The sequence below is a fragment of the uncultured Bacteroides sp. genome (genome assembly GCF_905207245.1).
Classification (GTDB): domain Bacteria; phylum Bacteroidota; class Bacteroidia; order Bacteroidales; family Bacteroidaceae; genus Bacteroides.
In genome coordinates this window covers 1-46,592 of sequence record NZ_CAJLKP010000050.1, presented here as the reverse complement: position 1 = coordinate 46,592, position 46,592 = coordinate 1, and the positions used below count along the sequence as shown (strand labels likewise).

Sequence of the window (46,592 nt, the reverse complement as noted above, 5' to 3'; positions counted from 1 at the left end):
CCGGAAACTTCATCAGCATGTATGCCATGGGCGCACGCTTCAACGTGGCATGGGACAAGGTGCTCGACTACCGTTACCAGGGCTGGGGCTACGGCGCTGGAATGACCTACGGCCGCTCCTGGCTTCTGAGCAAGCGCTGGAACATGGAGGTGGAAGCGGGGCTGGGGCTGCTTGTCACCCCTTACACGAAATACCGTTGCGGACATTGCGGTGATAAGGTGAAATCGGGGACTTATTTCTTACCGACACCTAAAGTGGCGTTTAATCTTGTTTATTTGTTCTGAGGCCTGGCATTAAGCCTGCGCACGGATGATGTATGAAGAGTAGTAAAAGTTTCCATATTCTGTTTCTGGTCATGGTCGTCACTGCATGTTCGCCGTTCGGCAGGCTCTACAAAGAGCAGTCGAGGGTGACACTGGCATTGCCCGCCAACCGCCGGACCGAACCGGTGGAGGTGGCCAGACGCGATTCGGCCGATCAGCCTCCGGTCCTGAACTTTATCTTTGTCGGCGCCAAAGGGGACAGCATTCCCGTGGGCATGTCGGTGGAATGGGACAGTGTCCATAAAGAGAACCTGACCACGATGGCATTGGATGAAGTGGTGGTGTCCGCCGGTTCGACGCGCAACACTGCGGAGCGGAACGGACTGATCAACGTGGAGTTTGTTGTGACGGTGCCCAAGGCGCTGCAGCGGGAGGAGTGGATGGTCAAGGTCCGCCCCGTGCTGCTGAGGGGGAACGTGCCCGACTCTCTGAAAGAACTCCGCTTCACAGGCCGTCGCTTCCGCGAGTTGCAGGAATGGGACTATCGTCGCTATGACCGTTATGTGGAGAAGATCATTCCCGACTCCGCCAATTTTTACCGTACCTACGTAAACTACCGTTCCTTTGAACGCTACCTGGAACGCCTGAAATGGTATAAACGCAAGCTGGAAAAGCTTTGGGCTATACAGGATGCCAAAAAACGCCTTCCGGACCCGCTGCTGCTTCGTTTCGATATGTTCAACCGGCAGGTAATGCGGAGAGACAGCCTGCTGAAAGAGTATATGCTGAATAATTCATTGCGGATGATTGAGCGCCAACAGTGGCAGTACGACCGTGCGCTGGCACGGATGAACGACACATTGCAATCTCAGTGGCCCGGTTTGCAGGAGCGTTTCCGTTACTTCAACCACAAATGGGATCTCCGCACCAACTATCAGGCGGGAGAACTGGTTACCCGTAAAAACTATTTTTATGACAGGGCATCGCTTGCTCCCCTGCGGCAGGCGGAACGCAGGCTTTATTATGCCGGAGGTGTGGACTCGCGCCTCTATAATTCCCGTTTCGGCTTTTTCAATGACAAGATGGAGCGGATGGCTGCCGCCCTTAGCCGGCATTATCAAAACAAAGACGGAAGGGCCGAAAGCCATGCGGGGATAAAATTCTTGCGTACAATGCTGGCGGGACGTGACACTACCTCAATATTTACCGACCACAGCCGGCTGAAAGAGAAATATGCCCGCCGTTACGTGAAGGTAAGAGACTTCTTCCCGATGTTCCACTTTCGCCGTCCGGATGTAGACACAGTGCCTCCCTTATGGTTGACGGCGCAAAGGCCGGATACGGTACAGACCAGGCAGAAGTCATTGGCAAGCTTTTCGGAAGAGGGCGTATTCGCATACTATGGTTTGGGTATGGGCAGGCCAGGATTTACCCGTAGCAAGTCGCCATTATACGCCTATCGCCGCGACCTGACCGATTCGTTGCAGCTGCACCTGCCCGGTCATAAAGTGTCCAGGGAACTCGAACTCAGCCGATTCGACCCGGTGACAACGGTAAGGCATTATATCGACCGTTACGAGAGTCTACGGTCAGTCTACCCGCAATACCACCTGATACGCGAACTGTATAACATACATCCGCCCGCCGTGCGGCATGCCGCCCTGCAGGAAAAATACGGAAACTGGATATCGCACATCAATTCGCTCGACTCCACCGGCCTGGTGCAAAAGTTCTATAACACGCAGAAGATAGCCCGTAACGAGGCTCGTAAAGCGATGAAAGACGAGAAATACCGTGACATCGTGCGCTTCCCGTTCAATCCGGAGGCGGAGCTGGACACGGTGATCTATGCCGCCGACCAGGTGAAGTTCCTCTATTCGCAGAAGGTGCCCGCGGATGAAAACTCGGCACGTATGAAAGTGTTCGTGGTAGGCAATGTGCTGAGCGGCAAGGGAGATAAATATCCTCTCCCGAAGTCTGATACGCTGACTTATTTTGTGAGTTCTATGACTAAATTTATAGACAAGACTCCGCGCTATGTGCGAAAAATCATTGCCCGAGACGCGGAAGCCAATACGAGTGTGAATTTTTACTTTCCGAAAAACAGCTTCAATCTGGACGAAACCATTGACGTGAATCGGCAGGGAGTAAAGAAAGTGAAGGACCTTACCCTGGCGCTGATGACCGATCCTGTGTACCGGATAGACAGCCTGACGCTCTTCGCCACCTCGTCTCCCGAAGGCAGTTGGCGGGTCAACGGGGAGATAGCCCGGAAGCGTGCGCAATCGATCCGTGAGGTATTGGCAAAGGAGTTTACCGTGCTGTACGATTCATTGTCTGTGGGTGTCAACGTCGAGATGGACGAATCGGGCAACTTGATTCACCACAAAGTGGAAAATGAGATTCCGAACCTGCCTGAGCTGATAAAGATACGTACCGTACCCGAGGACTGGGTCAAGCTGCGCCGGCTGATTGTGAATGACGCGGACTTCAAAGGCCATAAAGACGCCATATTGCGGATTATCGACCGCGAACAGGAACCCGACCGGCGCGAATGGCTGATAAAAAGCAAATATAAGCCGGAATATGCTTATATGTTAGATAAACTCTATCCGATAATACGTGCGGTAGACTTCCGCTTCAGCCTCTCCCGCAGGGGAATGAAGCAGGATACGGTTTATACCAACGAGCCTGATACGACGTATGCCCGGGGGGTGGAGTATCTGGAGAAACGTAAATACGCACAGGCATTGGAAATGCTGCGTCCGTATGATGATGTGAATACGGCCATCGCCTACATGTCTCTGGGATATGACAAGGCTGCTTTGCGGATATTTGAGAAATCGGCCCAGACAGCCGAAAACAAGTACATGCAAGCCATCCTTCAGGCACGCTTGGGAGATGAAGAAAAAGCAGTGCGGCTGTTGCTCACTGCGGTAGATATGAACGGACAAATGAAATTCCGCGCGAATCTTGATCCGGAACTCTCGGAACTGGTGAAGAAGTACGGGCTCTTTAAGGAAGAAGATGATTGGAATTAAAAGAAGCAAAGCAGGTGAATCTGTTTTCTATGAATATTATTAAAAACTAAAAAGATGAACAAGAAAGAATTGATTCAAGAGGTCGCTATTCGTAGCGGCATGTCACAAGCGGATGTGGAGAAGACCTTAAACCACATCACAGACACGGTCAGAGACAGTTTGCATAAAGAAGAACCCGTCACACTTGTGGGATTCGGAACTTTCCGGGTGCAGGAACATGCGTCACGCCAGGGGTATAATCCTTCAACCGGTCAGAAAATGGAGATTCCCGCAAAGACGATTGTTAAATTCAAACCGGGCAAATCCCTGGAAATCAATCAAGAAAAAAAGAGCCGGCTATAGGATAAATAAAAAATATGAAGACGAAGAATTTTACGACAAGGATGCTTTAAGTATCCACCTGATAAAATAAATATAAATCTATTAAAACAATTAAAATTATGACAATGAAAAATGTATTATTCCTGTTTCTGATTTCCATCTCTTTCCTTGGAACCGTTTCGGCGCAATCAACCGATAACGATAGTTTGCAACCCACCAAACTCGGGAAATGGAAGAAACCGGCTCCCACTAAGATCGCAGAGGTAGACGCTTATATTGATGCATGTGCAGGTGCTTATCAGGAAGCGATGGATATTCGTAAACAGTACGCCGGCATAGACACCCTGACACTGAATGTAGGTGAAGTTATGGCTATTGCCGGAAACGACGCTGAGGTTATCAAAGCGAAGAAAGCCGAATATGAAGCGTTACTGGATCGCGTCAAAGCCCAGGAGAATACTTTCACTAAACTCCCGGAGATGGCGGAAGCTGCCGTAAAAGCCATTCCGGTGGGATTAAAGGCTATCTCTGCCACCAAAGCCATCACTTCAACCAAGAGTGCCCTGCAACTTATCGTTGAGGAGAACATGGCGTTGCTCAAGGCTGTGACTAAGCAAATAACTACATTGAGTGCCGCTCCTGTAACGGAACAGCCCGAAGAAGGTACCCCGGCTAATGCCGAATAATGACTGCCCGGGTACTTTGACAAGTATAAAATAAATTGTTTGTTTTGTTTGTGTTATGGGTAAATCCCATTTATCTCTATGAAAAAACGTTTATTGTGTCCATACCATTCGGCGGGATATCGGAACGCAAGCGGGCAAAAGGTAAAAGATACAGTGTTTAAAGTTGGATACATCCCTCGTGGAATCACCCGGATGATGATTGGTACGTAGTAATAGTTATCCGGTATCCGTCGTACGTTCATTCTTGATATATATTTAATAGCACTTAGTGATTATGATAAGCAATAGGAAAAATACCCTGTCGGGCAAGTTAAAACATTTCTGCTTGAACCTGTTGGAAAAAGTATTGCTCTGTATTTTTATAGCTGTAATGGCTCTGATAACAATTGTCAGTGCCGTCCCGTCCCTGCTTATATACCTTCTGATAGGTAATTACAGTATGCACAACTTCAAAAGAATGAATGCAGAACACCCCTAAGCCATTTCCATGAATAAAGAGCAATTGATAGCTAAGGCCGCCCGCAGAAGCGGTATGACTCAAAGGGAAGTCAGAAACGGTTTGAATGCCGTTATTGAGACATTGGTAGAAGCCTTTGAAAATGATACTGACGTTGCCATAGCCGGACTGGGCACTTTCCAGGTCAGGAAAAGGAGTAATGTCAAGAAATACCTGCCGAAAGACGGTAAAGGTCCTGTAAAAGGAGTAAAAGGAGGAAGAGTCATGTATGACATATCTGACAGGAGAGTTATCAAGTTCAATCCGGCTCCTTATATCCGGCGGGAATATTCAGCAGAAAATTCATCGCGTCTTATAGAACTGAAAGGCGAAGAGCCTCGAAAATGACAGTTATCGGACAAACCTACATGACACTACTTGAATACACTTCACCCCACTTTATATATTATTGAAAACCAGTTAGTAGACTACATCCATGTATCGCCAAAATGGGATACATGGATGTTTTTTGTAGCCCCCAATGCACCCTACATGGTGCGGTTAGTACCGTATAAATATGCCTTCCCCCGAAAAAACTTCATTATAAGCCTTTTACATTAAATTTTATTGTCTATATTTGCATTCAGAAAGAAATCAGTATTAACCCTATCCATGTAGGGCTGTATGTAGGATTTGGAGGAATCAACGGAATGTATATACTGATAATCAATAACTTATCTTCAAAATATAATCAAAATACGTCTCACAATTGTAAGTATTGTGCTTCACAGTAGTTAATCTTGTGCTTCACAATTGTGGTCAAGATTAAACAAAGGATACGAAAGTAAAGAAAAAGGTGTGTTACACGATATTAAACGCCTTTATCAGCTAAAGTTCATGCATGGTTTTCTTTAAACAGGCCGGCTTTCAATACATAGAATAATATAGCATTCCTCGAATAAAAAAAACAGACTGAATATTTGTGAAATATCACCTGAGATCCTACAGTAAAACCAATATACTTAGTTACATAAATCCAGATAGGATATTTGTAAATATACAAGAGTATATTTCAATATACCTTTGCATAACCTTTATATACATGCTTTATTCTTAAAACAAAAGTATAATCAACAAATTAGAATTCAACAGCAAGTTCTTTCGTTCGCACTCCAAAATAAGTAACTTACCATTTTACAGCAATAGCCCCTTCAATCACGTAGCATCTTTTTTCAAGGTCAAAAAACATCAGAATAATCCTCATTTTAGGCCTAATAAACCATCATTCCACACGTTAGGCCATTTCCCACTTAATTCCGATTTGTATTTGAGTTATTATTGGGTATTTTTGAACGTAAAAATAACATAATACTATTAATGAAAACACAATGGAATTTGATATCCAATCAAACAACATTCGAATATAACAAATTCCTTCATTGCATAATTTTAAGAATAATCATAATGCAAACAAGTATGAAAGAAGAAATAAGAATTACATCTGATTGTCATTGGGAAGGAATGTCTTGGGATGAATTAAAAAAAAAACTTGAAACTGATCCCGAGTATAAAGCCAATTTAGAGGTAGCACGTCGCATAATAAACAACTATGAAGCAGTTGTCAACTACTATATAGGACCAATGAGCGCCCTATTAGTAGAAAAGATTAATAGAATTATGGGAGAAAACTTCTATGCTGATTTTTATTTGTTTTTGTCTTCTCCTTTTGTCAACAATATACCGGAGTGGCACAAAATATCTCTCTATGAGGCAAAAGACTGTAATTTGCAATCATATACATCACTGATTACATGCCGGCATTTCTATAAATTGGCTAAAAAAGAAAAAAAGAAAAAAAACAATGAAGTTGATTTGCTCGAATATAAGGATTACGAATCTCTTTTATTATGTGATCAAGCAGAAGATGATGGCGAAAGCCTGACCCAAGCCCGCATGAGAAAAGCTTTTGCACAGCTAAGTGAAAAGGACAAGTTGGTACTTACCTGTCTGGTTATAAAAAAGATGCCGGCAATTGACGCTTATCCGATGGTTGAGGACATGATACATCCTCTTGCAAAAAATGGAATGACGAGTGATCAAGTAAAATCTAATTGGTCTGTAAAGCAACGTCAAGATGCTATGTCTTTGATGAAAGGACGTGCTTTGAATCATCTGCTTATTAAGTACAACGAACAAAAAAACTAGAAAAATGAAACAAATTGATGACAGCACTTTTAGCAAATTCGTTTGCAATGCCCTCCCTCAATCAAAGATGATTGAAGTTGAGAAACAACTCATTGAAAATGGGGAAGCTCCAGCTGCTATTCATGCTTCTATTCTCAATTATGAGATAAACATGGATACTGCAAATGAGATACTTGGCATGGATGAAGAACAGTATAATGAAAAAAATGTGGTGAACGAAGTTAGAAAAGAAGAACTGAATGACTCTATAAAGGTACAAAACGAAACAATAACGTTTAATAGTACTAATATGAACATTAATTTTACAAAAGAAGAAGCACTGAAAATTCAGGAGCTTTTCGCAGCTTACAACAAGTCCGAGAATTCAGAATTGACTATTGATGAGAATCTCGTTAACTTTTATCTCGACCAGCGCCCCGGCACCTTTGCCGAAGATGCTCACGAAGTAGTAAAAGGTTTTCATAAAGGAATTGAAACATTCAACACCAATCTTACAGAAGCACTCAAAGAGGATGGCATCGACTACGTGTCGCAACTGAAAGAATTGGGTACGGATCTTACTAACGAGCAAAAGTATGAACTGTATATCAACTTCCTCGCCGCTCTCCATGTACTCAACGTACAGAACTTTGATGCAGAGCAAGCATCACAGATTGAAGACTTTGAAACTATCAAACAGGGGCTTGCTCCTATCGGTGACGTTACCGATGAGATGCTTGACGAGGCAATTGAAAAGATTGCCGATGCTCTCAACAACAACACACTTTGCATGACCTCTATTGACAAAGTGAAAGATTTGATGGAGTCGCTCCCTAATGGAACAGAAGCAATACAAGAAACATTGCTTGGAAGTGAGAATGACATGCGTGCAAAACTTATAACTGCACTTGCTACCTACATCGCATACCAAAATGAAGATATTGCTTCACTCAAAGGCCAAGAGGTATCTCCTGAAACGATTGCTATTGCTGCAGCAGCCGGTATCGAACAAGCTCACGTAATAGAGGACACCCGTACCGGCAAGATTACGATTGAAAAAGCGATCAAAGTATTAAAGATTATTGGCGGTGTAGCGCTTTGGACTGCATTAACAGCAGGGGTTATTTATGTCACCATAAATTTGGCAATGTTCACGATGGCATCGTTAATTGGCCTGCTAGGCACTTCCTTACTCGCCATTATCGTAGCCGGCGGAATGGCACTAATGGTTAGCATTGGCATTTCCAACAGCTTATCCGACACTTTAAGTTCGGTAATGGACGGTGCCGGCAACATCTTTGACAAGATCGTAGCCACTTGGCGAGAAATTGCATGGCCTGCGATTAAGCAAAAAGCAGAAACATTCATTTCATGGGTTCGAGACTTACTCACAAATAAAAATGTAGAGCAGACAACGGAAACGTCTCCCATTACAGTAGTAACCACCCAAGCATAGACAAACCTATAAATATACATATCATGGGATTCATATTATCTGCAATCGAGAATGTTAAGGATTTCTTCAGTTCCATATTGAATAAAATCCGGGAGCGTTCCAACGCATGGAATGAACACAGACAACGAGTGAGAGAACGCTCCGACTATATTCGGCAAATTGAGCAATTTGAATCCACGTACTGTCCCGAAGTGCCAGATCAAAAACTGGCACTTCAAGTACGGCAGTATCTGGAAGAAAAGTTTCCCAATGGTATAGAAGAACGTCTTTCTCAAATGTCTGTTGACGAATTGCCGGACTTCTTTATGGAAATAGAAAAGGAGGCTGAAGAAATAATGGATGTGACCACTGAAGAAACTGTAATAGTTTATCCTACAACTGAAGAAGAAAACATGAAATATGGTTGCGGATTCTATAATAGGAAAGATAACCTGTTGTGTATTAATGGCGTTTATCTTTACTCCGGCGATACAGAACTAATTAAAGAGCAAATCTTCACGATCTTCCACGAATTGAAACATGCACGCCAATGGGCCGCCATTGAAGATAGAAAAGATTATGGTTATTCCGAAGAATTGATTCAAGTGTGGGAACAGAATATGAGAAATTACATTAGCCCATATGAAAGTGATGAAGCATATCGAAAACAACCAGTGGAACTTGACACATTTGGATTCGAAGAACGATTAAAAGAAGGTTACTATACGAACAACTAATTTTGAAACTGGAAAATCATGAAAATAATAAAATATATTAGTTTATTCAGATATCTTATTGAAGACGAAGGTTTGAATCCGACATCAGCTTACCGGAACATACAGCGTATAAGAAAGCTGCCACACGAATTCAAACAAGCAGTTTTCGATGTCCTGTCTTCTTACGTCCCAGACATCGAGGTTGAAGGGGTAAGCTTTCGCGAACTCACAGAAAATGATGAAATGAAGCCCATCCGTGCGATTCTGATGTTGGACTGGCTGAGGCGCGAGCCTGCTATTGCGACTCGCTATATGGCTACCGAACGTAACCGTTCCGTAATGGTAGGTCTGCCCAAGCAAAAAGTCGTAGAACAAGTAAATGAAAAAGATATCATAATAGAAGACTAAGCAATATGGATTTTCAAAAGACACAAATCGGACGCATGGTAGAGCAAATCAAGACCGCGATGCTTGCTCATACCCCTATTGTATATATCCCAACCAATCAGCTTGAATTAATAAACGAAATGCTATTTGGAGAACAATCTGCTGACAGTGTTATGCCACGACTATGCTATAACAGCAATGATTCCTCAATCGTACACTTAGGCCAGAATGAATTCTTCCGGGAAGGTAAAAGTATTTCCGATAACTATCAAGTTGGAGTTTCATTCGACATAAAAAACATCCACACTCCAACATTATATATATCCTACATTGAGCAGTGGGAGAAAAGTCTTATAGCACATCTCAACGCTTTCATATCAGCATATCTTGATACTAAATCATCCAAAAACTATAATGTCCCGAAAAAGATAGATTTAGTCAGAAGATCATTGTGGATAGTTGTCACTCCTAATGAACAAACCGTGCCCGGGGTATTATCACCTTATACCTGCACAGTTAGAGTTGGTGCTATAAGCGATGAAGAGATAGAAAATATTATTTTCACCCAATTAGATAGAAACCAGATTCCCCGTACAGTTCTGAGTGACAAGCATTCGTTATTCAGTCAAATGAAAGTCAGCTTTCGAGGATTCAGCGCTCTGCGCATCAAGCAATTGATGGATCAATTGATAGCTTGTCAAAACATTGATTATGATGCGGCCATCGAAAAAGAGATCATTTCAGCTATTCATGAGTCAAAAAAACAAATATTAGCAAATTGTCCCGGACTACGTTGGGAGAGCACCGAAGTTGTTAATGCTGCCGGTTTAGACGGAATAACGGAATGGTTAAATGACCATTCTATCATTTTCGAAGACCCCAAGCGCGCCAAAGAGCAACATATTGATATTCCAAATGCCGTTTTAATTACCGGAGTACCCGGATCGGGTAAGAGCCTTATGGCAAAAACTGCTGCAAAAAAGTTAAAAATGCCACTGATATCACTTGATATGGGCGCTCTGCGTGGAGGCATTCAAGGAGAGTCTGAGCATAATATGATTAATGCACTGCACATAGCTGAAAATATGGCGCCATGTGTATTATGGGTTGATGAAATAGAAAAAGCTTTCAGTTCTTCTGACAGTGGTGCCAGTGACGGAGGTGTAGGGCAACGAATGTTTGGCAAATTTTTAACCTGGATGCAAGAAAAAACATCTGCTTGCTTTGTATTTGCCACATCCAATGATGTTACTAAATTACCACCCGAACTTTTCCGCTCAGAACGTTTCGACTGCAAATTCTTCACGTTTATGCCTACAGCAAAGGAATGTGCCCAGATATTTGTGGGCAACCTCAAAAAGCAAAACGAAGATTACCAGAAAGAACTTGACGGATATCGTAAGCAAGAACGAAAATCAATGTCCAGTAAGCTATTTCCCGAAAGTTTAATTGACGACGAAGTTTGGTTGAAAGTACTTGATGATTGCTGTTCAGATCATCCGGCGAAATGCTCACTGCAGGAAGAGGAGTGTACAGGCAACGAATGCAAAACATATTTGTGGAGGGTAAAGCAGAAGCCTTCTAACAAACTTCTTACAGGAGCCGATATTTCATCTATTATCAAAGAAGCTAAATTCAAAGTAAATCCCCAATTACAACCTTCAAGTGGTTCCTCTGTATATGACCATGATGCTATTATCAAGGCAGTCAAGGCTATATTAAAGGATTTCCGCCCCTATGGAGAAACTAATCTGAGCGATATAGCTAAATGTTTTTTCTCGCTTTTCAAAAATCAGTTTGAACCTGCTTCCGGTAAAAGTTTTTTGGATTTCAAACAATTTGATGATGACAATATGATATATACCCCCTATAAAGAACAAAATATAACATACGGGACAATGAGATTATATGATATGGTGCTTTATGATACCATAGTAGGAGCTATCAACTATTATTTACCCAAAACATTGTAGTATGAAACTAAACAAAAAGACAATAGTTACTCTAACGGACTTCAGACGTTATTTTGATTTAGAACAATTTTGGGATAACCGTCGCCAGTTTGTTCGTGATATGCACCCTGATAAGGTGTACTATTGGAAGGATAAAGACAAAGAGTGCTTCCAAATCGTTAAAACGTGGATTGAAATGGAAAATAGCGGCAACTCTAATTCCGATATTCGCAAGAACGGGCTTGAAAGTTTATCTACTTTAACCGGCAAGAATATAACAGAAGAGAAATTCTTCATGGCTTTAGGTGCGTCAGATCTTAATGCGGACATAATCTATGTTCAAAGCGGCAGTTCTCTCAAATTACCGGGGAAAAAGGTGATGACAGAAGAGGAAGCAATTAAATATAGCAAATCCTTAGGCAAGCCGGAACGTCTTCACAAAATTGAGATCAAAGGTGATGAGGAAGAAGCTGCAACAATTTTTATCAATGGCATAGAAGTATATAAATTACCTTATGGTGAATGTGTCTACATAACTGAAGTTGAAGGACAATACATAAGAGCACTCCCTATGAAATTAGAAAAAGGCAATTTGCGACTAAAGTTAATAAACAAGCCTGGAAAGTTTTCTTCTACATTACACCTAATCCGAATAATGATGGGTATAGAAACAGAAGACATTCATGATGTAACACAGTTTTCTATTTTTGAGGGAAAAGAGCTATATAGCAACAACTGTATTTTTGATATATATAAACAAAAACAATAAATAATATGAATTGTATAGAAATTCTTGCTAAGAAAAAGGATGAAATCATTAGCACATTGTCTAATAAATCCTTTCATTCCATAAATGAAATCATAGATGTATTTAATATAGAATGGGACAAGTTAATAAAAGACATATCTGACGAACTACCAGAAAAGAATGCGTTTTTGATAGATTTGATTAAGCTCCATCCTTCTATAACAAAGTATATAAGAAGGAGAAAGAACAAATCATTTTACTCTATAATGTATAAACTAGTATTCTGGAAATCAAATAATTTAAAATATAAATACACTATCAACACAGGAGAAATATACAAACATATAGCCCTAATCATAACAAGTTTGGATTTAGCTATTGTCAAAATCAACAACATTTCAAATGTTCCTAATCAACCCAAAACCACCTATGTTACAATCGAAGGGAAACCCGTCATACCATTCAATCAATACGAAGAATTGGTAAAATCATATCAGTCAATTATCAGTGACATATATTTTTGCAAAGATAAAAATTGTGCAAGTTTAGTATTGAAAGATGTTGCAAATGCTCTTTACAAGCAAGGTTATGATGTGATAGAGTACAGCAATGAACATAAGAAATATTTCGAAATTAAATATCCACCCGAATGCACAGAACCTCTAATGATAAGTCCAACTATTTGTGACATAAAGACTAAAGAAATCATAGTAAAAGGCATAGTGTATCTTCCTAAAAACAACTAATATGAATAAGGCATACTATATTGTAGGAATAGATTTTGGTGATGGCGAAACATCAGCCAATTATATCGATATTGAAAATGATAAGCAGGAGCTTTTAATTTCAAGAATTAAAGGAACCCCTGGAAAGATAACTTCTTCCATTTGCAAAAGTGTAGATAACGAATGGATTATCTCCCCTAAATCCGATAACATAAAAGATTGCATGTCGGATGAGGGCAGCTTTGAATATAATGATTGCTTTAAAACTCCTTTAGCCAATTTTTTGCGGAATGTTCATCAATCATTTTTCAAAAAAGATTCAAATACCTTGGACATAATTGGCATGAGATTATTTTTCAAAAAGCTGAACACATTGGATAACGAAGACAGCAATAATGAATCTACTGATAAAAATACAGAGCTATCTTTTCTTGAACAAATAAAGGAGGAGAAAGAAGGAGATAATTACACGGTTCGTCATTTTATTAAATTTGCCAAGCGCGTATATGCTAATATAATAAGGCAAAACAATTTAAGTACAGACCCATGTAATTTCTCTCTATATGCTGCATGTCCTTCCGGTTGGGCTAAAGACGAAAAGAATATAAAGCAAATATATAAGATATTTCTTAATGAAATAGGAATTCCATGTGAAGAAGTTATTGAAGAATCACGCGCTGCATTTATGAATTGCAGGAACTTCGCAAAAGAAATAGATATCAATACTATCCAACAACCGGGTTTGTTAGTCATAGACTTTGGCTCAAGTACCATAGATTTTACATGGTATCAAGGAGATCAGTTTTATCACAATGGCATAGAATTAGGAGCTCATATTGTAGAAAAGGCTCTTTTTTATTATATGATGGGACATGAATCAGTTGCTCTAAATGCTTTTGCAAAGGCTGCCGAACTGTTTCCCAGTAAAACTACACTAAGAAAAATGATATTCTTTGCACTAAGAAAGCTAAAGGAAGAGTTCTATAATTCAGTAGCGGCTCATGAGAATGCCCTATTAGGAGAGGCTCGTCTAACAGATTATTCATTTAAAATCTCAGATGCTGCCAGAGAAGACATCTCATTAATATATTTTGGATTTGACACAGAACCAAATACTCATCGTTCTAGAAGATACAACGAGGAAACTATACGGCAAATCCTAAATAGCAAAGAATCTGATTTTCACAACCTGAATATTTCCCAAGTTTGTAATCAAAGCGTTCCACCCGAATGTTGTGAGTATGAACCCAAAATCATAACCGCTTTTGAGGCATTCAAAGAAAAGGTTTCTGAAATGGGTGGTAGTATTGACTATGTTATTCTCACAGGTGGCGCATCTGTGATGAGCTTTATTAAGCCGGATATAGAAAAAGTGTTTGGCGTAAAATACAATAATACATTACTTTGGGATCCAGATGCATCATATGCCGTTTCTAAAGGCATAGTACAATACGGTGTATTTCATCATAAATCAAAACCTATTATAGAAAAAATAGAAAATATACTCAAAGAAAAATGGTTGTCTGAAAACATTCTTAAGGAGCTATTAGAAACAAAGGTTTCAAATATTGTACATAAATTGTATTGTGACAAAATGGTGGAGGTCCTTACTCAATGGTATAATGGTACAGTAGGAATGTCTCTTGAAAACACTCTAAATAGCGATTTCGATTCTATAATAAATGATGGACAAAATAGTATAAATCCTCTATGGATAAAGATCAAAGAAGGCATGAAGGTCTCACTAGTTGAAGGATATAAATCACTGCATGCTTTATATCGCCGCGTCTTTGACTTTATCGATAAATCTGAAGGTGAAGTTAGTGTTGAGACAATATGCAGACAACTAAATGTGGAATTAGCTCAAGAAATTCATCAAGAAGTTGGAGGACTTTATCAGGAATATTGGGAAATATTTTTTCCTCAAGGTTCATATCAAGATATAATCGATATAAATATTAATTTTGATATAAATATTAGTTTCACAAAAGAATACAAGCTTAATTTGCTTAAAACACTAGTAGAAAAATCTGATGAAGTAATCAGAGCAACAGGAGGCTCAGTATCAGAGAACTCTCTGAATAAACACAGACATCAAACATTAGATTTAACAGGCCCTACAAGATCTACATTTATAGAACCTTTAAAATCGGTATTTATTTCGTTTTCTAATGAGATTAATCCTACTATTGATGAACATCAAGCCGCATTAAAATGTCGTAACCAAATAGAAAGGAGCTTCCAAGACTTACAAAGGAAATGTACATTAGCTACACATGATATTAATAATAGTATTTTTGATTTATAAGTAGAAAAATATATAAATATGGATTGCCAACTATCATCTCAAACTGTTGATGTAATATCACAGATTTCAACGTCCACAGCTATGGCTATGAGCACTTCATATTGTATGCAGAGAAGAAATTTTTCATTACCAAACAATGAAAGCTCTTTATACAATATTTGGAAACGTATCGATGCAGATAGCAAACTTTATAATACTTATTGGATGCAGATAGAGCAAGTCGGTCGCCCATTTAATAGTGATTTAAAAGGATGTTTTACCGCCTTGCAGAATATTCTTCATGCTTGTTCTATACCTAAAACACAATTATTGTTTTTGATTATAGGAGAAAATTGCAACTTCAAGATTTATTTGGGTCTTAAAAGTGACGAAGATTGCAATACAAACAACTCTCGTAATGCAATAAAAGAAATAGATGCTTTCTGTAATGTTAGTTGGCCTGGTTTGAAGTCCCATGTTATTGACAGAAGAGCCGATGATAATATCAAACGATATATTCATAAACGTTTCGACCACGCTTATGCCTTCACAGGCATACCTTCAATGGATTTACAAAAAACAGATTATCCGTCCACTATAGAATATTTGTTAGGTGGCTGCAAACCTAAAGGCGACATTGCATATTTGGTAGTAGCAGATCCTGTGCAAGAAGAAGAACTTAACAACATCGTATATATGTGCGATGAAATGAAAGGGCAGGCTGAATCCTTTGAAAAGTTTAATCTAACAAATTCTTTGCAAGAAAGTATTTCTAAAACATTTACTAAAACGATAACCGAGACTATAGGTGAAAGTTCGAACGATGGCGAATCACACCGTGATATAGGATCTGCCGTAAAGACTTTAATTGGGATTGGGATTGGCATTGCTGCCGTTGCGGCATTCCCTCCTGCTGCTGCATTGATAGGCTCAGCCGCCAGTGCCTTATCTGGTGCAGTGGGTGCTACAGCCGCTGCCCAATTGTTGGGAGGTGGAACTATGATGGGATTAGGTATGTTAAGTAGCTTTATCCCTCAGAAATCGCATAATGAAGGTCATAATAAAAGCGAGTCAATAGCAAAAGGTGAGTCACATGGTATTACCGAATCGTATTCTCAAAGTATAGGACAAACTATTGTAAATGGGCATATTCAAGCTATCACTGAAGAGCTAAAACAACATGGGGAACGCTATCGGGAAGGAAAGGCAAAAGGCATGTGGCGTGTAGGATGCTATCTATTTACAGATGGAGAAAATGCTACATCACAAATCCAATTGAGATCAATCCTGAGCGGAAGTGCATCCCGATTAGAGCCAATTCGAGTACACGACATTTCAAGTTTTGTTAGAGACCCAAACAGGCGAAATGGTGATGCCGATATTATACCGTTTATAACTCCACCAGAGCTTTATGTAACAAATCGAGAAACAAAAGAAATTTTTAATCATCCTTTTGGACGGAATTTTTCAGAATTAATAAGCTATCTCACTACTGATGAGTTGACATCTATGATTAATTTGCCATTGCACACAGTACCGGGAGTGAGTGTTGTAGAGCCAGCTCCACAGTTCAGACTAGATATTCCCGACTGCAGTAAAATGGAAACGCATACACATATTGGTAATCTAATGTATAATGGTGCGGAAACTAACATTCCCTGTCAATTTGAGCTTAACAACTTAACCCGCCACAGTTTAGTTTGTGGTGTAAACGGCAGTGGCAAGACTAACACAGTCCTTAGTGTTCTCAATGCCATGAATCAGTATAACCGTAACTTTATGGTAATAGAACCGGCAAAGACGGAATATGTAGACTGGGCAATATCATTTAACGAACAACTAAAACTTGATCAAGCAAATGGCGAGAGAAGGGACGAGCAACCAATAGTCATATATATGCCCGGTAAAGATAGCTACTGGCATTGCGACAAAAACGGTAAACCAAGGGAATATGCCTTAGAAGATATACTTAAGCTGAATCCTTTTGAACCAGTTTGCCTGGACGGTCATAAACCCAACGTGCAAGCACACATGGATCGGATAAAGTCCATATTTGCTTTAGCATTCCCTATGGAAGATATTTTACCGACTGTCATGGAATCGCTCATACGCGACATATATACCAATGGCGAAAGGTGGCTAAACCGAAGCAAAAATGCTCCACTCCCGGAACTATATCCTACTTTGGGATTATTGAGTTGCAGAATAAAGCCTGTAGTTCTAAACTTAGGATATGAACCTCGCGTTACCGGCAACATCTATGCAGCAGTAAATTTGAGGATTGGCAATCTGCTTTCAGGTTGGAAACGAGAACTCTTGAATAATGAGGTACTTGGCGGTTACAAAAAGCTTAGCAAGTTAGAAGAAAAAGATGGCATTAAACGGCCCACATGGAATAACTTCTTCAATCGTCGTGTAATAATTAACCTTTCCGGAGTGAGCGATGATTCCGACCGTACATTTGTTATGGGGCTATTACTTCTGTATCTATATGAATACAGAATAGCCGTATCAGAAACACCTCAATTCAATTTCAACAACAATGATTTGCATCATCTGATGGTTGTAGAGGAAGCACACCGCGTGATGATGAACAACCCTAATCCTGATTCACCCCAGTATAAGTGTGGTCAATTATTCAGTAATCTACTCTCAGAAATACGTGCTTATGGACAAGGTATCATGATTGTAGACCAAGTGCCAAGCAGATTGATACCTGATGCAATAAAGAATACGAATATGAAAATTATTCATAAATTGCTCTCGCTTGACGATGTAGAAATGGTGGCTGATGCTATGGGAGTAAGCATGGATCAAAGAAAAATTATCCCCAAATTATCAATTGGTCAAGCTATTGTTGCTGGAATTAATGCAGGTAAAATCTCTAATAGTAGTGAAGAGGATATTTTTTGGTGTAAGATTAATAAAACAAAGTAAAAAAGGAGGTATTTATGACCAACGGATTAAATATGGAAGGGATAGTACAGCAAAGCCATAGTCCTTTCGAGGCTTTCGAAGATTTTGCTCAACGCTTGGAGAACAATCCTGAAGGAATTTCAGATGCGGAGATTCTTTCTAAGTTTGATGACAATCAACTTGAATATATCAATAGCGTTCAAGAAAATCCTGTATGGAATGAAATGAATATCAATGAGAAAATCGAACATGTAAAGAATGCCGTAGGTAAGTTTTGCCACAATACGGAAATTGGCAAATTCTGGAGTAATCCATCGCATTGGGTTCCCATGGTTAATTGTCTGATTCGCAACATGCCGAGAATTTAATTATGCAACATTTTTATTATGGAAGAAGTATTTTCACAATTCAGTAGTTCAAACGGAGTTTTCGGTAATTCCCAAGAAAATTGGGAGTTAGGCAATACCTTAGAAGATTTAGGTAATGAATACGAGAATTTTAAGTTTGACGAAAAGCAAACCAGTTACATGGAAGATGTACTTGGCAGCGAAGGCATAACAAATATAAAAGACATAGAATCGGGCAATCTAAAAGAATTGATTGATGCTATAGATATGCGTGTAAAAAGTCTTAAACCGCAGTTATCCACAAAAGTGCATATGGACCACTTTGGTAAGGATAGTGATGTGTGGAAAGAATTTCGTTCATATCTTGAACCCAAGTATCTTGAAGCTCCATCGGATAAAGTCCAGCAAGAACAGATAGCTTCAAGTATGTGTGAAATAGATGGCATCCAATATGAAAATTGGGTGAATCAGACAATGGAGGGAAAAGTTGCTTTACTCAATGAACTCGAACAGAAAATTGCAATGATAGCACATCGTCCTGCAGCAAATATCCGTTCCGAACAAATGGAGGCAGACTTGTTTGGCTATCAACTCAATGGTGACATTGCTATAAACGAATCAATGCTTGAACTGTCCGGTACGGATCCTGCGATATTAGATAAAATGCTTGAGACTTTAATTCACGAGGGTCGTCACGCATATCAACACTATAACGTTGAGGAACGCATGGTTCATCAATCAGAAGCACAAGTGGAAAGCTGGCGTGAGAACTTTGAACAAATTGGGTATGCTGATGGAGAACCTATACGAATTCCAATTATCGGAAACTTCACCTATACAAATGAGGGGTTAGCCCAAATTGGTGCTCGTTTATATTACTATCAACCGGTCGAAATAGACGCCCGGGTATTTGCTGCTGACACAATGTCCGCATATCATAAACATCTTAATGCTTAACTATTATGGAATACAATGAAATTATACAGACGCTAAAAAAAAGAGAAGGATATAATGAAAAGAGAGCTGCATTAGCAGCCTCAGAAAGCCAACATCTCAGTAAGGAACTTGTTCCTTTGCTTAACGATTGGTTGTATGATGCAAACAAGATGCAAGATATAACAGTGCAAGGAATTAGCTTATTGCATATAAAAAAGCACAAATGCATGAACTATCTTGCTGCACTATTGACAATGGATTGGTTGATAAAAGAACCGGAAATAGCAAAGCCAATAGTGGAAGGGTTCTTAATAATATAAGAAAAGTAGTCAAAAGAAATTAGAATAAACCGACTCTTTTAGTTTATCATGACCAAATGATTTAGTTACTATACAAGCCTATAATAGTTAAATTTCGTTTTATCTGCAAGAAAAATAAAAATTCAGCCTCTATATAAGAAACAGTTAAAATGAAATTATTATGAAAAAGCAAAGCCTCATCAACTACCCTCTATTATGGGAAAAGCTTGGCGACTATGCCAGAAAAGCAGGAAGAGTAAGTGCACGCCCTTTACTCCTATTGTATTATGTAATGAAAAGCCCAGATGCTCCCAAATCAGACAAGCTACTCATTGCATCTGCAATCTCCTATTTAGTGTTCCCCATTGATTTAATTTCGGCTAAACGCCTACCCATCATCGGCTGGATAGACGAAGTAGTATCACTAACCATTGCCTATCAAAAGGTGTGCAAATACATTACCCCTGAAATTGAATCGGAAGTAAATAACATTTTGGAACGATGGTTCCCCGAATGTAAATATGAACTAATATCGTAGGACTCTATAATAGAAAGGAAACAATCATGGAAACAACAGCACTAAAACCCTTAAGAATGCACCTACAAGAATTCCTGGAAAGCGTTGGTGCAGATTATCAATGTGACGAAGAAAACCACTTCTTTACATTTGGCATGACAAGCAACGGTATGAACATAAAAGCCTTCATTCTGTACAACGAAGAAAACGACTGGATGAGATGCCACATGCCTATGCCGATCAAAGTTCCGGAAGAGAAAAGAACCGCCGCCATACTTCTTCTGAACAAGATGAACAATGAAGCTCCCGGAATATGTCTCAACATGGACGAAGAAGACGGAGAAATCGTATCTACGATGATGGTCAATACAGACAACGGTGCTATCAACTACTCGATTCTGAATGCAATGATACACACTTGTTATAACGCAATCGATGCTTGCATACCCCAGATAATGCGACTAATATATCAACAACCGGAGGATATATTATTGCAAATCTCAAGCAAACAAATCAATAACAGCATAGCAAACTGACAATTAAAAACTATAATATTATGGACGAGAAAATACAAAAAGACAGAATACGCGGCTCATTGACAGGTGGAGCCATAGGTGATGCTTTAGGGTATCCTGTAGAATTTATAGATTCGTATGCAGGTATTCAAAGGAAATACGGGAACACAGGAATTACCCGCCTTGACACCAAGCAATGGTGGAAGGACGAAGACTGTTCTACCGGAAAGGCTTGGGTTTCTGATGATACACAAATGACACTGTTTACAGCCTGTGGCATTCTGAATGCAAAAGAAAAAGAAAGTACTCTCATTCCTAATATCTGTGAATCTTATATAGAGTGGTATTATACGCAATCAGGCAGGAGAAACAAGCGTTTTAAGGAATGTTGGATCGGGGATATTCCGGAACTGAATCAACGCAGAGCCCCCGGCAATACCTGCCTCACTGCCCTTTCTGAGATTATTGCCGGGAGAGATTCTCATAATAACAGTAAAGGGTGTGGTGGCGTTATGCGTATCGCCCCTATCCCTTTATACGGTGTAGCCCAAGGACGAATATCAGATATAGATGCTCTTGACCGCCTTGCCGCAGATGCAGCAAGACTTACTCACCAGCATCCGTTAGGTTTTATTCCGGCAGCCTTTACCGCCCATATCATTTATCGTTTGGCTACCGACGAGCATCCGGAGAAGGAAACATTCAAAAACTACATTCAGGAAGGGTTGGAATCCACGCAACGAATGTTCGCCAACCATGCCGAAGAAGTAGAAAAATTTGTTTCCTTGATAAAGAAAGCGGTCCTCTTGTCGGATATCCCGACAGATGATGTACGTGCCATCGAAGACGAGTTGGGTGGCGGTTGGGTGGCTGAAGAAACCGTCGCCATAGCCATCTACTGTGCTTTGACCTATTTTGGGAACTTCGAAAGAGCTATGATTGCGGCTGTGAATCATGCAGGTGACAGTGATTCCACAGGTGCTGTGACCGGTAACTTGTTAGGTGCTGCCATCGGTTACGATGCAATACCACAATTCTACAAAGACGACTTGGAACTGCATGATGTGATATTGCATATCGCTGATGACCTGTATCTCGGTAAAACAACATCCTACCAGAAGTGAGATAAATATCGATAGCAATTTTAGGATGGCTGAATTTAAACATATAAACTTATGACAAATACATGGAATGCTGAAATATGGAAAAAAGAATTCTTACTTGCTTCACAAAACAAGGACAGAAACCAACTACGCAAGCTACGTGCGAAAGTATTTCAAGATACAGTCACACGCATAAGTAACAGTGGATATATTTCAGCAGGCAAAACCATACAGATTGCAGGCGAAGCTTCGATGATACACCACACTAAATTCTATTGTGAGCAGATATCATCAGTCCATACTCAGGCGGAAATGCAAACCATAGTTCATGTTATAAATGGCGATACATTGGTTACCGCCAAGTCATTATCGGATGAAGGTCTTCATCCCGCTGTACTGAATATGGCAAGCCGACAAAATCCGGGTGGTGGCGTATATAGCGGTGCAGGAGCCCAAGAAGAGAACCTGTTCCGTCGTACTAATCTTTTCTGTTCGCTATTTCAGTTTGCACCTTATGCCGAGGAGTATGGGTTGGACAAATCAACCGACCAATATCCTCTCGACCGTAATTGGGGCGGCATTTATACTCCTCAAGCCTGTGTGTTTCGTGGAACGGAAGCTGATGGTTATCCTTTGCTTGAAGAACCGTATTACCTTGACTTCATAGCCGTCCCCGCCATCAATCATCCGGAACTGGATACGGACGGATTGATTGTACCGTATCTTGTGGAAGCCACGAAGAACAAGATGCGCACTATCTTCCGCATTGCACTTGCCAACAATAATGATTCCCTCGTGCTTGGAGCTATGGGATGTGGAGCATTCCGTAATCCACCTGCCCACGTCGCCCGAATTTTCCACGAAGTAATGGATGAAACGGAGTTCAAGAATCGGTTCAAGAAAATAGTTTTTGCAATTCTTGACGATCACAATACCGGGCATAAGCATAATCCAAACGGGAATTTCCAACCCTTTGAAAAAGAATTTCAAAATTACAATAAGAATGAAGAAGAGGCACAAGAAAAAATCTTTTATGGCAGAATATAGAATTATTGATGGAAAATACTTCTTCAGTTATGATGCCAGTGGCGGTTCATGCTTTGGTAGCTATCCGGATCCGACGTATATCATTAAAGATATTGATGCTAAGATTCTACTTACCGCTCTTGGAATTAAGAATGAAAGCGGTCTGAAATGGGCTCTTGACAGATTACCCCATGCGGATAATGATATTATCCGATTAAAAGAATTCTGCGATGAGAATAATATTTCCTATCACTATGAAATGGAGGATTAAAAATGAAACGAGCTATTATTTTGTTTTGGCATGGACTGATCGGTATTCTGACCGGCATTGCCAATTGGATTACAGTAATCTTAGGTATGAAAGATGACTCGAAGTATGGAAAACTCTTGCGCCGTATCGTCGGCACCTGCTTCACCTTATTCGTTATTTTATGTACTGTTGCTGCAAGCTGCAGCTTTTTTGAAACATTATGTAGCCGCTATGACATTACATTTGCTGATACCCCGAAAGAAGTCTATACGCAATATCTTTCACGCAACGCAACTTTTTGTCGCGATAGTTATTACGAAAAAGGATATGTCATCGACCGCGATGACAACAAGACATTGAAAAACATTCAGTGGATAGCTAAACCTCTGGGGGATGATTCGCTAATATGCTATAGTGATGGCAAACGGCGTGGGTACTTCAATATGTTCACTGGTAAAGTAGCCATAAAGCCCCAATATGATCACGCGTGGATATTCTCTGATGGATTGGCTTCAGTTGATGATAATGGTTGGATAAAATTTATCGACCCGACCGGTAAAGTGATTATTGACAATCATCAACCCTATATTCCGGGTATGGAGGGATATGTGTTCCACAATGGATTTTGTGTGGTACATAATGAACGTAGAGACAAAGTAGGACTGATAGACCCAACCGGCAAGTGGATTTTAGAACCGCAATATTTTTCTATCCGGCAATATGACACACTGTTGGTAGTAAATAACGGCATAGAAGAAACAGTGATGGACACTAAGTTAAATACTATCATCCCTTACACCAAAGCAAGTTATTGGATTTATGACGGTATTATCTTCGGCACGATGCAAGATCACACTATGCGTCAATATGATCTGCAAGGCAATCTCATCGATGACTTCTACATCAGCAATGTAGAGAAAATCACCTATCCGACAAATGAATTACGCTATAGCACCACAAAAAACTACGATGATAATGGCAAAGTAATAAGTGAAACGGAAGATAATGAACCAACCCATATGCAGGCAATCGCCGGATGTATGTGTTATCAGGCAGAACAGGGGTGGTACGGCCTGATGTCGCCGAATGGTCAAATCATCACACCGCCTTCATATAGTGCCATTACCGCTGTAAGTGCAAATCTATATCTCTGTGAATCTCAGGATGATTACGGTGTGCTACTGAATGGCAAAGGAGAGCGGATAAAATAACGTGTGCCTATAGGCCGCTATCATCTTATTCTTCCCGCTCAATCCAATTATAAAACCATATAGTTATGAAAACAGCCGTTTATTCAATTTTTATTTATTATATAATTTTGATATAATAAATAGTTCTTTTAACTTTGCAACAACAGATATAAGTAATCATTAACAGTAACCCACAAATAACGAAGCACAATGAGAAAGCTTTTACTTCTGGGGATTTGCATCTCTTTTCTTCTACCCACAGCTATGCAAGCGCAGTATATGCGCTCATCTTACTTTATGGAGGGTAGCAGTACCCGCATGCAGTTGAATCCGGCAATGCAACCCAAGCGTGGCTATGTCAATTTACCTGTAATCGGTTCATTAGCAGCAGAAGTATCCTCCAACTCCTTGGGTATCCAAGATGTTATTGACGTCTTTGACTCTGACGGAGAGTTTTACAACAATGATAAGTTCTACAACCGCCTGAAAGGAATGAATGAGCTGAACATCAATCTCAATACGGATGTCATCTCTTTCGGATTCTATAGAGGAAAAGGATTCTGGTCATTCAATGTAGGAGCACGTGTAGATGTGGATGCAACTATTCCTAAAACCATGTTCGAATATCTGCGTGCCATAGATGCGGAAGATTTTACTCGGGGAAGCAGCAGAACCTTTAATATTCAGAATGAGAAATTGCGTCTGAACTCTTATATAGAGGTTGGAGCAGGTTATTCACGTGCTATAAACGACCGTTTGACTATAGGTGGTAAAGCCAAACTATTGTTAGGTGCCGGAAACCTGAATCTAAAAATCAACCAACTCTATATATCAGGCAAAGAGGCAGGATTAGACTCCGAATTCCAACTAAAATCAGATGCCTATCTGGAAGCTTCTGCTAAAGGTCTGGACTTGGAAGAAGAAAATGGATACATCACAGATCTGGACTACAATAATTTCGGTATCAGTGGATACGGGGCAGGCATAGATCTGGGAGCAAGCTATCAGGTAATGAAGAACCTTACGTTCTCTGCTGCCATCCTCGATTTAGGTTTTATCTCTTGGGGTAAATCAAGCACCCAGATAGCCGAATCAAACAAAGATATCGCTATCGATAAAGATAATTACAGTGAATCTACTGATGTACTGGACTTTGAATTGTACGGTTTGCAGAAGAAGGAGAATAAATCCCGTACCACTTCCTTGTCCCCGACCATGGTTTTAGGAGGAGAATACGGATTCCTGAATAATAAACTGGGAGTAGGATTATTATCAACTACCCGCTTCGGACAGTTAAAGACATATTCCGAATTGACTTTATCCGCCAATTATCGTCCGAACACTTTAATCAACGCTACATTAAGTTACTCCATGCTTCAAGGTGGTGAAACATTCGGCTTTGCCTTCAAAGTAGGTCCTCTGATGCTGGGTACTGACTATATGTTCTTCGGAAATAATTCCAAACACGTGAATGCCTTCATCGGACTTTCTATTCCGTTGGGAAGGAAGAAGATATAAGAGCTACAAAGCTACGAGCTACAAGCTACAAGTGCCTTTCGGAATGAAAGCGCAGCCACTTGTAGCTCGTAGCTTGTAGCTTTGTAACTATTTTATCGTCACCATCGTCGCTCCGAAACCATATTCCTGGAAAGAAGCATCCTGATGCCGGAAAGTCGGATATTTACGTTTCAATTCATCCAAGAGTGCTTTTCGAAGAACGCCGTCACCTTTACCATGAATAAAAACGATGCGCTGTTCACGTTTATTCTTATATTGTTCCAGAATTTCACGGAACTTATCCAACTGATAATTCAAGATTTCACTGTTACTCATTCCTTTAGTATCATCCAGCAATTCTCCGATATGTAAATCAATCTCAATAATGCCATTCTGTCCACCACGCTTCACTATTGGCTGAGATTTTGGTTTATCTTCAGTTTTCTTTTGCAGCAAAGCAGATTGTAATTCTTCAGCTGATACATACACCTGTTTAGTAGGAACATCATCTTTCACTATATCATAAATCAGTGCAGGTGTCTCAAAGAACTCTGATTCCTGGAATGTATGCAGTTTGTAGAATTTCACTGTATCAATGCGAAGTTCCACGCTGACTGCCGGCTTCAAAGCAAAAGAGCGGTCCTCTTTAAAAGCGATGAACTGTACTGCAACATGTTCACGGTCATTCAGTTCCACCTTCTCAAATTCTTCCAGCAGCAACTTCGTATTCGGCTCTACTATTCCATTGGAACGGACACTCCATGCTTTTCCTTCAGCGCAGAGGTAGGTATAATACAGATAGTAATTACTATCATTCACCAGATAAGATTCGAAAGGAGTAGTGCTGACGGCCTTAATATCTTCCGGAACAAAAGCCAGAAAAACATTCAGAATATCTCCACCACGCATTTCCGGCTGACGGTAAACAGATACCTGCGGTTTAGACAGGCGCCGCACTTCACTATCTTCCTGAACCGGGTGAGAAATAGAAGAACGTACCGGCTTCTCTTCCGTTTTCTTCGGAGTTGCCTTCGGCACCGGTCTCGTCATATTATAATCATCCGTATCAATCACCACACATTCACGCATGGGCATCGGAATATCAAACCCGTCGGCATCCTCTATCAATACAATATCTTTTCCTCTGAAACCCGTCACTACACCGCCCCCAATTTCATTGAGGAAGCGTACTTTATCACCTATTTTCATCATATCGTTTACGATTTAACTATTAATGATTTACGATTGAGACTACTTATAACAAACAATCGCCCTACAAAGATACGGTAACTCAACAAAAAAAGATAGAAAAAAGACGATAAATATCCGTACCTTTGCACCCCGTAAAGAAGTTTATCATGAAAGAAGATCCGAAACATATCCGTATCAGCGAATTCAACTATCCGTTACAGGACGAACGTATCGCTAAATTCCCCTTGACTGTGCGCGACCAATCCAAACTTTTGGTCTATCGCCACGGTGAAATATCCGAAGACCATTTCACCTCACTTCCTTCTTATTTGTCGGAAGGAAGCCTGATGGTATTCAATAATACGAAAGTAATTCAGGCACGCCTGCACTTCCGCAAAGAAACTGGTGCCCTGATTGAAGCATTCTGTCTGGAACCCATTGAACCGAATGACTATGTGCTCAACTTCCAGCAAACAGAACATGCTGCCTGGCTTTGCATGATTGGCAATCTGAAAAAATGGAAAGAAGGCACTCTGAAACGGGAAATGGTTGTAAAGAATCAACTCATCACATTAACGGCTACCCGTGGTGAATGTCATGGCACCAGTCACTGGATTGACTTTCACTGGAACAATCCGGAGATTACCTTTGCAGATATTCTCGAGGTATTCGGTGAACTTCCCATCCCACCCTATCTGAACCGGGAAACACAGGAGAGCGACAAGGAAACTTACCAGACTGTTTATTCCAAGATAAAAGGTTCGGTAGCCGCGCCTACCGCCGGACTACATTTCACTCCCCGTGTGCTGGATGCTTTAAAAGAAAAGGGAGTCGATCTGGAAGAATTGACGCTGCATGTGGGCGCAGGAACCTTCAAGCCCGTAAAGAGTGAAGAAATAGAAGGACACGAAATGCATACGGAATACATTTCCGTTTCGCGCGGAACGATTGAGAAACTGATTGCCCATGACGGAAAAGCCATCGCTGTAGGCACTACATCAGTAAGAACACTGGAAAGCCTCTATCATATTGGCATTACTCTCCTGAGAAATCCGGATGCAACAGAGGAGGAACTACATGTCCGGCAATGGCAACCTTATGAAACGGCAGAGGAAACTGCAAGTATCACTTCTACAAAAGCATTGCAAGCCATTCTTGATTATCTGAACCGCCATAGCATGGAGGCTTTACATACCAGCACGCAGATTATTATTGCTCCGGGGTATGATTATAAGATTGTCTGTGCCATGGTCACTAATTTCCATCAGCCGCAAAGTACATTGTTGCTGCTCGTCTCAGCCTTCGTAAAAGGCAACTGGCGAAAGATATACGACTTTGCACTAAGCCACGATTTCCGTTTTCTGAGTTATGGAGACTCATCATTATTAATACCATAAGATTATGAACAGCGATAACAACCAGGAAATGTTTCCCCTTGTTGATGAACAAGGAAATATAACAGGTGCTGCCACTCGCGGCGAGTGTCACAACGGCAGTAAGTTACTTCATCCCGTGATACATCTGCACGTTTTCAATTCCAAAGGCGAACTTTATCTACAGAAGCGTCCCGAATGGAAAGATATCCAACCGGGCAAATGGGATACTTCCGTAGGCGGACACGTAGATTTGGGAGAAAGTGTGGAAATGGCATTGAAACGCGAAGTGCGCGAAGAATTGGGCATCATCGACTTTACCCCCGAGACCATTACCCATTATGTCTTTGAGTCCACCCGTGAGAAAGAGCTCGTCTTTGTACACAAAACCGTATACGACGGTGAAATACATCCCAGCGACGAACTGGATGGCGGACGTTTTTGGACAGTAGAAGAAATCAAAGAGAATATAGGCAAAGACATATTTACTCCGAACTTTGAAGGAGAAATCGGTAGGATTATATCACTGGATGCATAACGATATAAAACCTTATACAAGAAGAGGCGGCATCCTTTTATCAGAATGCCGCCTCTCTTATTCTTATTGGGTATTGACTTATTTCGCCAAATCTTCAATCACCTTCATTATCTTCTGACCGATTTCTTCAGCCGCTTCCGGTGTAGAAGCCTCGCTATATACACGAATAATCGGTTCGGTATTGCTCTTGCGCAAATGTACCCATTTGTCTGCAAAATCAATCTTTACACCATCAATATCATTGATTTCTTCATCCTTATAAAGTTCTTTCACCTTCGCAAGAATAGCATCAACATCGGTTTCGGGAGTCAGGTCCACACGATTCTTTGCCATGAAGTAAGGCGGATAAGTTGTACGAAGCTCGCTTACTTTCTTGCCCTCATGTGCCAGATGGCTCAGGAACAAAGCAATGCCTACCAATGCATCACGTCCGTAGTGGCTTGCCGGATAAATCACCCCGCCATTGCCTTCACCACCGATAACGGCGCCTACTTCCTTCATCTTGGTAGTTACATTCACCTCGCCTACGGCAGAAGCAAAATATTCCTTACCATATTTACGGGTTACATCGCGCAATGCACGTGTAGAACTCAGGTTAGAAACAGTGTTGCCCGGTGTATGTTTCAGCACATAGTCGGCAACACTTACCAACGTATATTCCTCACCGTACATTTTTCCATCTTCACAAATCATAGCCAGACGGTCCACATCCGGATCAACCACAAAAGCTACATCAGCCTTACCGCCTTTCATCAGGTTCATGATGTCACCCAGATTCTTTTCCAACGGTTCGGGATTATGCTGGAAGTTCCCTGTCGGTTCGCAGTAGAGTTTTTCTACATGTTGCACACCAAGTTGTTCCAGTAATTCCGGCAGAATGATGCCGCCTACAGAATTCACACAGTCGATAGCTACACGGAAGTTCGCCTTTTTGATAGCTTCTACATCCACCAGGTCGAGCGCCAGCACACTGTCTATGTGTTTTTGATTGTAAGTTAAGTCCATGCGATAAGAGCCCAATTGGTCTACTTCAGCATAGTCAAATTCTTCAGCCTCGGCAATGCGAAGTACTTCGTTACCTTCGGCAGCATTCAGAAATTCGCCGCGTTCGTTCAGCAATTTCAGAGCATTCCATTGTTTGGGATTGTGCGAAGCGGTCAGGATGATACCGCCACTGGCGCCTTCCATAGTCACAGCCAGTTCAGTGGTTGGTGTGGAAGCCAGGTCGATGTCAACAACATCCCAGCCCATACCCATCAAGGTACCTACCACTACATTCTTTACCATTTCACCCGAAATGCGGGCGTCGCGTCCTACTACAATTTTGTTGCTTTTTACTGTGCACGTTTTGCGGATAAGTGTTGCATACGCTGATGTGAATTTCACAATGTCAAGCGGATTCAATCCTTTACCCGCTCCTCCGCCAATCGTTCCGCGGATTCCAGAGATAGATTTGATTAGAGTCATTTAGGTAAATAAATTAAGAGATTGTTTGGTTATACTATATCATCTATAGATTTGATATTTACGGATATCATAGTAATAAGGATTTACCTGCTGCATTGCCGAATTATGTCCCATCTTGGAAGGAACAATCAATTTTACATGTGCTCCGTCACGCACGTAAGCCAATGGAACCAACCAACCGGCAGGCACAGAAGTACCATAATAAAGCATAAATCCTTGTGTAAATTGACCGGCAATAGAAGAACTCGTTACTCTATAATTAAATTCATCCACTACTTCCGCATAGTCCAGATTAGACAAGGTTACCACCTTACTCATAAGGCTATATTCCATGAAACGAACCAATATCTGGTCATTAGGTTTCACGGTATCAGCTGGATTTTTGGAACCTTTATCCACTATCTGCATATACACGCCGCTGGCGAGCTGCACATATTCATTCTTAAGCGTATCCGTAGTCGAGTCGTTTCTATAAAATTCCGTCTGAGATATAACAGTTATACTACTGTCTCTGATGAATGCTTTAATGGCATCTTTCTCATCCTCCAGCATTTCTGCATAAGTCTTGGTATTATCGCAAGCTTGAAAACCCAAGCCACATGCCAGCAAAGCTAAAAAAAACAATGTAAGTTTCTTCATTATCTGTTATTTAGTAATTCCGTACAAAAGTATTCGATTTCGTTGAAAGTTGAAAGCCCTACGTAGAAACTTCGTATCTTTTAACCTTTATGCCTCACTTTTTTTATCCTTTCGCATTCAGCAGAGGCTTGAACTTTTCCAAAGCGCGTTCCAAAACCTTTTTCGCTTCGTCTATCGTACCATAAAATTCGCCACCGGAAGCATTCAAATGTCCGCCTCCATTAAAGAACTCGGCAGCCAACTGATTGCAGGGGAACGTACCCACCGAACGCAACGAAACTTTAATCATCGGCTTTTCCGTATCCTCACGCAGGAAACAGGAGAAAACCACATCCTTTATGCTCAAAGGAATATTTACAAACCCCTCACTGTCACCACGGATATAATTGAAACGTCCCTGTTCATTTTTAGTCAATGATATCAGAGCTGCATGATAATCGGGATACACCCGCATTTGCGAAAGCACATACCCCATCAGCCGCAAGCGGCTTTCGGAATAAGTATTATAAACTTTTCGGTAAATATCATCTTTGTCGATGCCTTTGGAAAGCAGTTCTCCGATGATGAAATAAATCTCCCGATTGTTGGAGTTATAAGTGAAACCACCTGTATCGGTCATCATACCGGTATAAATGCACTCAGCTCCCTGTTTAGTTATCTCGTTGAAATACCCCATGCGGCATATCAACCGGAATACAAGTTCGGAAGTGGATGATATGCTGGGATGTGAAATAGTAATATCACAGAATTCTTCGGGATACAAGTGGTGGTCTACCAATATTTTCTTCCCTTTGGCAGCCTTTATAGCGTCCGCCATTGCATCTATACGGCTCAAAGCATTGAAGTCCAGACAACAAATGATTTCCGCCTCAGCTATCAATTTGTCGGCAAACTCTTTGTAGCGGTCATAAAGCAACACATCTTTGCTGCCCGGCATCCACTTCAGGAAATCGGGGAAAGCATTCGGCACAATGACGTTTGCCGTCTTATCTTGTGAATTAAGGAAATGCCATAGTCCCAGGGAAGAACCGATGGCATCACCATCCGGCGCCACATGGGCTACGATAACTATTCTTTCCGCATGTCCCATCCATCTGGAAAAGCGGTCTATCTTGGCTTGTTCAATTACTTTGGTCAACATATACTTTTATGATTTAGAAATAGACAATCGGAATAATTCCATTCATCTACTCATAATATGAAGGGGCAAAAGTACGAAAAAGTTCGGGAGTTGATGGAAAGTAACGAAAGTTTTATTTAGTCTTCGTATTCCACTATCTTCCTTAACGGAGCTAATAAACGCTCCAATACATTCCTGTCCGCCAATATAATATCCGCTGTCCCTTTCAATTCGCGTACTGTGGGAAGCGTTCTGCCATAGTTTGTATGTAAGCCATCCGGCAAAGCGACTTCCACAATATATACTCCGTCTTCTGTCGGAACCGGAGAAATACTTTCCACCCTTCCTTTTACATAACCAAATTCCTGATCAGGATAATTATCCATACGCACATGTACTTTCTGTCCTATCTGTACCTTTCCTGAACCCTGCAAAGGAAGTTTTGCCTTTCCAACGACTTTCGAATCTTTCGAAGGTTGTACCACAAAAACTGTCTCCCCCGATTCTACATTCTGATTACGGCTCCAAACCGTCATAAAAGTTACCTTGCCACAAATCGGACTACAGAACAAATAGCTCTGTTCCCACGAACTCAATTGAGCTTCAAGCTGTTCTACTGCATTCTTCAATTCAAGTCTGTGGTTTTGTTCTTCATCATAAGCCTGCTTGCCCAAATCCAATAAATTTTCTTCTTGCTGCTCCAATTGCATTTCAGCTTGCAACAAACTCATACCGGAAGTTTCCTTGGTACGCAGACTCTGCAAATAACGGCTACCCGACTCTTCAAATTCTGCTGCAATCATAGCATCTCCTTCAAAAAGGATGGAATCCCGGTCATACATACTTTGCGCCAATTTCATTTCTTTTTCAGTCAATGTATGCTCACGCTGCACCAGATTGAGATAAGAACGTTGCCCGTCCAACTGCTTTCTTCCGGCATTCAATTTCTTTGTGTAATAGTCCTGCTCAATAAAACGGATATAATCCGAAAGAGCAATCATGAAAGAAGCGTACACCGATTGCAGTTCCCCTAATTGCAAGCGTTTACCTATAAAATAGTCCGCTCCCTTATCCGGTTCATAACCGGCCTCTTTCCATTCTTTCATACAATCTGTCAGCCACAGTACATCTTCAGTAACAGAAGTATTCTGAATTACCCCCAAACGCTCGCCTGCCTGCACCATGCCACCATTATTTATATACAACGTATCAATCTTTCCTGCTGAACGTGCCAGGATAAAGGCCGGAGGTTCTTCAGTTGTCAAAGTCACTTCCGCTTGTAGCACATCCGGGTATCGAAACACCCAGCACCCAACCAATATAACAAGCAGAATAATAAACAGCACCGTTATCCCCCACCTCACCACCCAAGGTGAAATGTGATTCATTACTTCCTGCACTTCTTCGCTACGCAGTTCTATCTCTTTATATTTCTTCTCCTCTTCCACAGTATTGAGTTACAAATTTCTAATTACCCAGTTCCAATTGATTTTTCACCAACTGATAATACAAACCTTTCCGCTCAGTCAGTTCCCGGTGAGTTCCCTCTTCCGCAATCCTCCCTCTATCCAGCACTATTATGTTGTCCGCATCTCTCACCGTACTCAACCGATGAGCCACCACCACGACCGTCTTGCCCTTATAAAATTCGTACAAATGTTCCATAATCTCACGTTCGTTATTGGCATCCAAGGCATTAGTAGCTTCATCAAAAAACAGATAATCCGGATTCTTATAAACGGCACGGGCTATCAAAATGCGTTGTCTTTGTCCCTGACTGATACCATTTCCTTCCATACCAATTTTAGTATTATATCCCAACGGTAGAGAATCTATAAAATCACGAATATTTGCAATAGTCACAGCATGCCGCAAACGTTCAATATCAATCTGCTCTTCGCCCACTGCAATATTCCGGGCAATTGTTTCAGAAAAGATGAAACCGTCCTGCATCACAGAGCCGGTTCGGGCACGCCATAGATGCGGATTAATATTTTCCAACGGGGTGTCCTGTATTTTGACAACTCCTTTATTGGGAGTATAGAAGCCGAGCATCAACTTTATCAGAGTGGTTTTACCGCTTCCACTCGCTCCAACAATAGCTGTCACCCTATGCCGGAGAATATGAAGAGAAATATCATCCAGCACATAATCCCTGTCCGCACCATCATAACTGAACGACAGATTCTCGATCCGGATATCTCCCTTTTCCGGCAACACCGTCAGTTTCGATGAGATATCCTGTTCTTCATCCCTTTTGCTATGTATCTCATTCAGACGTTCCAAGCTAATCTTCGCATCCTGAAATTGCTGTGCAAAACCAATAAAAGAAGACACCGGAGAACTCAACTGACCGATAATATAGGTCAGAGACATCATCATACCCAACGTCATCTGCCCATCTATTACGGCTTTTGCCGCAATAAAGGAAATCACAATATTGGTAGTTTGATTAAAGAATATGGAACCCACTTGCTGAATTTGTCCCAGTGCCAAACCTTTTATGCTAATTTTGAACAGTTTCACCTGTATACGTTCCCATTGCCAGCGTTTTTGCGTTTCACAGTTGTTCAACTTGATTTCCTGCATGGCAGTCACCATCTGTATCAGACTGCTTTGTTCTCCGGCAGCTTGTGCAAAGCGTCGTATGTCCAGTTCACGCCGGTACTTCATGAAAACAAGTATCCAACAAACGTACAAAGTATTGCCTAATAAGAAAATACCTAATACTGTGAGATTATAATAAGCAAGTACAAAGGCAAAAATAAAGAAATTGACAAAGGAAAAGAGTGTGGTAATAGATGACCCTGTCAGGAACGTTTTAATACGTTCATGATCACCGATACGTTGCATAATATCACCTACCATTTTCGAGTCAAAGAAATGCAATGGCAGTTTCATCAATTTTGCTAAAAAATCAGATATCAATGATATGGTAATCCTCGTGTTGACATGCAATAATATCCAGCTACGGATAAACTCTACCGACAGTTGTGAAACAGAAATTATGACTTGGGCCACCAGTACCAGTATTATAAAGTTCAGATTGCTGTCTCGTATGCCGACATCCACCAATGATTGTGTAAGAAAAGGAAGGATGAGTTGCAACAGACTGACAGTCAACAGCCCTAATATCAGTTGTATTAGTTGTTTCTTATAAGGGGTGAGATATCTCAGAAAAAAAAGCAATCCTCTTTCTCTAATTTCCGGTTCATCCTCACGATGGTAGAAATCGGGGCCGGGTTCCAATATCAATGCTGTACCGACATCTTCCCCCTCTGTCCTTGTCGACAACCAGCACTTCTTAAATTCCTGTTCATTATAAGTCACCATCTGTTTTCCGGGATCAGCAATCTGAAACCAATATTCCCCTTTTCTTTTTTTAATGCCATAGCAAACTACAAAATGGTTTTGGTTCCAATGTAAGATGCAAGGTAACGGTACATCTGTAATCAATTGGTCAAATGAAACATGGACACCCGCCGTACGAAAGCCAATAGCCTCTCCCGCATCACTGATGCCCAAAAGCGATACTCCTTCGCGAGATATGAACGAACGCGCCCGCAACGTCTGCAATGAATAGCTCTTACCATAGTATTTAGCAATCATACGCAAACAAGTAGGACCACAATCCATCGCATCCGCCTGGTGATAGTATGGAAATGAATGTTTCATTTTTATTGTTTCAAACGCATCATTATTAGTACTATATTTTCTTCATCATTGAGGAATGATTGTTCCAAAGAAACCGAGGCTATATCTTGTAAGTCACCAACTTTTACACTCATTAAGAGATAACCATATCCATCTATGCATTCATAAGTAAAATAGCGATTCAGTAAAGACAACCTCGTATTCGGGAATATCAACAAATCGTCTAATTTATAACATCTATGTTCCTTTTTATCACAGTAGGAAAAGAACATCTGCATTCCAATATGCTGCATAGTATACCAACGAAGCAATAAAAAATTATCCGTATCAATAAAAGCTGTACATATTCTTCGGTTTTCATTAGGAATATTAAAATTGTCCGTATCTAACAAGCGAAACTCCCCTTCAGCCCATAAATATGCTGTTTCATGCTCCATTCCTTTAACATGAAAAATTGTATCATTAAAAAGGTCCCAATATATAAATGAATTTTCATCTTTAACACTAACTCCAAACGTTCCAAAAGAAGCCGCATAATCAGCTCCCAATTGAGTATCACTGCCACGCCAGCATGTCACTAACTCTCCTTTCATATTCGTAATTACCCAATGCAAAGGCTTACGTGATTCTCCCCCCAAGCAATTCGTATAAAAGAAATATAAAAGTCCATTCCTATGATATATTTGCACCGGATATAAACCGTCATCAGGGAGTTCTACTAAAGAAGAATTCAAAAAGACTCCATCAAAATTATAAACGGCAAGCTTCTTTGGCAAACTATAAACGTATATCCTTTCATTTTCTTTATCCATCGCTATAGCTCTATAATTACTATATTCCTGAGGAGCACCTCCGACACAACCAATTTTCATCAAAAACTTCCCTTGCTTATCGAATTTCAATACTCCTTCATTCGTGTCAAAAAACATACAATCATCATTAATTAAAAATCTCCTTCCTAACCCCCTTATCAAAACTGTAGTATCTATTGGTATATAGATAACTGTATCTATTAATTCTGACAACTCTAATGATTTGCTAATCAAGTTTTCTGGAGTAATGAGTAAATACGGATATCTTTCACTTTTAATACAAGAATAGAGTAGCAAACATAAAAATGAGCCATAAATATATTGTTTCATATTTTAGTAATTATCGGTGGTAAGCTTTATATCTCACCACCGTCATGTTCTAATTAATTACAAACAGCAAAAGCCTGAGTTCCTTCTGATTCTCTCTGAATAGAAATTAACGATGAGGCATCAGTAGCAGAAGAAGCACACACTACGCCTTCACTAGTCATAGTACTACCTACATAATAGGTAGTACAAGTGTAAAGTTTTTCACCTGAAGCACAAAGATTTGAAACTGTTGCACCACCATGAATCTGCTTCATTTCCGAAGCATCCAGAATTCGTTTCATAAGCATAAAGTTTTAAGTATTATCGTATGAATTACAATAATGGTTAGCTACTCCATTACCGTTACTGCCCTACGATATTCCACAGTAACATTTATATATCAATTGATATTTAAATCTCCAAAATGTCTCATATCTTCAATCTTATAACTATCTGGTAATAGATAACCATTTATTAAAACAGTAGGAGTTGCTGTCAATCTGTTTTCAAGTTGCCACTCTTTATGTTTACTCAGTTCACGATTAACTTCCACAGACTCCAAATCATAATCAAACGTTAGAATATAAGTCTCTCCCAGATATTTCTTTCCAGCAAACTAATCATTATAAATTGCTTCTGCTCTCTCATGATTCTCTTGTTGATAAACGGCAAGAAGAAATCGGGCACTCTTTTCAAGTTCCTTATTAAAGGAAGAAAAGATATACTGAACACAAACCTTATCTCCCATTTCCTTCAACAATGCACCAATGCGCTTATGCATCTGCGCACATGGATTACAATGAGGATTAGTCAAGACCGTAATACGCAACTTTGCTTGCGGATGTCCCCAAACGATTTGAGAAGTAGCCGGATTTACTTCATAATGAGGTTGTAACTCCAATTGAGAAAGAAAAACGCTTTCTGACGCTTTCAGATTATTCAATTCATACTTCACATTCTCCAACTGTTCCGAACGGAACCAACGTTCTGATAACAGATGTAAAGACAAGAAAGGAAGTAAATAAAGTATAGCTACAGATAGCATATCTTGCATCTCAAAAGTTGGTAGTCTCCATTGCCCGAATACATTCACAATAGCCGTCATCCACAAAAGCAGCAACACAGACAAGCACAACGGACACCATTGTTTAGCAACCTTATACTGATACCATACACTCCAACCCGTATAAGGCAAAGATAATAAGTTGACAAGTATAAAATAGGGCATCCATTGAGGATAAAATACCACCAAAGTAAGACTTGAAATGAAATAGCCAAGCCCTATTTCACTCCAACTAAACGTCCCTCCTAATTTTGCTGCATCAGATTCTAACACACTATTACAATCACCTTGTTTAAACAGTGAACAAATCTTATCAGTATACTCACTCTGTACTTTGCCTTGTTTCAATAACAACAGAAAACTTACACCAACACCTGCCAGATTAATAAACAATAAGAAACCACCTGTTACAGAAGAGAATAAATGATGCTCCCAACTCCCCAAGACCAATAAAACAACCAAAATCATAATCACTCCTATTTTCTGGACAGAATTAAAAAATGCAGTCTTCCGGTGCTTCTCATATTCCGGTTCTCGTGAAGATTCTCCCGGTTCAGCAACAAGTGCGATACCCGACCATAGCTTTTTAAATTCATCTACAGGCACAGATATCTCTTTCTCACGCCAAACATAATCGACCACCTGATCAGACATTCGCTTTACTACCACAAAATCATTACTGACATGCGCCACAAAAGGAGAAGCTAATTCTCTTAAGTCCTTATCCTCCACCTGTATTCCTGCATTCTCTATCTTATATACAGATAGCATATCCGATAAACCATACAAGTTATAGCGATGCGGATGCTCTGCAAAAAGCTTATCGGCATAGCTTCTGGTAAATGGAATATGTAACTCATGCAAATAGGTTGATAATAGTGTTTTCATGTATTCAGATGTCAATTAACTTATTCGTATTATTTCTTTAGCCGAATCCTTATCAATACGTTATTACCTTCTTCATCAATACGATCAGCTAACTTCCGTATCTCAGGATCATCAGAAGATAACCAGGCATCCAACAATTTATAAGGTTGATAAGGAGCTTCTAAATACTCACGCCCATCTATTATAAAATAATTATAGGGAAAAAATAAAGGAAGTCCCCATAAATCATCGGTGAGACCTTCCGAATTAAATAACTTCCCAGATGCTTTATCATAAAAACAATAATTCCACCGAATGTCTTTAAAATCAAAGGGACGCCATACACATAAAAAATAATGCTTTGTTTCGGTTATTGTAGCTATCACCATACATTGACTATATTCATTGTTTACGACTTTAGCCGGAGCCAACCGCCTATTCCATTTCCCCCATATAGCAACAACTTCCTCACCTTTCTCTGATATCCGATATATAGTATCACTGTACTGATTCCAAACCAACATCGTATCTCCGAAGCAGCCCAAATGTAGTGAATTGAAACTGGGATAATTTCCTGGAGTAAAAAACAAACTTTCATCCCGTTTCGAAGAAAGTAAATTTCCTACAGTATCTGTTATCGCATACATATAGGGCTGTGACATCCCCCCTTCCCCTCTATAATAGAAATACAACTTATTATTTAAATAATAAAACTTCCATGCCCACACATCAGGAAGTTGAAGAGAATGCTCACTCAAAAAATCTCCTTCATAAGTAAATGATAAAAGCTTAGATTTGTCGAGACAATAAACATAAATGATTTGATCGATTTCATTTATAGCCATATCATAAAATTTTAGATATTCACCCGGCCCTTGTCCTACAGAACCTATCTTATTTATAAGATGTCCTTCATTATTGTACCTCAAGATCCCCTGTTCCGTTCCTACTAAGAAAAAAGAAGAGCTATGTACTCTCAAACCTCCTTGATAGTCAATAGAGTCTGGCTGAATAATAACCATCTCATCAGCTATATCTGACATCTTCACCTCCCTCTTTATGAAATCATCATAATTCCAAACCATAATATTACTTCCAGGCTGACTATGGCAGGAATAAAAAGAAAACAAAACAAAAGATAAAATCACTTTTTTCATGTGCAATAAAATAAAAAAGTGTATCAAAGCGAAGATTAGAACACGAATTACACAAATAACATAAATTTCATACCACTGATAATCAGTATCCATTTTTTTACGCAATTTGTACAAACAGTATTCTTTTACTCCTATTTCAATACACCTTTTATTAATTTAATTTAGTAACAAACAACAGCAACTTGATCTGCTATAACATCTTGGGTGATACGAATTCTATCAACTGCTTTTTCAGCGCCTTTTGCACTTTTTGCGCAAACAGAACCTGAGGTAGTTGCTCCACCCATCCAGGAACTGGTACAAGTGTATAGCAGTTCACCTTCACCACAACTACTCGAAGGTTGCGCCCCTCCACGCACCTGCTTCATTTCCGAAACATTTAAAACCTTTTTCATAAGCATTCAATTTTAAGTAAAACAATAAAGAGGAACTCCGCCCTATCCATCATAACAGCCAGCTACTCCATTACGATTAATACTATACGGTATCAGCATCAAAGTTGAAATACAGCTAACATCTCGACTTGGAATGTAGCAAAGTTAGGCAGGATACTACACTTAAACAAGAAAAGATACTGGACAAAAAACAAATATACTATAATACTAAAAATCAATACATTAATTCAAAAATTAAAGCAAAAAGAAGAGCATCAACCAGACAAAACATTCTCCTTATTCTCTACAATTTCCGTATAAAATCATCAAAAGTATCGCCGCCAGCCAACAAAATTAGCTCTTCATACGTTGCTTCAACTTCGCAACAGCATCGGCAGTCACATTAGAAATTAATATTATTTTTCTTCAGTCGAATCCTTATCAACACGTTATTACCTTCTTCATCTATACTCTCAGCTTGCTTCCGTATTTGCGGATCATCGGAAGACAACCAAGCATCCAGCAATTTATAAGGTTGATAAGGAGCTTCTAAATACTCACGTCCATCTATTACAAAATAGTTATAAGGGGAAAAAACAGGAAGCCCCCATAAGTCATCGGTGATTCCTTCCGAGTTAAAAAACTTCCCGGATGCTTTATCGTAAAAACAATAATTCCATCTATTCTTCTTTATACCATAGGGACGCCATATACATAAATAATAATTAATAGTTTCAAAGATGGTAGATATTATCATAGATTGATTACATTCTTCCTTTTCTACCTTGGCAGGAGTCAATCGTTTATCCCACTCACCCCATACCGCAAAAGCTTCTTCTCCCTTTTCTGAAACTCGATAGATAGTATCGCTATATTGATTCCAGACTAGCATGGTGTCACCAAACAGTCCTATATGATCAGATGGAAAACTAGGATAACTTCCAGAAGCAAAATGTAAACTCTCATCTCGCTTGGAAGATAACAAATTCCCCATTGTATCTGTTATTGCATACATATAGGATTGTGATTCATTATCAGCGTCTACACAGTAATAAAAGTAGAATTTATCCTTCAAATAATAGAAACTCCAAGCCCATTTTTTAGGAAGTTGAAGAGAATGTTTATTAAGAAAAGTCCCTTCATAAGAAAAAGACAAAAGTTCAGAGGTATTCATACGGTAAACATAAATAATCCGCTCAGTTTCATTGATAGCCATAGCATAAAATCCGCTGTATTCACCAGGTCCCTGCCCTATAGATCCTATCCTGCCTATAAAATGTCCCTGATTATTATACTTCAATATTCCCTGTTCCGTTCCAGCCAAGAAAAAAGATGAAGCATGTACAATTCGGGCTCCCTTATAGTCAATAGAATCAGGCTGAATAATTGCCATTTCATCAGCTATATCAGACATCTTCACATCTTTCTTTATGAAATCATCATAATTCCAAACCATAATAGTACTTTCCGGCTTACTATGGCAGGAATACAAGAAAAGCAGCAGGGAAATAAGCAATAAGTTTCTCATACTAAAATAATTATCCAATCATTCTTCTGTTAGTGTATTCAATGCTATACGGACTTCTATTCACCCTTCAAACGAATCATTATCATCACTAAATTACCCTCAGGATCAATATTTTCTCTTTGTAAAACATCTTCTGGCAATTCATATGGTTCAATCTTTCCTATCATATAATCTTTATTACCCCTTTGAAAGTATGAAAACATCCATCTTAAAGAAATATCTATTTGGGTATTCAAATCATCCCGAAGTCTCTTTGTTCCCATGAATATTTGCTTTTTCTTATCGTAGAAACCGAAAGAAGAAAAAGACTTAAAAGTCGCATCAAGCCACTCAAAAAACAGGAATCTTTTCGTTTCAGCAAACATCGTAAAAACCATCATATTTTCATTTACATCTTCAGTTGATGCAGATATACGATGCTTTCCTCGCCCCCATAAAAAAGCAGGTGTAACATCCTGTTCTGTAAAGCGGAAAATAGTATCATTAAATAAATTATAATATAACAAAGAATTATCAGAAGAAGATGTAAAATAAGTGCCGCATGCATATCCCCTCTTTAAAACAGGCTCTCCATGCTTCTGTTTAATTTCCAAACTTTGCCCACAAGTATCTGTTATCACCCAATAATAGGGATCAGACAAACCTGACATTGACGGATAAAAGAAATAACACTTATTGCCAAGAATGCGCATCATCGTTGGATAGCCATAAGTATCATCCGGCAGTTCATAATGAACACGACTCAGAAACGCTCCATCGTAAGAATAATTAATCATCACTTTTTCCGGTATACTATATACACGAATCCGTTTATTAGAAGTATCAACGGCCATTAACTTATTTCTATTATATTCCATTGGAGCCTGTCCTATTCCGCCTATTTTCATAAGAAACTCTCCCATATATGAATACTTCAATACCCCTTCCGCTACACTTACCACGAAAAAACTATCAGTGAAACAGGGGCTACCGTAACTTGATAATAAAAGTCTATTATCAAGTTGTATCAAAGAAATACTATCTGCGAACTCAGATATAGGTATCTCAGCTAGCAATTCATCTATCGGCTTTATTTCCAAAAGCTCTGTTGTTTGCCGATGATTACAGCTAAGAAACCAAAGAGTTACTATTAATAAGAAAAATAGTCTCATAATATATCACATCAATTATAGCACAATGAAAAGAATCCATAAAGTGGACTATAAATTCACTCTTTCAAACGTATCAACACCAACACCGGATTACCTTCTAAATCATCCGCATCCAATTTCCAATGAAGAGCACCGGGAATATTCTCCACCTTATATGCTTTTGTCTGTGTCACAATATATTCACGTCCTTTCAGCTTGACATATGACATCCTCAGATAGCGCATAGATAAATCTCCACGCTTATCATACACCATGTCATCCCTAAGTTTATATGTAATGTCCGCATTCTTATCATACAAATTATAATACACCCCCTCACTTCTATTTTTAGAACTCCAAGTTAACAGCAGAAAATTCCTAGTATCAATTATTTGTGAACATCGAATGCGCTCTTCCGGAAGTAAAGAGAGATCATCTGTTTCCTGCAAACGAAAATTCCCTTTATCAAATAAATAAGCAGCTCTTTCGCAAGAAGGGCTTACATAAAAAATAGTATCATTAAAATTATCCCAATAGATCATTGTACTATCATCTACAGAAGTATAATTATTAATCAGAACAACTCCTGGATAAAAAGATGTCCTGGCTTCTTGCCCCCGGCGGCACTCCACAAGAGTACCATCTTTATTCATTACCATCCAATACAACGGCTTTTCACCGACGGTTCCCGCATTCATATAATAGAAATATAGTAAACCATTCTGAACCTGAAAAATATCCGGACAATACATTCCACTTGCTTTTTCAGGCATTTGCAAATGTACACGTTGCAAGAATTCTCCTGTCAAAGAATAACTTAACAAAATATCAGGGTACATAAAAGCGTAAACAATTCCATTCATAGCATCTACAGCCATATTATAATTGCCACTTTGATACTCTCCAGGACCTTGTCCTATACTCCCTATAGTATTCAAGAAATGTCCCTCTGAATCAAATCTTAAAATACCATATTTATTTGTAGTACCTATAATAAAGCTATCTGTCAAAACCAAATTGCCAATCCCGGAGAGCAGGATGCTATCGTCAAACTGTACGTACATCACTGTATCTACTATATCCATCAAATCTATGGTGGAAGATGCGCTATGAGGAGACAAAACCTGCAAGCCTTCTTTTCTGCCCACAGAGGAACAAGATGAAACAAAAAATACAAAAAAAAGAAAGTGTATTCCTATTCTATTACATTTTATTGATATTTTCATAATTTTCATATCATTTACTTACAAGAAAAAAGTTTCTTCGCCTGTTTAAAACGAAGAAACTTAGCCTAATTGTATCGGCTAATGATAATACAACAGCATATCACCATTGCTTATTTACTCCAACCTCACATTAGGAGCATTGTATATCCTTAATATCAGGATCGGCTTGTACTTGATCTGTTTTAGCCATAATAATAGCTCTTCTAGCCATATAAACAGTAGCAGCACAAACTGCTCCAGTACTACTGAAACCACTACCATAAGTAGTTGTACAAGTATACAGCTTTTCACCATCACCGCAGAAACTAGAGATTTGTGCTCCACCACGTACCTGCTTCATTTCCGAGACATTCAAAATCTTTTTCATAAGCATAGATTTTAATAAAACAATAAGGAAACTTCCGTTTTATCCATCACAACAGCCAGCTACTCCGTTACGATTAATGCTATACGGTATCAGCATCAAAGTTGGAATGCAGCTAACATCCTGACTTGGAATGTAACAAAGGTAGGCAGGATGCTACACTTAAACAAGAAAAGATACCGGACAAAAATCAAATCAGATACAGCACTATAAATCAAAACATTACCTCCGCACCAAAGACAAAAAGAAGAGCCTCAACCGGACAAAACATTCTCCTTATTCTCTACAACTTCCGTATAAAATCATCAAAAGCATCACCACCGGACAACAAAAATTTACTCTTCATACGTTGCTTCGACTTCGCAATAGCATCGGCAGTTACGTTAGAAACAATGGCAATCATGCCATTCGTGAACCCGGCTCGGATAAGATAACATATCCTCCGTTCCTGCATACCCAGCTTATAACCGTCCAGTTTCCCCGACATATCACCATAAAGAGTATCGATTACTCCAAATACCTCCATCCATTCCTCATCCGACTTCACCAGTCCATATGCCGGCCGGCAACGCAACTGACACAACCGGCTTAGTGCAAGCGTACGCTCAACAGGCAATAAGGAATGAATTTCCTGATATTCTTTCAGTTGCTTTGTATAGGATACATTCAGTTTCTGCAAACAAGAGTTCAACTCATCCTTATCTTTCTGCCGGACGAACAGCTTCTCTATCCTCCGAGACAACTCATGATTTTCTTGCAATAATTGCTGCCGTTTTTCTTCCGATTCCACTCTTCCTTCATCCAATTGTTTCTCATTCTCTTTCAGACGAGTAAGCAAATGCTCAATCCTCCTCTGAACATTCCGTTTGTATAAATGAAAAGCCACAAAGCCGACTACAACTAAAAGCATGGCTCCGAAACCGATAGAAAGCAACCATACCTTACGATGTAACAACTCATTTCTTATCCGCTGATTCTCATTTTTCAAGATTTCACTATTGTACTTCTCTTTTATTTCACGGTCTAAAGCCAGTTGATTCTCATTCATCTTACACCAGCTTGCATAAAGTTCCTGATATTCGGAAGCAAACAGCCTGTAGTCTTTGATTTTAAACTCTTCGCCCTGCAACACGTTCAGATTTCGATTCCTTCCTCTTACAAAATCCTCTTTCATCAGAAACATCCCATTGGAAACCCGCCGCATCGGAAGTTCGTCCGTTGCCGACATTCTCCGGTATTGAAGCATTTGTTGCTTTCCTTCTTCCCAGTCATCCACATTATGGCAGACAATGGATAATTCAGTAGAAATATCCATAAAAAGAGTCGGGTCAAAGTCCGCCACTGCCTCCTGCGCTTGAAGGTAATAATACAGGGCACTGTCCGGACGCGAAGATAAAAGATGGGTCCGCCCCATATTTCGCAAGGTATTGGCATAAGAAGCGGTCAGCGATTTCTTTTCGAATATATCGGCAGCTTGCGAAAAGCATTGCAGTGCGTCCTCATAGTTATGCCCGTTCAGGTATCGACGTCCATAATAACTATAGATAGAAGCTTTCAGAGACGGACTTTGCACCGTGTCGGCAGCCCGTAAAGTGATGGTACTGCGAATGGGAGCTTCCTCTATAGGATGCTGACAAGATGACGCAAGCACAATCATCCCCCAAAAAAGCAATAAACAGAATAGCATTTTCCGTAGTAATAGCAGCCTCAGTATAATATGCATAGGTTATCATTCATGTATGGTGCAACAAATATACTGATTTTAATAAACATCTTCGACTTTATGCGCACATTTCTGCCTGTATTTTAGACAAGAAAGTCAGCCTTAATACAGTTTCCACGAGAGGGAACGAGCGTTCCCAAGTATAGAAACGACAGTTCCCATTAAGAGAAACGAGCGTTCCCATGAGGAGAAACTCTAATTTCCAAAGCTAAGTGTACTGTACTGGATTTAGTTGACAACTTCGCTTGTTATACCTAAGTTAGTTTACTCAATATATTTT

At 39.9% G+C, this 46,592-nt stretch carries 42 protein-coding genes; 26 read left to right on the top strand and 16 right to left on the bottom strand.

Features of this window, described 5'->3' with window-relative positions; all coding sequences use genetic code 11:
• The 24 genes from QZ135_RS15440 to QZ135_RS15325 form a co-directional block, all read left to right on the top strand.
• Positions 1–284: DUF3575 domain-containing protein (locus QZ135_RS15440; RefSeq protein ID WP_294611124.1), on the top strand; the 284-nt coding region annotated here is incomplete at its 5' end.
• A 32-nt stretch (positions 285–316) separates the two neighbouring features.
• A complete protein-coding gene (locus QZ135_RS15435) occupies positions 317–3,304 on the top strand; it encodes a hypothetical protein (RefSeq protein WP_294611122.1) in 2,988 nt (995 codons plus the stop codon).
• Between the two features lie 54 nt (positions 3,305–3,358).
• Positions 3,359–3,646, top strand: a complete 288-nt coding sequence (locus QZ135_RS15430) for an HU family DNA-binding protein (protein ID WP_294611120.1) — start codon at positions 3,359–3,361, stop codon at positions 3,644–3,646.
• Positions 3,647–3,750: 104 nt separating this feature from the next.
• Positions 3,751–4,311, top strand: a complete 561-nt coding sequence (locus QZ135_RS15425) for a hypothetical protein (RefSeq protein ID WP_294611119.1) — start codon at positions 3,751–3,753, stop codon at positions 4,309–4,311.
• 487 nt (positions 4,312–4,798) lie between these two features.
• Positions 4,799–5,155: an HU family DNA-binding protein gene (locus QZ135_RS15420; protein ID WP_294611117.1), complete on the top strand. Its 357-nt coding sequence runs from the start codon at positions 4,799–4,801 to the stop codon at positions 5,153–5,155.
• Positions 5,156–6,223: 1,068 nt separating this feature from the next.
• On the top strand, positions 6,224–6,952 hold the full coding sequence (locus tag QZ135_RS15415) for a hypothetical protein (RefSeq protein ID WP_294611115.1): 729 nt from the start codon (positions 6,224–6,226) through the stop codon (positions 6,950–6,952).
• Between the two features lie 4 nt (positions 6,953–6,956).
• Positions 6,957–8,387: a hypothetical protein gene (locus QZ135_RS15410; RefSeq protein ID WP_294611113.1), complete on the top strand. Its 1,431-nt coding sequence runs from the start codon at positions 6,957–6,959 to the stop codon at positions 8,385–8,387.
• Positions 8,388–8,410: 23 nt separating this feature from the next.
• A complete protein-coding gene (locus QZ135_RS15405) occupies positions 8,411–9,103 on the top strand; it encodes a hypothetical protein (protein ID WP_294611111.1) in 693 nt (230 codons plus the stop codon).
• Positions 9,104–9,121: 18 nt separating this feature from the next.
• Complete coding sequence (locus QZ135_RS15400; RefSeq protein WP_294611109.1) at positions 9,122–9,490, top strand: hypothetical protein; 369 nt, start codon at positions 9,122–9,124, stop codon at positions 9,488–9,490.
• A gap of 5 nt (positions 9,491–9,495) precedes the next feature.
• Positions 9,496–11,442, top strand: coding sequence for an AAA family ATPase (locus QZ135_RS15395; RefSeq protein ID WP_294611107.1), 1,947 nt, complete (start codon positions 9,496–9,498; stop codon positions 11,440–11,442).
• 1 nt (position 11,443) lies between these two features.
• Positions 11,444–12,190, top strand: coding sequence for a hypothetical protein (locus QZ135_RS15390; protein WP_294611105.1), 747 nt, complete (start codon positions 11,444–11,446; stop codon positions 12,188–12,190).
• A gap of 5 nt (positions 12,191–12,195) precedes the next feature.
• Positions 12,196–12,915, top strand: a complete 720-nt coding sequence (locus QZ135_RS15385) for a hypothetical protein (protein WP_294611103.1) — start codon at positions 12,196–12,198, stop codon at positions 12,913–12,915.
• A 1-nt stretch (position 12,916) separates the two neighbouring features.
• The gene (locus tag QZ135_RS15380; RefSeq protein ID WP_294611101.1) at positions 12,917–15,202 is read left to right on the top strand and encodes a hypothetical protein; all 2,286 of its coding nucleotides are present in this window, start codon (positions 12,917–12,919) and stop codon (positions 15,200–15,202) included.
• Between the two features lie 18 nt (positions 15,203–15,220).
• Positions 15,221–18,118: a DUF87 domain-containing protein gene (locus QZ135_RS15375; protein ID WP_294611099.1), complete on the top strand. Its 2,898-nt coding sequence runs from the start codon at positions 15,221–15,223 to the stop codon at positions 18,116–18,118.
• Positions 18,119–18,132: 14 nt separating this feature from the next.
• A complete protein-coding gene (locus tag QZ135_RS15370) occupies positions 18,133–18,465 on the top strand; it encodes a hypothetical protein (RefSeq protein ID WP_294611097.1) in 333 nt (110 codons plus the stop codon).
• Between the two features lie 18 nt (positions 18,466–18,483).
• Positions 18,484–19,401 (top strand): hypothetical protein, encoded by a 918-nt coding sequence (locus tag QZ135_RS15365; RefSeq protein ID WP_294611095.1) that lies wholly within the window; start codon positions 18,484–18,486, stop codon positions 19,399–19,401.
• Positions 19,402–19,406: 5 nt separating this feature from the next.
• The gene (locus QZ135_RS15360) at positions 19,407–19,700 is read left to right on the top strand and encodes a hypothetical protein (RefSeq protein ID WP_294611093.1); all 294 of its coding nucleotides are present in this window, start codon (positions 19,407–19,409) and stop codon (positions 19,698–19,700) included.
• 157 nt (positions 19,701–19,857) lie between these two features.
• Positions 19,858–20,217, top strand: coding sequence for a DUF1232 domain-containing protein (locus QZ135_RS15355; RefSeq protein ID WP_294611129.1), 360 nt, complete (start codon positions 19,858–19,860; stop codon positions 20,215–20,217).
• A gap of 56 nt (positions 20,218–20,273) precedes the next feature.
• On the top strand, positions 20,274–20,732 hold the full coding sequence (locus QZ135_RS15350; RefSeq protein ID WP_294611091.1) for a YbjN domain-containing protein: 459 nt from the start codon (positions 20,274–20,276) through the stop codon (positions 20,730–20,732).
• 20 nt (positions 20,733–20,752) lie between these two features.
• A complete protein-coding gene (locus QZ135_RS15345; RefSeq protein WP_294611089.1) occupies positions 20,753–21,835 on the top strand; it encodes an ADP-ribosylglycohydrolase family protein in 1,083 nt (360 codons plus the stop codon).
• A gap of 51 nt (positions 21,836–21,886) precedes the next feature.
• A complete protein-coding gene (locus QZ135_RS15340; RefSeq protein ID WP_294611087.1) occupies positions 21,887–22,861 on the top strand; it encodes a TIGR02452 family protein in 975 nt (324 codons plus the stop codon).
• Entirely contained in the window at positions 22,848–23,111 is a 264-nt protein-coding gene (locus QZ135_RS15335) for a hypothetical protein (protein ID WP_294611084.1), read from the top strand. Before QZ135_RS15340 ends, QZ135_RS15335 begins: the two co-directional genes overlap by 14 nt.
• A 2-nt stretch (positions 23,112–23,113) precedes the next feature.
• On the top strand, positions 23,114–24,301 hold the full coding sequence (locus QZ135_RS15330) for a WG repeat-containing protein (RefSeq protein ID WP_294611081.1): 1,188 nt from the start codon (positions 23,114–23,116) through the stop codon (positions 24,299–24,301).
• Between the two features lie 189 nt (positions 24,302–24,490).
• Positions 24,491–25,798: a DUF5723 family protein gene (locus tag QZ135_RS15325; RefSeq protein WP_294611078.1), complete on the top strand. Its 1,308-nt coding sequence runs from the start codon at positions 24,491–24,493 to the stop codon at positions 25,796–25,798.
• A gap of 87 nt (positions 25,799–25,885) precedes the next feature.
• Here QZ135_RS15325 and QZ135_RS15320 read toward each other — a convergent pair whose 3' ends face one another.
• Positions 25,886–26,986: a DUF2027 domain-containing protein gene (locus QZ135_RS15320; protein ID WP_294611127.1), complete on the bottom strand. Its 1,101-nt coding sequence runs from the start codon at positions 26,984–26,986 to the stop codon at positions 25,886–25,888.
• A 149-nt stretch (positions 26,987–27,135) separates the two neighbouring features.
• On the opposite strand from QZ135_RS15320, the gene QZ135_RS15315 reads away from it, so the two are divergent.
• Entirely contained in the window at positions 27,136–28,365 is a 1,230-nt protein-coding gene (locus QZ135_RS15315; RefSeq protein WP_294611075.1) for an S-adenosylmethionine:tRNA ribosyltransferase-isomerase, read from the top strand.
• 4 nt (positions 28,366–28,369) lie between these two features.
• On the top strand, positions 28,370–28,879 hold the full coding sequence (locus tag QZ135_RS15310; protein ID WP_294611073.1) for an NUDIX domain-containing protein: 510 nt from the start codon (positions 28,370–28,372) through the stop codon (positions 28,877–28,879).
• Positions 28,880–28,957: 78 nt separating this feature from the next.
• Here the strand turns inward: QZ135_RS15310 and glmM are convergent, their stop codons facing one another.
• The 15 genes from glmM to QZ135_RS15235 all read right to left on the bottom strand — a co-directional run bounded on the left by glmM (position 28,958) and on the right by QZ135_RS15235 (position 46,276).
• Complete coding sequence (gene glmM, locus QZ135_RS15305) at positions 28,958–30,346, bottom strand: phosphoglucosamine mutase (protein ID WP_294611069.1); 1,389 nt, start codon at positions 30,344–30,346, stop codon at positions 28,958–28,960.
• Between the two features lie 39 nt (positions 30,347–30,385).
• Positions 30,386–30,985, bottom strand: coding sequence for a DUF4827 domain-containing protein (locus QZ135_RS15300; RefSeq protein WP_294611066.1), 600 nt, complete (start codon positions 30,983–30,985; stop codon positions 30,386–30,388).
• A gap of 103 nt (positions 30,986–31,088) precedes the next feature.
• On the bottom strand, positions 31,089–32,126 hold the full coding sequence (locus tag QZ135_RS15295) for a DHH family phosphoesterase (RefSeq protein ID WP_294611061.1): 1,038 nt from the start codon (positions 32,124–32,126) through the stop codon (positions 31,089–31,091).
• A 116-nt stretch (positions 32,127–32,242) separates the two neighbouring features.
• Entirely contained in the window at positions 32,243–33,553 is a 1,311-nt protein-coding gene (locus QZ135_RS15290) for an HlyD family efflux transporter periplasmic adaptor subunit (RefSeq protein ID WP_294611058.1), read from the bottom strand.
• A gap of 19 nt (positions 33,554–33,572) precedes the next feature.
• Entirely contained in the window at positions 33,573–35,780 is a 2,208-nt protein-coding gene (locus tag QZ135_RS15285; protein WP_294611055.1) for a peptidase domain-containing ABC transporter, read from the bottom strand.
• A 2-nt stretch (positions 35,781–35,782) separates the two neighbouring features.
• Entirely contained in the window at positions 35,783–36,901 is a 1,119-nt protein-coding gene (locus QZ135_RS15280) for a 6-bladed beta-propeller (RefSeq protein ID WP_294611052.1), read from the bottom strand.
• Between the two features lie 53 nt (positions 36,902–36,954).
• Entirely contained in the window at positions 36,955–37,182 is a 228-nt protein-coding gene (locus QZ135_RS15275; protein ID WP_294611049.1) for a hypothetical protein, read from the bottom strand.
• Positions 37,183–37,496: 314 nt separating this feature from the next.
• Positions 37,497–38,831 (bottom strand): vitamin K epoxide reductase family protein, encoded by a 1,335-nt coding sequence (locus tag QZ135_RS15270; RefSeq protein WP_294611046.1) that lies wholly within the window; start codon positions 38,829–38,831, stop codon positions 37,497–37,499.
• Between the two features lie 29 nt (positions 38,832–38,860).
• Positions 38,861–40,060, bottom strand: a complete 1,200-nt coding sequence (locus QZ135_RS15265; protein ID WP_294611043.1) for a 6-bladed beta-propeller — start codon at positions 40,058–40,060, stop codon at positions 38,861–38,863.
• 68 nt (positions 40,061–40,128) lie between these two features.
• Positions 40,129–40,362 (bottom strand): hypothetical protein, encoded by a 234-nt coding sequence (locus tag QZ135_RS15260; RefSeq protein ID WP_294611040.1) that lies wholly within the window; start codon positions 40,360–40,362, stop codon positions 40,129–40,131.
• A 382-nt stretch (positions 40,363–40,744) separates the two neighbouring features.
• The gene (locus tag QZ135_RS15255) at positions 40,745–41,869 is read right to left on the bottom strand and encodes a 6-bladed beta-propeller (RefSeq protein ID WP_294611037.1); all 1,125 of its coding nucleotides are present in this window, start codon (positions 41,867–41,869) and stop codon (positions 40,745–40,747) included.
• 56 nt (positions 41,870–41,925) lie between these two features.
• Positions 41,926–42,948: a 6-bladed beta-propeller gene (locus QZ135_RS15250; RefSeq protein WP_294611034.1), complete on the bottom strand. Its 1,023-nt coding sequence runs from the start codon at positions 42,946–42,948 to the stop codon at positions 41,926–41,928.
• A 128-nt stretch (positions 42,949–43,076) separates the two neighbouring features.
• Positions 43,077–44,234, bottom strand: coding sequence for a 6-bladed beta-propeller (locus tag QZ135_RS15245; protein ID WP_294611031.1), 1,158 nt, complete (start codon positions 44,232–44,234; stop codon positions 43,077–43,079).
• 121 nt (positions 44,235–44,355) lie between these two features.
• Entirely contained in the window at positions 44,356–44,592 is a 237-nt protein-coding gene (locus tag QZ135_RS15240) for a hypothetical protein (RefSeq protein ID WP_294611029.1), read from the bottom strand.
• Positions 44,593–44,872: 280 nt separating this feature from the next.
• Positions 44,873–46,276, bottom strand: coding sequence for a tetratricopeptide repeat protein (locus QZ135_RS15235; RefSeq protein ID WP_294611026.1), 1,404 nt, complete (start codon positions 46,274–46,276; stop codon positions 44,873–44,875).
• Positions 46,277–46,592: the final 316 nt, after the last annotated feature.

Bases quoted from the DNA above. Each gene is read 5' to 3' on its own strand.
- QZ135_RS15410 (WP_294611113.1), top strand. From the start codon at position 6,957: ATGAAACAAATTGATGACAGCACTTTTAGCAAATTCGTTTGCAATGCC.
- QZ135_RS15365 (WP_294611095.1), top strand. From the start codon at position 18,484: ATGGAAGAAGTATTTTCACAATTCAGTAGTTCAAACGGAGTTTTCGGT.
- QZ135_RS15420 (WP_294611117.1), top strand. From the start codon at position 4,799: ATGAATAAAGAGCAATTGATAGCTAAGGCCGCCCGCAGAAGCGGTATG.
- QZ135_RS15320 (WP_294611127.1), bottom strand. From the start codon at position 26,986: ATGAAAATAGGTGATAAAGTACGCTTCCTCAATGAAATTGGGGGCGGT.
- QZ135_RS15405 (WP_294611111.1), top strand. From the start codon at position 8,411: ATGGGATTCATATTATCTGCAATCGAGAATGTTAAGGATTTCTTCAGT.
- QZ135_RS15340 (WP_294611087.1), top strand. From the start codon at position 21,887: ATGACAAATACATGGAATGCTGAAATATGGAAAAAAGAATTCTTACTT.
- QZ135_RS15255 (WP_294611037.1), bottom strand. From the start codon at position 41,869: ATGAGAAACTTATTGCTTATTTCCCTGCTGCTTTTCTTGTATTCCTGC.
- QZ135_RS15375 (WP_294611099.1), top strand. From the start codon at position 15,221: ATGGATTGCCAACTATCATCTCAAACTGTTGATGTAATATCACAGATT.
- QZ135_RS15280 (WP_294611052.1), bottom strand. From the start codon at position 36,901: ATGAAACAATATATTTATGGCTCATTTTTATGTTTGCTACTCTATTCT.
- QZ135_RS15360 (WP_294611093.1), top strand. From the start codon at position 19,407: ATGGAATACAATGAAATTATACAGACGCTAAAAAAAAGAGAAGGATAT.
- QZ135_RS15390 (WP_294611105.1), top strand. From the start codon at position 11,444: ATGAAACTAAACAAAAAGACAATAGTTACTCTAACGGACTTCAGACGT.
- QZ135_RS15265 (WP_294611043.1), bottom strand. From the start codon at position 40,060: ATGGATACTGATTATCAGTGGTATGAAATTTATGTTATTTGTGTAATT.
- QZ135_RS15260 (WP_294611040.1), bottom strand. From the start codon at position 40,362: ATGAAAAAGGTTTTAAATGTTTCGGAAATGAAGCAGGTGCGTGGAGGG.
- QZ135_RS15240 (WP_294611029.1), bottom strand. From the start codon at position 44,592: ATGAAAAAGATTTTGAATGTCTCGGAAATGAAGCAGGTACGTGGTGGA.
- QZ135_RS15330 (WP_294611081.1), top strand. From the start codon at position 23,114: ATGAAACGAGCTATTATTTTGTTTTGGCATGGACTGATCGGTATTCTG.
- QZ135_RS15345 (WP_294611089.1), top strand. From the start codon at position 20,753: ATGGACGAGAAAATACAAAAAGACAGAATACGCGGCTCATTGACAGGT.
- QZ135_RS15435 (WP_294611122.1), top strand. From the start codon at position 317: ATGAAGAGTAGTAAAAGTTTCCATATTCTGTTTCTGGTCATGGTCGTC.
- QZ135_RS15235 (WP_294611026.1), bottom strand. From the start codon at position 46,276: ATGCTATTCTGTTTATTGCTTTTTTGGGGGATGATTGTGCTTGCGTCA.
- QZ135_RS15350 (WP_294611091.1), top strand. From the start codon at position 20,274: ATGCACCTACAAGAATTCCTGGAAAGCGTTGGTGCAGATTATCAATGT.
- QZ135_RS15310 (WP_294611073.1), top strand. From the start codon at position 28,370: ATGAACAGCGATAACAACCAGGAAATGTTTCCCCTTGTTGATGAACAA.
- QZ135_RS15385 (WP_294611103.1), top strand. From the start codon at position 12,196: ATGAATTGTATAGAAATTCTTGCTAAGAAAAAGGATGAAATCATTAGC.
- QZ135_RS15430 (WP_294611120.1), top strand. From the start codon at position 3,359: ATGAACAAGAAAGAATTGATTCAAGAGGTCGCTATTCGTAGCGGCATG.
- QZ135_RS15295 (WP_294611061.1), bottom strand. From the start codon at position 32,126: ATGTTGACCAAAGTAATTGAACAAGCCAAGATAGACCGCTTTTCCAGA.
- QZ135_RS15380 (WP_294611101.1), top strand. From the start codon at position 12,917: ATGAATAAGGCATACTATATTGTAGGAATAGATTTTGGTGATGGCGAA.
- QZ135_RS15275 (WP_294611049.1), bottom strand. From the start codon at position 37,182: ATGAAACGAATTCTGGATGCTTCGGAAATGAAGCAGATTCATGGTGGT.
- QZ135_RS15370 (WP_294611097.1), top strand. From the start codon at position 18,133: ATGACCAACGGATTAAATATGGAAGGGATAGTACAGCAAAGCCATAGT.
- QZ135_RS15325 (WP_294611078.1), top strand. From the start codon at position 24,491: ATGAGAAAGCTTTTACTTCTGGGGATTTGCATCTCTTTTCTTCTACCC.
- QZ135_RS15315 (WP_294611075.1), top strand. From the start codon at position 27,136: ATGAAAGAAGATCCGAAACATATCCGTATCAGCGAATTCAACTATCCG.
- QZ135_RS15245 (WP_294611031.1), bottom strand. From the start codon at position 44,234: ATGAAAATTATGAAAATATCAATAAAATGTAATAGAATAGGAATACAC.
- QZ135_RS15300 (WP_294611066.1), bottom strand. From the start codon at position 30,985: ATGAAGAAACTTACATTGTTTTTTTTAGCTTTGCTGGCATGTGGCTTG.
- QZ135_RS15400 (WP_294611109.1), top strand. From the start codon at position 9,122: ATGAAAATAATAAAATATATTAGTTTATTCAGATATCTTATTGAAGAC.
- QZ135_RS15425 (WP_294611119.1), top strand. From the start codon at position 3,751: ATGAAAAATGTATTATTCCTGTTTCTGATTTCCATCTCTTTCCTTGGA.
- QZ135_RS15285 (WP_294611055.1), bottom strand. From the start codon at position 35,780: ATGAAACATTCATTTCCATACTATCACCAGGCGGATGCGATGGATTGT.
- QZ135_RS15415 (WP_294611115.1), top strand. From the start codon at position 6,224: ATGAAAGAAGAAATAAGAATTACATCTGATTGTCATTGGGAAGGAATG.
- QZ135_RS15335 (WP_294611084.1), top strand. From the start codon at position 22,848: ATGGCAGAATATAGAATTATTGATGGAAAATACTTCTTCAGTTATGAT.
- QZ135_RS15395 (WP_294611107.1), top strand. From the start codon at position 9,496: ATGGATTTTCAAAAGACACAAATCGGACGCATGGTAGAGCAAATCAAG.
- glmM (WP_294611069.1), bottom strand. From the start codon at position 30,346: ATGACTCTAATCAAATCTATCTCTGGAATCCGCGGAACGATTGGCGGA.
- QZ135_RS15270 (WP_294611046.1), bottom strand. From the start codon at position 38,831: ATGAAAACACTATTATCAACCTATTTGCATGAGTTACATATTCCATTT.